A 57,671-nucleotide genomic window follows, 5' to 3' on the forward strand; every position below is an offset into this window, starting at 1 on the left:
TCACCCTGTCCGGGCAGTACCACGTCATCCGGCCGCTCACCAGCCGCAAGGGGCAGGGCCTCTTCCTCTACCTGGCACTGGACCGTGGCCGGGGCAACCTCGCCCTGGCCCGGCACCGGCTCAAGGGCATCGAGGAGACCCTGGAGGTGTGACGCCGGGACGGGGGCGCGAGCACAGGTCGCGACGAGCACCGCGGCGCCCCCGTCCCGGCCGGAAACCGGTTCCCAGGGAGCGAGGGGATGGTGGACAATTGCGGGTACCCCGCTCTCCTCCCAGCAGCCCCCTCGCCAAGGAGAACCGGCCATGTTCCGGATCGCCATCAGCAGTCTCGCCGACGACGGACCGCGCATCGTCCCGGAGCACCGGGGCACCGTGCTGTCCGTCGACGAGGCGGTCCGCGCCGTCCTCGACCGTCTGCCCGCCGTCGACCCGGCGGCGTTCACCGGCAGAGCCGTCCAGGACTCGGTCAACCGGGTCAACGACTTCCGGCGCGACGTCGTCGCCGACGGCCACCGCTACCGGGTGATCATCGCCCCGATGATGTGACGAACCGGGGCCCGTGACCGACGGGCCCGGACGGACGTCAGTCCGAACCGAACGCCGAGTCGAAGGACGCCTCCGGCGGGTCGTACGCGTGCGCTCGGACGAACTCCACCGCCTCGGCCGCCCCGACCAGCCGGTCCATCCCGGCGTCCTCCCACTCCACCGAGATCGGCCCCGTGTAGCCGATCGCGTTGAGGACCCGGAAGCAGTCCTCCCACGGCACGTCGCCGTGCCCGGTCGACACGAAGTCCCAGCCGCGCCGCGGGTCGCCCCAGGGCAGGTGGGACCCCAACCGACCGTTGCGGCCGTTGCCGGTGCGCTTGCGGGTGTCCTTGCAGTCCACGTGGTAGATGCGGTCCCGGAAGTCCCACAGGAACCCCGCCGGGTCGATGTCCTGCCACACCATGTGGCTGGGGTCCCAGTTCAGGCCGAACGCCTCCCGGCGCCCCACCGCCTCCAGCGCCGCCTCGGTGGACCAGTGGTCGTAGGCGATCTCCGAGGGGTGGACCTCGTGCGCGAACCTCACTCCCACCTCGTCGAACACGTCCAGGATCGGGTTCCAGCGGTCGGCGAAGTCCCGGTATCCGGCCTCGATGACGTCCGCGCCGACCGGCGGGAACATCGCGACGTACTTCCAGATCGCCGAACCGGTGAAGCCCACCACCGTGGACACGCCGAGCCGGGCGGCGGCCCGCGCGGTCGTCTTCATCTCCTCGGCGGCCCGCCGCCGCACCCCCTCGGGGTCACCGTCTCCCCAGACCCGGGAGGGCAGGATGTCCCGGTGCCTCCGGTCGATGGGGTCGTCGCAGACGGCCTGCCCCAGCAGGTGGTTGGAGATCGCCCAGAGCCCCAGCCCGTGCCGTTCGAGCGTGTCGAGGCGGTCGCGCACGTAGTCGTCGTCGACGGCGGCCCGGGTGACGTCGAGGTGATCGCCCCAGCAGGCGAGTTCCAGCCCGTCGTAACCCCACGCGGAGGCCAGGGAGCAGATCTCCTCGAAGGGCAGATCGGCCCACTGTCCGGTGAAGAGGGTGACCGGTCGTGTCATGGTCGGGCCTTTCGTCGGTGGATTCCGGAGCCCGCTCGGGGCGGGGGCGGGCGGTCCCGCCGCGGTGGCGGCGGGACCGGTGATGGTCGTGGTGGTCCGTCGTCAGTGGTGGTACTCGTGCTCGGTCCGGTCCCCGGCGGTGCCGTCGGGCTCCAGCGCACCCAGGCCGGGGGCCGCCGGCAGGTGGGCGTGGACGGGGCCGATCCCCGCGCCGACCGCGGCCTCGTCCAGGTGCGCGGCCGCGACGGACCAGCCCACGACCGCCTCGTTCCGCACGTCCATCGCCGTGTGCAGCAGGTCCATGCGCAGGTCCTCGTCCTCCACCAGCGCCGCCTTGGAGTAGGTGTCGGCGACCACCACCAGCAGCGACGCCGACGAGATCAGACCCGTGCGGACGGGATCCGCGTCGTCCCCGGTGCTCAGGGAGGTGACGACGTCGTGCGCGGTGGTCCGCCACCCGTGCACGGTCGCGGCGTCCACCGGTTCCAGGGACGGGTGCGAGCCGTCCGTCGGAAGCCACTCCTCCATCTCCGCGATGACCGGGGTCAGGTCCTCGCGTGCCGTCATCGCGGTCTCGGCCAGCGCGCCCACGGCGTCCGGGTCACCGGACGGCCCGCCCTCCCCGGCGGACAGGACGAGCGCTGCGATCAGTGCGCCCACGAGGACCATGGAGCCGATGGTGAGCCACCAGGTCAGGGCGGTGGTGTGCGTGGGTTCGGGGAGATCCTCCGAGGGAGGGGCCTGCTGCTCCTCGTCCAGGGGGGTCCGGTGGTCGGCGGGCATGGTGACGTCTCCTAGCGGGTGGGAGTCACCCTGCTCCCAGCGGCGCTTTCCGGCGAGCGCGGCACCGAGCGGGGTGGGGGTGTGCCGTCCGGGACACGCCGCCGGACCGGCCGCTGTGCGCACACGGCCGGGCGCGGACCGCGTCCCGCCTCCCCCCAACCTCTTCTCACCTTCCACTCGGGAGGGACCGCAGGAACGCCAGTCCGTCGACGGCGATCGCGTCCTGGGTCGCCGCGAGAGGCCGCCAGATGGAGGCCGCCGTGGCGATGGTGGCATTCTCGGCGGTGAACGATTCGATGACCAGGGGGCCTCGGTGACCGATCGTGTCCAGCGCGTCGACGATCCCGGACCAGTCCAGGTGATCGGCGCCGGGGGCGCCCCGGTCGTTGGCGCACACCTGCACGTGGGCGACCCGGTCACCGGCCCGCAGGATCGCCGCCGGGACGTCCCGCTCCTCGATGTTCATGTGGTAGACGTCCAGAGCCAGACCGCAGTGCTCGACCGGCAGGTCGGCGAGCAGCTCCAGGCCTTGGTCGACGGTGTTGAGCACGCTCGTCTCGTAACGGTTCAGCGGTTCCACGGCCAACCGCACCCCCGCCCCCGCCGCGTGCGCGACGACCGGGGCCAGTGCCTCGGTCAGCTCCGAGGCCAGGGCGGACCGCTCCGCCGGTGTCATCCGCCAGGTCCGGCCCACCGAGGCGTAGGCGGGACCGGCGGCGACGGGCGACCCGACCGTCGCCGCCATGTCCACGACCCGACGCAGGTAGTCCTGCGTCGCCCTGCGGGTGCCCGGGTCGGTCGCCACCAGCTCCCGACCCGGGCCCATGACCAGTACGACGCTGGGCGCCAGCCCCAGCCCGTCCAGCAGGTCCCGGGCGCGGCCGGGGTCCCAGTCGTCGACGTCCTCCACCGGGAGTTCGATCACGTCGAACCCCCACCCGGCCACCCGGGGGGCGATCCGGTCCAGATCCGCCCCCGTCAGCGGCGACGTCCACACCCAGGTGTTGACCCCCAACGCGCGCATGCGTCCCTCCTCCTACCGGTCGGTCCAGGCCTCGGGGAAACCGGGCAGGTCCTCGCCGCCGAACTTGGCGTAGTGCAGCGACGGCATGTCGGCGTTGCGGTCCAGGTAGTCCTGGAGCTCGTCCTGGCGGATCGGCTCCTGCGGCAGGACCCACTCGGCGGGGACCTCCTCGCCGGCCAGGATCATCGAGGCGGCCAGCACCGGGGTCCGCCACTGGAAGTTGGAGTACACCGGCGCGATCGCGGTCAGCCCCTCCTCGTCCCACGTGCGCATGAAACTCAGCTCGTCCTCACCGGAGATCACCGGGTAGGGCTGACCCGCGTCCTCGAAGGCCTCCAGGGCGGCCACGGCGCCGTCGCCGGCGTCCATCCAGATGCCGTTCACCTCGCCGCGCTGGAGGTGCTGGGAGACCAGGTCCTTGATCTTGGCGCCGTCGCCCTCGGTGAACTCGTAGCCGAGCACCTCCAGTTCGCTGCCGCCGAAGATCTCCTGGGCCGCCGCCCACCGGTGCTCCAGCACGTCCACACCCGGAAGGATGCGCAACGCCAGCACGGTCGAGCCGGGCTCCAGGTTCTCCACCAGGAACTCGGCGGCGTCGGCGCCGTAGGCGTAACCGCCGATCGGGTGGATGAAGGTCACCATGCAGTCGGAGTTGACGCCGCGGTCGAACACGATGACCGGGACACCGCTCTCGCACGCGGTCTCCACCGCCGGGGTCAGGGTGGCGGTGGTGGACGGCGAGATGATGATGGCGTCGCAGTCGCCGGAGTCGACGAACGCCTGGATGTCGGAGATCTGCTGGTTGTCGTCGTCGGCGGCGTCGGAGACCCGGAAGTCGCCGATGCGTCCCTCCTCCTGGAGCGCCTCCACCTGCTGTTCCATGGTGATGAAGCCGGTGACGCGCCACGGGTTGGACACCGAGGCGTTGGAGAAGCACACGGTGGCGTCCTCCGGTGAGTCGTGGACGAACTCCGAGGTGTCCGTCCACTCCGGTTCGATCGCCTGTGACCAGGGCTCGTCGGCCGGTCCCTCCGGCTCGATCTCGCGCTGGGCGAGCTGGGCCTCGTACTCGGCCGGGTCGAACCACTCCGCGTCGGGGGTCAGTCCGGTTCCACCGCCCTCACCTCCGGCGGCGTCGTCCGGCGCGTCCGTGGTACACGCCGAGAGCATCAGTGTCAGACCGGCGGTGCCGGCGAGCAGCATGCGGGGGATGCGCATGATTACCTCCTGGGAGTGCCGAGCGGTGGCTCGGGTTCGTGGTCCGGTCGCCGTCGGAGGCGTCCCGGAAGTCGGAGTTCGCCTCGGCGGGCGGCATAGGCCACCGCGACGATGATGATGAGCCCCTGCACCGACGGCTGGATGGTGGAGGGCAGGTAGAGCTGGTTGAACAGGGTGAACAGCGCCTCGACGGTGAGAGCGCCCAGTGCGGCGGCCACGACCGTCCCGCGGCCGCCGCCCAGGACGACACCGCCCAGCACCACGGCGGTGATGGCGGTGAACTCCAGACCCTGGCCGACCTGCGCGGTGACCCCGGCGTACCCGCCGATGAGGATCGCCGCGACCGTGGCCATGAGTGCGGATCCGACGAAGGCCAGGGTGCGCGTCCGCTGGACCCGCACTCCGGAGAAGGCGGCGGCGACGTCGTTGTCGCCGGTCGCCATGAGGGAACGGCCGAACGGGGAGCGCATGAGGAACACGGCGACGACGGTCAGCGCCAGCGCGATGAGCACCGCCCACGGCAGCTGGCCCAGGAACGGCACGTCCTCGATCCCGCCCCGGCCCGGAACGCGGAACGACTCCGACAGGGAGCCGGTGGGTGCGCCGCCGGTCCAGTAGCGGACCGCGCCGAACAGGACGAGCATCATGCCCAGGGTGGTGATGATCGAGGGCACCCTGAGCAGGGTCGTGACCAGTCCGTTGACCAGGCCCACCAGCAGTCCGAAGGCGAGCATGAGGCCGATGACCGGCAGGGTCACACCCTCCTCGCCGTCGATGAGTCGGGCCGCGATGACCACCTGGGCGCCGACCAGCGAACCGACCGACAGGTCGAACTCCCCGGAGACGATGACCAGGTACTGGCCCACGGCCAGGACGACCAGCGGTGCCGCCTTCTTGGCGAAGGCCATGAGCGGCGGCCCCTGGAAGAACGACGGGTTCTGGGTGGCGATGACCACGAAGACGAGCACCAGCAGCAGGAGCACCGTGGCGGTGCCGCCCCGGCCGAACGCGGCCAGGGCCGCCGGGTACGGGCGACGCGGGGAGGGGGTCGGACTGGAGGGTGCCGGCGTGGTCATCGTCCGCCTCCTCGGGTGATCGGTGCGGGGACGGCGTCGCCCGGTTCGGAGGGGGGTTCGGTCGGGTCGGGGGAGGGATCGGGCACGGGTGGCGGTGGTCCGCCGGAGGGGAAGCGCACCCGCCCCGCCGACCGGGACGATCGGCCGCGGGCGTAGATGGCCACGGCCGTGATGACGATGACGCCGCGCAGCACGTCCTTGACGAACGGATCCACCGCCAGCACGTTGAACACCGTGTCGAGGGTGGCGAGGATGAACACCCCGGCGAGGGTCCCGGCCACACCGCCGCGCCCGCCCAGCAGGTAGGTACCGCCCAGGACCACCGCGGCGATGGCCTCCAGCTCGTAGCCGTTGCCGTAGACCAGGGCGCTGCCGGTGCCGAACCGGGCGGCCAGCAGCAGCCCGGCCACCCCGGCGGTCATCGAGCACAGGACGTGCGCGGTGATGACGGGGACCCGGTCGCGGACCCCGGACAGTCGGGCCACCTCGGCGTCGCCGCCCACGGCGTACATGTGATAGCCGGTGCGGCTGCGGTGCAGGAAGACGATCGCCGCGATCGCCAGGCCCACCATGACCAGGGTGGAGATCGGCAGCACCCCGAGGCGGGTGTGGCCGAACGCCTGGAAGGCGGCGGGCACGTCCCCGGCCGGACCCTGGAAGTTGGTGTCCAGGAAGCCCTTGATGATGAGCCCCGTGCCGAGGGTGGCGATGAACGGATTGACCCGCAGCCCGGTGACGATGGTGCCGTTGGCCAGGCCGATCAGCGCCGCGAGTCCGAGGGTGGCGGCGATCCCCAGCGGGATCCGGGAGGGGTCGCCCGCCATGGTCGTGGCCGCGACCACGGTGGACAGGGCGGCGACGTACCCGACGGACAGGTCCAGGGACCGGCACAGGATGACCAGGGTCTGGCCGATGGCGAGGAACCCGAGCAGGCTGCTGCGGGTGAACAGGTCGACGGTGTTGGCCGTGGTGAACAGGTTCCGGCCCTGGGACGCCACGTAGACGCTGCTCAGCACCAGCAGGAGGAGCAGGGCCAGGTAGACCGCGCCGGTGGTGCCGGTGCGCGCCCACAGGCCTCGGGCGGTGTCGATGAGGGAGGCGGGGGGACGGTTCACGGTGCGGCCTCCTCGTGTCGGGCGGGGCCGTCCCCGTCGCCCCGGGGGGTCTCGGGGCCGGGCCCGGGGAGGCCCGGAGGACCGGGGGGATCGTGTTCGGCCTGTGCGACCTCCTCGACCACGGCGGTGATCCGGGGGTCCTCCACCCCCGGGTCGGCGGTCTCCGGCGGAGATCCCGTGGCCAGGGCCATGACCTCCTCCTCGCCCGAGCCGCCGGGGAGCCCGCCCGCCACCCGGCCGTCGGCCAGGACGACGAGACGGTCGGACATGCCGATGAGCTCGGGCAGCTCCGAGGAGATGAGCACGATCGCCACCCCCGACGCCGCGAGTTCGCGCATCAGCCGGTAGACGGCCTGTTTGGCGCCCACGTCGATGCCGCGGGTCGGCTCGTCCAGCACCATCACGCCGGGTTCGGCGGCCAGCCACTTGGCGAGTACGACCTTCTGCTGGTTGCCGCCGGACAGGTAGCGGACCTCCTGGGCGCTCCCGCCGTGCGAGACCAGCTCCAGGGAGGAGAGCACCCCGGGCAACCGGGCGGCCCGGGGACCGGACCCGAACGGCCACACGGCGTCCAGGACCAGACGGGCGTTGGCGGCGATCGACTGGTTCAGGGCCAGCCCCTGCGTCTTGCGGTCCTCGCTCACCAGGACCAGACCCGCCCGGATCGCGGCCCGGGGGGAGCGCGGGTCCACCCGGCGGCCGTCCACGACGACCTCGCCCCGGGTGAAGCGGTCGATCCCGAAGAGGGCGTGGGCGATCTCCGTGCGACCGCTTCCCTGAAGGCCGGCCAGCCCCACGATCTCGCCGCCGCGCACCTCGAACGAGATGTCGTCCAGCTGCGGGTTGCCGCCGCCGCGCACCTCCAGGCGCACCTCGCCGGAGCGCTCGCCCCGGGGTTCCAGGTGACCGGGGAAGACCGCCGACACCGGGCGGCCCACCATCATGCGCACCAGGTCGGCGGGGCGGGTGTCGGCGGCCTCCACGGTGTCGACGAGGCGACCGTCCTTGAGGACGGTGATCCGGCTCGCCAGGTCGAAGATCTCCCGCATCCGGTGCGAGACGTACAGCACCGCCACGCCGCGTTCGAGGAGGCGGCCGATGATCCGGTAGAGCACCTCCACCTCGCCCTCGGCCAGCGCGGCGGTCGGCTCGTCCATGGAGATGACGCGGGCGTCGTGCGAGAGCGCCTTGACGATCTCGACCACCTGCTGCCGGGCCACGGACAGGGACCGGACCCGCGCCCAGGGGTCGATGCCCTCCAGGTCCAGGTCGGCGAGCAGGGCGGCGGTGGCGCGTTCCATGGCCCGGCCGTCCACCGTGCCGAACCGGCCCCGGATCTCCCGGCCCAGGAACACGTTCTCGGCGACGGTCCGCTCCGGGAGCAGGTTGAACTCCTGGAAGACGGTGGCCACGCCCGCCCGCTGGGCCTGGACCGGGTGCTCGAAGGAGACGGGGCGTCCGTCCAGTTCGACGACGCCCTCGTCGGCCGGGTGGACCCCGGCCAGGACCTTCATCAGCGTGGACTTGCCCGCGCCGTTCTCACCGACCAGGGCGTGCACCCGTCCCGGGTGCAGCTCCAGGTCGACGCCGTGCAGGACGCGCACGCCCAGGAAGGACTTGGTGATGCCGCTCATGCGGATGACGGGTGCCTCGGGGGGTTCGGCGCTCATCCCCGGTCCACCTCGGCGATGTCGACCCAGCGGTGTTCGCGCGCCGACAGGAGCACGGCCTCGGCGATGATCGCCGCGCGCAGCCCGTCGGCGAAGACCGGCAGCCCCTCGGGGGCGCCGCCGGCCACGGCGTCGGCGGTGTCGGCGACCAGGGCGTTGAAACAGTCCTGGTAGCCCTGGGGGTGACCGACGGGGAGGCCGGAGAGTCTGGCGGCGTCGGCGCTCAGGTCGGGGGAGTCGCGGGAGATGATCGCGGTGCGCCCGCGCCCGCCCGCCCACAGGGTCTCGGGGCGCTCCTGGTCGAAGCGGAGGGACCCCTCGGTGCCGGAGACCTCCAGCACCAGGCTGTTCTTGCGGCCGGGGGAGACCTGGCTGATGACGGCGCTCCCGATGGTCCCGCCCGCCGTCGTGAACTGGAGGGTGACCAGGTCCTCGGTGGCGACCGGGCGTCCGTCGCGGACGTCGTTGAAACGGCCGGTCTGCGCGCTGACGGAGGTGATCCGGTCGCCGGTGACGAACTCCAGCATGTCGCACCAGTGCGAACCGATGTCGCCGAAGGCCCGGGTGGGTCCGCCGATGGCCGGGTCCACCCGCCAGTTGTCCTCCCGCGGGTACAGGAGCCAGTCCTGGAGGTAGCCGCCGTGGGCCAGTCCGACCCGGCCGATGGCACCGGCGGCGACCAGGGCGCGGGCCTCACGGGCCATGGGGTGGAAGCGGTAGGCGAAGGGGACGACGGCGACCCGCTCCGCGGCCTCCGCCGCCGCGGTCATCTCCCGTGCGGTGGCGGCGTCGGTGGCCAGGGGTTTCTCGCACACCACGTGCTTGCCGGCGTCGAGCGCGGCCAGGCTCAGCGGTGCGTGCAGGTGGTTGGGGACGCACACGTGCACCACGTCCACGTCGTCGCTGCGGATCAGGTCGAGCGCGTCGGCGTGGGCGCGTCCGGCGCCGTGGGCGACGCGGAAGGCCTCGGCCTTCTCCGGGGAGGAGCCCGCGACCCCGACCACCGCGCCCCCGTGGGCGCGGACGGCGTGGCCGTGGACCCGCCCCATGAACCCGGTGCCGATGACCGCGGCGCGGTAGGCGTTCGTCGTGGTCGTGGCATCGGATCCGCCGCCGATGCTTGTGACCTTGCTCACTGACATGGTGGAACCGTACGCCGGACTTATGACGATGGTCAAGCATAAGTTGAGAAATGTGACCGCAATAGGGTGACACGAGTCAGTCAATAGATCCTGTGCTTGACTTGTCCCATGACGGAAGACGCGCTGACCGACGCGGCGGCCCTCACTCGGCTCCGCGCCGCTCCCTCCACCACCGCGCTCGGGGCGGGGACCCTGCTCCGACTCCTGCGCGACGGTCGCCCCCGGACCCGCTCCGAGCTCGCCGGGGCCACCGGGCTGGCCCGGTCCACCGTCACCCAGCGGGTGGACGCCCTCCTCGCCAGCGGCCTCATCGGCCCCGCCGGCGAAGCGGTGTCCACCGGCGGGCGTCCGCCCACCACGTTCTCGTTCCGGCCCCGGGCCCGGGTCGTCCTCGCCGCCGACCTGGGCGCCACCCACGCCCGGCTGGCCCTCACCGACATGGCGGCGGACGTCGTCGCCGAGACACGCGCCGACCTCGACATCTCCCTGGGCCCCGAACCCGTCCTCGACTGGGTCATCGAGCGGGGCCGCGCCCTGATCGCCGAGGCCGACCGCGACGTCTCCGAACTCCTCGGCCTGGGCATCGGCCTGCCCGGACCCGTCCAGCACTCCACCGGCCGGGCGGTCAACCCGCCGATCATGCCGGGGTGGGACGGCTTCGACGTGCCCGGCTACGTGGGCGAACGCCTGGCCGTGCCGGTCCTGGTCGACAACGACGTCAACATCATGGCCATCGGCGAACACCACACCGCCTGGCCCACCGCGAGCCACCTGATGTTCGTCAAGGTCGCCACCGGCATCGGCTGCGGCATCGTCAGCGAGGGCCGCGTGTACCGGGGCGCCCAGGGCGCGGCCGGCGACATGGGGCACATCCACGTCGCCACCGGGGCCGACAAGCCCTGCCGCTGCGGCAACACCGGCTGCCTGGAGGCCGTCGCCAGCGGCGCGGCCCTGGCCGCCGCCCTCACCGAGGAGGGCGTGCCCGCCGCCGGCGCCCGCGACGTGGTGGAGCTGGCCCGCAACGGCTCGGTCCCGGCGCTGCGCGCCCTGCGCCAGGCCGGCCGCGACATCGGCGAGGTGCTGGCCGCGTCGGTCAACATGTTCAACCCGTCGGTCATCGTCATCGGCGGGGCCCTGGCCCTGGCCGGCGATCACCTGCTGGCGGGCGTGCGCGAGGTCATCTACCAGCGGTCGCTGCCGCTGGCCACCGAACACCTCAACATCGTCTCCTCGGAGGCGGGGGAGGGCGCCGGCGTCATCGGCGCGGCGGTGCTGGTCATCGAGCACTGTCTGAGCCCGGAGCACGCCGACCGGCTCATCTCCGGCACCGCCTGAGGGGAACGCTCCACGAAGACCGTGCGAGGTCCGGCGCGCGGACTGGCGGCGGGGCACGCCGACCGGGCCATCCTGCCACCGCCTGACCGGGGTGCCCGGTGAGGACCGCGCGGCACCCGCACAGGGGGAGGGGCGGAGCCGATCGGCTCCGCCCCTCCCCTCGATGACCCTGGTTCAGGGGATCACCGGCCGCGCGGTTCCCCGCGGAACTCGGCCTGGTCGACGTCGGGCAGGATGCCCTCGTGGCGCAGGGCCGGCTTCTCGGCGCCGCGGTGGTCGCCGCGGACCACGGCGGTCCGTGCCACGCTGTTCACCAGGATGGCGATGGCCACACCGGCGACCAGGTTGATCAGGGCGGTGCCGACCTGGCTGGCGCCCTCGGCCCCCTGGGTGAACGGGGTCACCACCGCTATGGCGGTGATCAACCCGATGATCCACACGAAGAAGGCACGGGCACGCGGTGCCGCCACCAGCAGCAGGTGCATCAGGGCCGTGGCCGCCAAGGCGGCCACCGCCGCCACCAGGGCGTACAGCGCGGTCCCCGCGTCACCGAGGTAACCGGCCTCCTCAGGGGCCAGCACGGGAATCCCCAGCACACCCCGGACGAACAGGGTGCCCACGAGGATCACCAGTGCCGCCACCACCGCCGTCGCCAGGCCGCCGGACCACAAGCGGACCGCGTTGACGGGTCGTTCGGTTGTGAACTCGTTCATGCCGATACCCCCAGATACGGCGTCGAGTATCGTCGCACTCCGTATACATCCGGATACGTCCGCACTCGGTCGTAGCCCACATACCCGAAGCCCCGCGAAGGTAACCCACACGTGGAAGACTGAGGTCATGGCTCACTTCGCGCACGCTCGCGTCGATCTCGACGCGATCGCCGACAACGCACGGTCGCTCCGCGGGCACGCCGGCGGGACCCCCCTCATGGGCGTGGTCAAGGCCGACGGCTACGGGCACGGCATGCTCCCCGCCGCCCGCGCGCTGCTCGCGGGCGGGGCGGGCTGGCTCGGCACCGCGTTCATCGACGAGGGTCTGCGCCTGCGCGAAGCCGGCATCACCGCCCCCGTCATGTCCTGGATCATCCCCCCGGGCGAACCCCTGGGCGCGGCCATCGAGAACGACATCGACCTCGGCGTCAGCGATCCCCTCCTGCTGGACGCCGTGCTGGCCGAAGCCCGACGGCTGGGGCGCACCGCGCGGGTGCAGCTCAAGATCGACACCGGCCTCAACCGGGGCGGGGTCGGCTCCGCCGAGTGGGGCGACCTGGTGGAGGCCGCCGCCCGCGCGGAGGAGACCGGCGACCTCAAGGTGAGCGGCGTCTGGTCGCACTTCGCCTGCGCCGACGAGCCCGGCCACCCCTCGATCGCCGCCCAGCTCGCGGTGTTCCACGACGCCCTGGCGGCGGCCGACAAGGTCGGCCTCACCCCCGAGGTGCGCCACATCGCCAACTCGGCCGCGCTGCTCACCCTGCCCGAGGCGCGCTTCGACCTGGTCCGGGGCGGGATCGCGAGTTACGGTCTTTCCCCGATCCCGAATTACGACGTGCCCGGATTGCGGCCCGCGATGACCCTGCGCGCCCGCGTCGCCCTCACCAAGCGGGTGCCGGCCGGCAGCGGCGTCTCCTACGGCCACCGCTACGTCACCGACCGCGAGACCACCCTGGCCCTGGTGCCCCTCGGCTACGCCGACGGTGTGCCCCGGGCCGCCACCAACAGGGGGCCGGTGCTCCTCGGCGGACGCCCGCGCGTCATCGCCGGAACGGTGTGCATGGACCAGTTCGTCATCGACGTGGGCGACGACGAGGTGACCGCCGGAGAGTACGCGGTGCTGTTCGGCGACCCGGGCGAGCACCCGGGCACCCCGAGCGCCCAGGACTGGGCCCGGGTCCTGGACACCATCCCGTACGAGATCGTCACCAGGGTGGGCGTCCGGGTCCCCCGCGAGTACGTCGGCGGCTGACCGGCGGTCGGCGGTCGTGTTCCGGCCGGTCCGGGGTGTGGCGTGAACGACCTCCACCGATCGTCCACAACCGGTCACGCGCCCCCGCCGCCCCGCCTAACCTGGGGTGAGGAGGACACACCACCCGGCGGTCGTGCCCTGACCCGGTCGGCCACCGACCGAACCGTACCGACACACAGCCTTGCGAGCCCGATGACAGACGTGACGACCACAGCGAACGCGTCCACCGTCCACGCGGTGACCGCCGCCACCGACGGTGCCATGCGCGCCCTCGGCCACGCCCTGGCCGGCCTCAGCCGACCAGGCGACCTGCTGATCCTGTCCGGCCCGCTCGGCGCGGGCAAGACCACCCTCACCCAGGGGCTGGGCCGGGGGCTGGGCGTGCGCGGCTCGGTCACCTCCCCGACCTTCGTCATCTCCCGCATCCACCCCTCGCTGGTGGGCGGACCGTCGCTCGTCCACGTGGACGCCTACCGCCTCGGCGGGCCCGACGAGATCGACGACATCGATCTCGACATGACCCTCCCCGACTCCGTCACCGTCGTCGAATGGGGCGAGGGCGTCGCCGAGGGCCTGTCCGACGACCGGCTGGAGATCCGGATCGAGCGGCACCCGGACGACGGTCGCACCGTCCACCTCACCCCCGTCGGCCACCGCTGGGCGGGCGTTGCCCTGCCCACCTCCGCGGACATCGCCGAGGAGGGCGCGACCGGCGCCCCCGACGAGAACCCGGAAGGGTAGACGCGTGCTCCTCCTCGCCTTCGACACCGCCACCCCCGCCGTCACCGCCGCCATCGGCGAGTCCGGCGCGGACGGCTCCTTCACCCCGCGCGCGAGCGCGTCCTCCGTGGACGCCCGCCGCCACGGCGAACTGCTCTCCCCGACCATCCGGTCCCTCACCGAGGAGGCCGGGGTCGCCCTGGCCGACCTCGGCGCCATCGCCGTCGGGATCGGGCCCGGCCCCTACACCGGCCTGCGCGTGGGACTGGCCACGGCCCACGCCCTGGCCGACGCCCTCGGCATCGCCTGCCACGGGGTCGCCACCCTGGACGCGCTGGCCTTCGCGACCAAGAGGAACGGGCCGTTCGTCGCGATGACCGACGCCCGCCGCAAAGAGGTGTTCTGGGCGCGCTACGACGACCACCTCACCCGCGTGGGCGAGGTCGCCGTGGAGCGACCGGCCGACCTCCACACCGGCGGGCTTCCGCTGGTCGGCGACGGCGCCCGCATGTACGCCGACGTGTTCGGCGAGGCCGCGTCCGCGCCGGAACCGGTGTACCCGGACGCCACCGCCATGGCCGAGCTGGCCCTGTACCGGCTCCACCGGGGCGAGACGCTCCCCGAACCCACCCCGCTCTACCTGCGTCGCCCCGACGCGGTGGTGCCGGGCGCTCCGAAGAAGGTCCGCCAGTGGGTGAGGTGACACCGGTCCGCGACACCGCGCTGGACGCGGTGCGCGTCGCATCGCCCGAGGGCGTGACCCTGCGGCCCATGACCGCCGACGACGTCGACGCGGTCATGGCGTTGGAGCGGGCCCTGTTCCCGGCGGACGCCTGGACCGAGGGGATGCTCCGCGACGAACTGGCCGAGGTCGCCACCCGCCACTACATCGTCGCCGTCACCGACGAGGGCGGGCCGGTCGGCTACGCCGGACTGCGGTTCGTCCCGCCCGAGGGCGACGTGCAGACCATGGCGGTCGCCGCGTCGGCCTGGGGTCGGGGGATCGGCGGCGCGCTGCTCACCGGCCTCCTCGACCAGGCCGCCCGGCGCGGGGTGACCCACATGTTCCTTGAGGTGCGCTCGGACAACCCGCGCGCCCAGAAGCTCTACGGCCGCTTCGGATTCGAGCGGATCGGCGTCCGACACGGCTACTACAACGGGGCCGACGCCCTGGTCATGCGGCGCGTCGCCGAGGAGGGTACCCATGAGTGACCACGACCTCCCGCTCATCCTGGGCATCGAGACGTCCTGCGACGAGACCGGAGTGGGTCTCGTGCGCGGCTGTGAGCTGCTCGGCGAGTCGGTGGCCTCCAGTGTGGAGCAGCACGTCCGTTTCGGCGGCGTGGTGCCCGAGGTGGCCAGCCGCGCCCACCTGGAGGCCATGACGCCCACCGTTCGGCGGGCGCTGGACTCGGCCGGGGTGAAGCTCTCCGACGTGGACGCCATCGCCGTCACCGCCGGGCCCGGCCTGGCGGGCGCGCTGCTGGTGGGGGTCTCGGCGGCCAAGGCCTACGCGATGGCCCTGGACAAGCCGCTGTACGGGGTCAACCACCTGGTCGGGCACGTGGCCGTGGACCAGCTGGAGCACGGGCCGCTGCCCAAGCCCGCGATCGCGCTGCTCGTCTCCGGCGGACACACGTCGCTGCTGCTGGTCAACGACCTGGCCACCGACGTGGTGTCGCTCGGCGACACCGTGGACGACGCGGCGGGCGAGGCCTACGACAAGGTGGCCCGACTGCTGGACCTGCCCTACCCGGGCGGTCCGCCCATCGACAAGGCGGCGCAGCGGGGCAACGCCAAGTCGATCCGCTTCCCGCGCGGCAAGTGGGGGGACGGCACGTACGACTTCTCGTTCTCGGGGCTCAAGACCGCCGTCGCCCGCCACGTGGAGGACGCCGACCGCCGGGGCGAGCCGCTGGTGGTCGCCGACATCGCGGCGGCGTTCCAGGACTCGGTGGTGGACGTGCTCACCCGCAAGGCGGTCGACGCCTGCGTGGAGCACGGGGTGAGCACGCTGGTGATCAGCGGTGGGGTGGCGGCCAACTCGGCGCTGCGCACCCTGGCCGAGCAGCGCTGCCGCGAGGCGGGCATCACCCTGCGGGTGCCCCGGCCCCGGCTGTGCACCGACAACGGCGCGATGATCGCCGCCCTGGGCGCCGAGGTCGTGGCGGCGGGCCTGCCCCCGTCGACACTCGACCTGGCCACGGACACCTCCCTCCCGGTGGAGTCCCCCCTGGCCGGCTAGCCGCACGCACGAAAGGGGGTCCCGGAGCACCGCTCCGGGACCCCCTTTCGTGCGTCCGCCGGCTGTTCCCTCGGTCCCCGTCGTGGTCGACCATGGCCGTGCCGTGCCGCCGGATGGGTCGTGCCGACCGGGCGAGCGCATCGACCGGCGACTCCACGGCGGCCCGAGCCGGCAGCAGGTCCTGCCGGTCGTCCTCGACGACCACGGCATCGGGTGTCGAACATCCTCGGGGAACGTCGCGTCCCACACCGTGATCGCATGAGATGTCCGGGCCGGGCGGCGCGTCGGCACACGGCGCGGACGGGTGGGCCGTGTGCGGCATCCGCCCGGACGGTTCATGCGGGCGATCCCCGCCTACGGAAAGGTCTTCATGTTCCGCCGCACCCTGTCCTCCGCCTTCTGCGCGATGCTCGTCGTGTTCCCGCTCTCGGCCTGCGGTGGGGGAGCGCCCGCTTCCGGTTACGAGCGGCATCGATCGGCGAACTTCACGGTGGAACTGCCGGTGGACTGGTATGACGAGGGGAGACTCCACATCCACTGGGACACGAAGGACCACGGTCTCGAAACCGGCGTCATCAGGGGACCCGACCACGATGTCGTCGTCCACACGATCTGGGCCGGTCTCGATTCCGGAGAGAGCGCCGTGGAGTGGACGGAGGAGAGGGAGTCCGAGACCTCGGAGGCCGCCGAATCCTATGAGCGACTCTCCCTGGAGGAACGGAGACTGGCGAACCTGTTCAGCGTGAACGGTTCCACCGCGCTCTTGGAGTTCGAGGCGGTCCTCGAACAGGGCGAACGCTGGTGGATCCACGTCGACGTCGACGACCCCCACCGGCTCGTCCTCCAGAAGGTCGTCACGAGGGAGGACACGGGCATGGCGTACGGCATCCGGGTGAGCCTCCCGGCCGTGGACGCGGAGAGGCATCGGGAGATGGCCACCACGATCGTCGACTCCTTCGAACCGCATGTCTTCGACGACTCCGACGTCTGACCGGACGGTGGGGGTGACCCCTCCACCCCTCCAGCCGCTGGTGAGGGCCTCAAGGACGAAGAAACGGAATCCTCGCATGGCCGATGGGGGAGTCCATCGCCCATCGACCCGACCTCATCACCAGCGGGCTCGGTCTCACGGTCGACACCCACCGCAAGGGACGGGCCCGATCCCCAGGCGCGGGCGCCGACGTCCTGACGGCCACTCCGTGATCTGGTAGCGCCCCGGATCTCTGCGTACGGCTCGCGGCGGTACACGGGGGAGAGACCGGGGCACGGGTGTTCTGGGAGGTGTTCCGACTTCGGCGTTCCTACAGCTGTATCAAGCCGTGACCGCAAGAGAGCGGGTCGCTCCCAGGGATCTGAGAACGATCCTTGTACCGCAGTCTCTCTTTGATCTTCGTCGCATCGAGGTCTGGCTCCTTCGACAGCAGAAGAGCGACCACGCCGGAGACGAACGCGCTGGCCATGCTCGTTCCGGAGTCCACGACGTGGAGCCGGTCCACCACGTCCTTCGTATCGAACGAGGCATCCCGAGATCGGGCGGAGACGATCATCACCCCGGGGGCCACCAGGTCGGGCTTGGCGAGGCCGTCCCGGCGGGGCCCCCTGCTGCTGGTCAACACCACCGTGCCGAGATCCAGATCCTCGATCCCCCGTCGGTGCCCACCGCTGTCATTCCAATACTTCTTGGTCGTATACGCTCCTGCGGTGATGGCCGATGTCGAACATCCGGGAGAGGATACGGTCATATCCCCTCGTGCGTGCGGTTCTTTGAACTTGATACCTTTTTCACCCCACATGTCCACGCGAACCCCCTTCTTCCCGGCTGGGTTCTTCAGATGCAGGGTGAACTCCCTCTCGGATGCGCCGTGCCCTTCGGGTGCCAGTAGAAATATGAAGATCTCGTGGTCATGGTTGACGGGATCAGCGCCGGGTGTGGATACCCTCGCCTTCCATCCTCCGGAGAATCCATAGCTCAGGTAGGGGGCCTTGTTCTCCCCCTGTGGCAGGATCTTCTGGAAATTTCTTCCTTCTTCTCCGCGTTCGCTCAGGCAGACTTCAAGTCTCTCCTTTCCCGAATACCAACCGGTCAGGAATATCCTGTTACCGGCAGAGGGAGAAGCGCTGAAGTGCACCTTGGTAATCTTCGGACCTTCGACCACCGCTTCGGCCCGTATGTCGTCCAAGGCTTCGTTGCCCGCCGCGCAGCAGACAACACGCCCAGGCCCGGATGCCTTGTCGATCGCCACGCACATGGGGCTGGTGCCGTCGTGCGGGTCCATGTGCGTGCCGAGACTGATGTTCACCACCGCGGGTCGATTCATCTCCTCGGCCACATCGAAGATGTACCGCATGCCGTCAATGACGTGGGCGCTCAGGTTGTTGTAATCGACCTTGACCACCACGAGATCGGCCTCCGGGGCCACCCCTTTGTACAGGGATTCGGAACCTGACGCGATTCCGGAAACATGCGTTCCGTGGCCGTTGGTATCCTTTATCTCACCGAATTCAGGCTTGACGAACTCTGCCCCGTAATCATATTTTCCCGGTTTCCTGCGACGGTCGTCGTAGGAAAACCCACCGCCGTGCGGGACGGTCTGGTCCCAGACCCTCAGTATCCGTTCGGAGAAGGCCGGATGGTCCGGGTCGATACCGGAGTCGATCACGCCGATGATCACGCCTTTGCCCCCCAGTCCCGTCCGCTTCGTGAACTGCGGGACGCCCACCACGGGGGCTGCGGCGTCCATGTGCCGGCCGAGGGGTCGTGCGACGCTGACGCGGAGTACGCCCGGGTGTTCCGTGAGCCTGTGCAGCCGGCCGACCTCGGCGATCCCCGTGCGCACGTTCCCGAAGTCGGTGTTGATCTCGATGCCGTCGTCGAGGACTTCGCTGAGATCGGTCTCTTCACGGCATTCCAGTGTGAAGACCACTCGGGTCCGTACATCGGGATCGGGGGAGGAAAAAAGCGATTCCACATCCGCGAAGCCGGAATGTGAAAAAGAATCTTCATGTCCCTTTTTTCTGTGCTCCTCGATGATTGCGGCTGTCTCTGGGGAGAGTTTGGAAAAGTCCATGGCCACGGACCCTACCATGAGAAATTTGCTCGGAGTGGGCGTGGTTGTGCATTTATTTCACTCCCTCGTGAATGTCACGATATGCGCCATGGTTCCATAATTATTGTGGTTGACTTTCTCCTATGTGCTTGATAACTCTGGTTGCGAGCAGGACTGCCGGGGTTCTCCCTGGTCGCTGCGCTACGAAAAGGATTTTTTCATGACAACCATTGAGTCCCCGAAGATTTCGGACCATGAGTTCGATGCTCTGATCGACAGCATGGTGGCGCACACGAACCTCCAGTTCGCCGCCATCTACGCAGGAGGAGCGGACGCCGAGGTCACGGAGTACGCGCTGCCGAGTAGGTACTCCTTCTACTCCGAGGAGGGCGACAAGAATTACGGATGGCTCCCGGAGGACGTCAAGGCCGCGTTCGCGGAGCACAAGAACGGAAACCAGATCCTCGCCAAGGCGAACGAGGACAACAGCACCGCCCTGGTGGACAAGAAGAAGTCAAACCAGATCAGTGACGATGATTTCGACAAGGCGGTGGACAGGCAGAAGGAGGAGAACAAGGAGAAGTACAATAAGAGTCAGGACGATCTGGCGGCGAAGCTGAAGAAGGCCAAGAACGGAAAGACGAACGAGCAGCGCGGGGGGATCCTCAGCGCCTTGCAGGACGTCTCCAACGCCCTGGTGAACCTCTGGGAGAAGGTGAAGAACTTCCTCGACAAGTTGGCTCAGGCGCTTCAGGACGCGGTCCAGTGGATCGTCAACGCCTGGAACGAGGTCAAGAACTGGTTCGCCAAGACCTTCGGCTGAACCCGCGAAAAACCGCATGCCCACTGATCACCCGCTCTCGGGGCACGGCCTGTTCGGGCGCCGGAACCACCGGTGCGCTGTAGACGAACCCAAGGGCCGCCGAGAACGAGGCGCACATGACATGGCCCTGCCCGTACTCGTCGCCGCGTGCGGGCAGGGCCTCGTGCTTCGGTTTCTCGTCTCATGTGGCTTCTCGACGGTCCGGCCGCGTGCCGACGGTGGAACGCCGTGCGTCGGATGAGCCGTGGTGACCGTTCCAGCGGGTGGCGTCCGAAGCGCCCACCCGACCTCGGAGGTCGACGGGGGCGCGGGCCGAGGCGGAGTGGGGCGGGGTTCTTTCCGCCTCAGCCGAGGCGGACGGTCCCGTCCTCGTCGACGCGCCAGTGCGGGTTGTGCGCGATCTCCCAGACGACGCCGTTGGGGTCCGCCACGTGGGCGTGGAACACGCCGCCGAACGCGCCCTCCTGCGGCGGCTTGAGCACGGTCCCCCCGGCGGTCGCCATCGCGGCCACCAGGTCCCGCACCTCCTGTGGTCCGCCGACGTTGTGGGCCAGGGTCAGCCCCGAGGGCGCGACGGGAGCGTCGCCGGCGCCGCCCAGGTCGCGGTCGAACTTCACGGCGTCGAAGAAGCCGAGCAGCAGCCCCGGTGCCACCTGGAAGAAGACGATCTCCCCCGCCACGTCCAGGCGCGGCTCCCAGCCCAGTCCTTCGACGTAGAAGCGGCGGACGGCCTCCAGATCGGGGGTGGCCAGGGTGATGAAGTGGGCGCGTTGTTCCATGGGTCGGTACCTTCCCACCGACGGACGACGATCCTCCACGGCCTCCCGACGCGGAAGAAGATCGTCTCCGGGGCGGGCCGGGGCTAGAACCGGGTTCGGTCGGTGTGGTCCACTACTGGACATGTTCGCGATCACAGCAGCACGCTCGTCCTTCGAAGACCCCCTCTCCGCGCTGGAGGCGGGTGAGCGCCCCGACCCCGAACCCCGCGACGGGTGGACGGTCGTCGACGTCAAGGCCGCCTCGCTCAACCACCACGACCTGTGGAGCCTGCGCGGGATCGGCCTTCCCGCCGAACGCCTTCCGATGATTTTGGGCTGCGACGCCGCCGGGATCGACGAGGACGGCAACGAGGTCGTCGTCCACGCGGTGGTCGAGGACGGCGGCTCCCGCCCCACGATCCTGTCCGAGAAGTACGATGGCGCGTTCGCCGAACGGATCCTCGTGCCCCGGGCCAACCTGCTGCCCAAGCCGCCGGAGCTGTCCTTCGAGGAGGCGGCCTGCCTGCCCACGGCCTGGCTCACCGCCTACAGCATGCTGTTCGGCAAGATCGACCTGCGTCCCGGGTCGACGATCCTCGTGCAGGGCGCGGGCGGCGGTGTGTCCGTGGCGCTGGTCCGGCTGGCCGTGCAGGCGGGCCACCGGGTGTACGTCACGAGTCGCGACGAGGGCAAGCGCGAGAAGGCGCTGGACATGGGCGCGTACGCGGCGGTGCCGACGGGGGACCGGCTGCCCGAGCGGGTGGACGCGGTGTTCGAGTCGGTCGGCCAGGCCACCTGGGCGCACTCGGTGCGCTCCCTCAAGCCCGGCGGGGCCATCGTCATCTGCGGCGCCACCAGCGGTGAGGCGCCCCCGGCCGAGCTGACCCGGGTGTTCTTCCTCCAGTTGCGGGTCATCGGTTCGACGATGGGCACGAAGGAGGAGCTGGCGACCCTGACGGAGATGTGCGCCCGCACCGGGGTGCGGCCGGTCATCGACCGGGTGCTGCCGCTGGACCGGGCGGCCGAGGGCTTCCGTGCGATGGCCGAGGGCGCTCTGTTCGGCAAGGTCGTCTTCACGGTCTGACGGGGTGTGGAGCGCCGCCCCCCGTCGGAGGTCGGGTGGGGGAGCCCTCTTCACGCGGGAGGGCGGGGCGCCTCGGCGCCCCGCCCCTCATCGCGATTCCGCGAACGCGACCCACGGCCTACTCGTCGTCGTCCTCCTCGTCGCGGCGACGCTTGCGCTTGGGCCCGCCCTCGCGGCCCGGGCGCAGCAGTGCCTCGGCCAGGGCCAGCACGGTCTCCTCCAGGGAGGAGAAGCGCTTGGTGATGTCGTCGTGGGAGTTCTCGACCGCCTCGGTGATCGTCTCCTCCAGCTCGTGCCGGTCCGGGCGCTGCTTCAACTCCCGCAGCACCGGGGAGACGGCCGAGGTGACGTGCTCGTCGATCTCGTCCAGCTTGGAACCGTGGTCGATCTGCGGGCGGTCGACCAGCTGGCTCAGGCGGCGGTGCAGCTCGCTGACCTCCATGGTCTGCGGGAGCTGGTTGAGGCGCTGGTTGAGCGCCTCCAGCCGGTCGTCCACGGCCTCCAGACGGCCGTCGACCCCGTCGAAGTGCCCGCTGACGCCGTCGAACTGGCCCTCGACCCCGTTGACCCGACCGTCGATGCCGTCCAGACGGCCGTTGATGCCGTCCATCCGGCCGTCGATGCGGTCGATCTTGCCTTCGATGCCCTCGAACTGGCCCTCGAAGTGCCCCTCGAAGGTGTCGAAGCGGTCGGTGAGCCGCCCCAGTTCGTGGTCGACCTTGCCGGTGATCTGGGAGAGGTGGTTGTCCACCTTCCCGGTGAGGGACTCGCGCTGGCGCTCCAACCGCTCGTCCAGGGCGATCCGGTGCGCCTCCACCTGCTCGGTGAGCGCCTCGGTGAGGGTCTGGGACCGGTCCTCGGCATCGGTGGCGAGCCGGGCGGAGCTCTCCGCCACGAACGTCCGCAGCTCCTCGAAGCCGGTGGTGACGCGCTCGGAGTCCTCGGTGATCCGTTCGGCGAGGGAGTCGGCGCGCTCGGTGAAGGACGCGCTCATCCGTTCGGCGGTGGCCTCGGAGCGCTCGCGGGCCTCGGTACGGCCCAGCTCCATCTGCTCGTTGATCTCGGCCAGGCGCTGGCGCAGGTGGGTGCGCAGCTCCAGGAGCGAGGTCTCGTGGTCCTTGCGCAGACCGCCGACCGCGCCGGTGACGTCGGCGACGGCCGCGGTGGCCTCGGCGTGGTTCTCCTCGGCGAGGGTCGTCAGGTGGGTGACGCTCTCGGTGACCTTGGCGGCCAGGGTCTCGTGCCGTTCCACGAGGTCGTCGTGGCGCTCGCCGGCGGCGGTGGCCAGGGCGGTCAGCTCGCCGTTCAGCTCGCCGGTGTTCTCCTGGAGACGGGCGAGCAGCGCCTCGTGCCGCTCCTCCAGGGCGGTGCCCAGTTCGGCGGCCTTGGCGTCGGCCTGCTCGGTGAGCGCGGTGCGCAGCCCCTCGGTGCGCTCGACCAGGTCCGTGCGGGCCTCGCCCAGGGCCTCCGTCAGGGCGGTGCGGCCCTCGGTGACGGTGGTGGACAGTTCCTCGCGGGTGGTCGAGACGGCGTCGGCCAGTTCGGCGGCCTTGGTGTCGGCCTGTTCGGTGAGGGTGGTGCGGGCCTCGCCGAGCGCGGTGGACAGCTCTTCACGGGCGGTCGTGACCGCCTCGGTCAGCTCGGCGGCCTTGGCGTCGAGGGCCCCCGCGAGCCCGGTGCGGGTCTCACCCAGCGCGGTGGACAGTTCCTCACGGGCGGTGGCGACGGCGTCGGCCAGTTCGGCGGCCTTGGTGTCGGCCTGTTCGGTGAGGGTGGTGCGGGCCTCGCCGAGCGCGGTGGACAGTTCCTCGCGGGCGGTCGTGACCGCCTCGGTCAGCTCGGCGCGGTTCTCCGACAGCGCCTCGGCGAGTTCGGTGTGCCGGGTGCCGGAGACCTCGGCGAGCGCGTTCAGCGACGTCTCCACGGCCTCGGTCTTGGCGGTGAGCGCGGACAGGGCGCCGTCGAGCGCGTCGAGCCTGGACTCGAAGGTCTCGCTCAGCGAGGTCAGTCGCTCGCCCAGCTCGCCGACCTGGTCGGCGGTGCGGATACCGGTCTCCGACATGCGCTGGAGACGGGTGAGCGCGGTGTCCAGGTGGCCGGCGATGCGGTGGGTGTCCGCCCGCAGGGACGGCATGTCCGACAGCGGCTTGACCTGGCGGCCGACGACCTCGATGTGCTCGGCCAGGGTCTCGGCCCATTCCGGGGGACGGGCGAGGAAGTCGTCGATCCGGCCGTTGACCGCGGTGACCGACTCGGCGAGCCCGACGAGTTCGCGCTCGCGCAGCTCACGCAGGAGCCACTCCATGCCTTCGAGGCGCTGGCGCATCTCCTCGTTGACCGCGCCCATCGACTTCTGTTCGGAGTCGTGCTCGTGGGCCGCCTGGGAGAGCAGGTCGCGCATGCGGTCGGAGATCCCGGCCTGACCTCCCCCGTTGAGGAAGTTGTGATTGGTCTGTTCCACCGAGGTGCTCCTTGTTGTCTCTGGCGCTCCCGACACCTGGCCCGGGGGAATGGACGGTGGGTGTTCCGGGCAGGTCGGGTTCTCGATGGTCCCCGGATGGGCGGCACTCCCGCAGCCGTTCGTGCCCCAATGTGATCAGAGTGTGACTGTGCGTATGCGAGAGAGGCGAGGATGGAACGTCGACCGAACCGCGTTGCGGATCACTCACGCACGGCCTTCCGGATGAACCCATGAGAAGGGAGGGAATCGCCCGGCCAGTCTAACGACACGGAGCGCCTTCGCCCCAGGGGGCGGCGAAAGATCTCGCTCCACGAGATAACGATCCGATACCTCGCGTTCCACGCTGGGTGACCGTCCCGGCGTCGGGTGGTCCACGGTGTCGTCCCTGGTCACGAAGGTACAAACCGCCTGTGCGCGGTCGTTTCCGGGACGGCCGCCCCGGAGGGAGGGTCAGGCGGCGGGGAGTTCGCGGCACAGGAGGGCGAAGGGGCGCTCCCCGACGCGGGTGAGGACCACGGTCGCCGACTCCGGGCCGGAGGCCCTGAGGTCGCGGCGCAGCTTCTCGGTGTCCACCGCCGACCCCCGTTTCATCACCGTCACGGTCCCCACCTTGCGCTCCCGCAACGCCGATCGCAGGCGCTTCAAGGAGAACGGCAGCACCTCGGTCACCTCCAGTACCCGCCACAGCGGCGAGCGCACCGCCTCATCGGCCGTGAAGTAGGCGATCCGTTCGTCCAGCAGCACCCCGTTCACTCGGGCGACCGCCTCGGCGACCAGGTGCGAGCGGACCACCGCGGGGTCCGGGTCGTACAGGTAGCGTCGGGCCGCCCCCACCGGGGCCGGTCCCAGGCCGGGTTCCTCGTCCAGGCGGGTCCGCGCGCCGTCGCGCTCGGACAGCACCGTCGCCCGGCGCCGCGGCCCCCCGGCCAGGTCGCCGAACCACAGCGCCGCCTCCTTCAGTTCGCCGTCCACCGAGATCCACTCCGTGTCCGCCCCGGCGGGCAGTACCTCGTGCGGGATCCCCGGCGCCGCCTTCAGGCAGGCCGCGGCCGAACCCTCCGCCAGCCCGACGGCCACGTCCCACGGCGGCGAGTAGGCCGCCGGATCGAACACCCGGCCGCGTCCGCCGCGCCGTGCCGGGTCGCACACCAGCAGGGGGTACGCGCCGGGGGCGACCTCCGTGACGTCCCCCTCGCGCACCCGGGCCACGTCGCCCAGCCCCAGCGCCGCGATGTTGGCCCGTGCCACCGCCACGGTCAGCGGGTCCAGGTCGACGCCCTCCACCGGGACGCCCCGGCCGGCCAGGGCCAGCAGGTCGGCACCGATACCGCAGCACAGGTCCCCGGCCGGGCCCGGACCCACCGTGGAGATCCGCTCGGCGCGGTGGGCCGCCACCGAACCCCGGGTGGACTGCTCCAGGCCGTTCGGGGTGAAGAACATCCGATCGGCCAGGGCACCGAACTTGACGCGCCCGCGAACGCGGAGCGAAATCTGCGTCAGGATCGCGTTCACCAGCTCGGAAACGGGTAGGTCGGGGTCGAGGCCGGCCACCCGTGGGTCCTCGCGCAACCGGGAGGCCGCCGCCAGCGCGTCCCGGGTCGCCTCGGCGTCGTCCACCGACGCCAGCAGCTCACGGCCCGCGTCGGTCAGCAGGGCCTCGAACGCGGGCACGCGCATGGGTCTCCCTCACAGGATGGGTCCACCGGCGATGCCGGTCCACCGACGCCACCGACCAGGGGTCACGGTCACATTTCCATTCTGGCACTCTCGGGGGTAGAGTGCTAATCGCGACGAGGCCGGTCTGGCACCCGCGACGACAGGCCGCCGCGGTCGCCCCTTTTCCTTAACCGGTCCGTGCCTTCGCACGGGCCGAAGTGGACACCGAAACTTTGAAGGGGGAGGTCACACAGTGTCGACCGCCACCAAGACCGTGCTGAAGCCGCTTGAGGACCGCGTCGTGGTCAAGGCCCTGGAGGCCGAGCAGACCACCGCTTCCGGTCTGGTCATTCCGGACACCGCCAAGGAGAAGCCCCAGGAGGGCGAGGTCCTCGCGGTGGGCCCGGGCCGTTGGGACGACGAGGGTGACAAGCGCATCCCGCTGGACGTGAAGGTCGGCGACGTCGTCCTCTACAGCAAGTACGGCGGCACCGAGGTCAAGTACGACGGCCAGGAGTACCTGGTCCTCTCCGCCCGCGATCTCCTCGCGGTCGTCGAGAAGTAATCCTCGACACGGCCCGTCAGTACGGGTCCGGAGCATTTCCGCGCATCCCGCACCGGTCGGCATCTCGCCGGGCGGGCGGGATGTTCGCTTTCGACCAGGCCTAAGAGGAAGAACCACATGCCGAAGATCCTGGAGTTCGAGGACGACGCCCGTCGCGCCCTCGAGCGGGGCGTCGACCGCCTCGCCGACGCCGTCAAGGTGACGCTCGGCCCGCGCGGCCGCAACGTCGTCATCGACAAGAAGTTCGGCGCCCCCACCATCACCAACGACGGTGTGACCGTCGCGCGTGAGATCGAGCTGGAGGACCCCCACGAGAACCTGGGTGCCCAGCTGGTCAAGGAGGTCGCCACCAAGACCAACGACGCCGCGGGTGACGGCACCACCACCGCCACCGTGCTGGCCCAGGCGCTCGTGCGCGAGGGTCTGCGCAGCGTGGCCGCCGGCGCCTCCCCGATGTCCCTGAAGAAGGGCATCGACGCCGCCGCCGTACGGGTGTCCGAGATCCTCCTGGAGCGCGCCCGCCCCGTCGAGGAGCGCGCGGACATCGCGTACGTCGCGACCAACTCCGCCCAGGACGAGCAGATCGGCGACCTGATCGCCGAGGCGTTCGACAAGGTCGGCAAGGACGGTGTCATCACCGTCGAGGAGTCCCCGACCTTCGGTCTCGACCTGGAGTTCACCGAGGGCCTCCAGTTCGACAAGGGCTACATCTCGCCCTACTTCGTCACCGACGGCGACCGCCAGGAGGCGGTGCTGGAGGACGCGCAGATCCTCATCAGCCAGGGCAAGGTCTCCAGCCTCAACGAGCTCCTGCCGCTGCTGGAGAAGATCGTCCAGAACAAGAAGCCGCTGCTCATCATCGCCGAGGACATCGAGGGCGACGCCCTGGGCGCCCTGGTGCTCAACAAGATCCGCGGCACCCTGAACGTCGCCGCGGTCAAGGCGCCCGGCTTCGGCGAGCGCCGCAAGGCCATGCTCCAGGACATCGCGATCCTCACCGGCGGTCAGGTCATCGCCGAAGAGGTCGGCCTCACCCTGGAGAACGCCGACCTGGAGGTGCTGGGCAACGCCCGCCGCATCACCATCACCAAGGACACCACCACCATCGTGGACGGTGCCGGTGAGCAGTCCGAGGTCGCCGACCGGATCGCGCAGATCCGCAAGGAGATCGAGGCCAGCGACTCCGACTGGGACCGCGAGAAGCTCCAGGAGCGCCTGGCCAAGCTGGCCGGCGGTGTCTCGGTGCTGCGCGTCGGCGCGGCCACCGAGGTCGAGCTCAAGGAGAAGAAGCACCGCCTGGAGGACGCCATCTCGGCGACCCGCGCGGCCATCGAGGAGGGCATCGTCGCCGGCGGCGGCGCCTCCCTGGTGCACGCCTCCACGGCCCTGGACGACCTGGGCCTGACCGGCGACGAGGCCACCGGTGTGGGCATCGTCCGCCGCGCCCTGGTGCAGCCGGCCCGCTGGATCGCCGAGAACGCCGGCGCCGAGGGCTACGTGGTGGTCCACCGCATCTCCGAGTTGGAGGTCGGGCAGGGCTACAACGCCGCCAAGGGCACCTACGGCGACCTGGCCGCCGAGGGCATCATCGACCCGGTCAAGGTCTCCCGCTCGGCCGTTCAGAACGCCGCGTCCATCGCGGGCATGCTGCTGACCACCGAGGTGCTGGTCGCCGACAAGCCCGAGGACGAGGCCGACGACGGCCACGGCCACGGCCACTGACGGACCCGATCCGTTCGCGGACGTCGACGGTGGGCCGGCCCGGGGTATCCGGGACCGGCCCACCGGCCTGTGCGGACCGTGACCCGAGGTGGCGGAAGGTCGTCCTCAGGAGCCTCGGAGGGTGCTCTCTATCACGCGGGTCTCACGTTCGACCGTGAGTCCGGTACCGTTTTGGGGTGAATTTTCCAAAACGTGACCATTCCGTAGTTGGGGATTGGGGCGGTCAAGTCGGCCGGCGGGGGCATGATCACTAGCGTGACGGATGCAAACGCCCGGGGGGGCGTTACCGCGCAGCGGCCAGGGACACCAGGGGAGCCCGACCCCACCTCGCGCGATACCGGCCTGAACAGCCTGGGATCGCGTGCGGTCCGAGGGGAGGACGGGGCCATGGACTCGCTCCTCCGAGAGGTCCGCCCCATGGTGGTCCGTTACTGCCGGGCCCGGCTGGCCCGGGTCTCCGGGCTGGCCCACTACTCCGACGACGTGGCCCAAGAGGTCTGCATCGCCCTGCTCTCGGCGGTCCCCCGCTACCAGGATCGGGGCCGGCCCTTCGCCTCCTTCGTCTTCGGGATCGCCGCGCACAAGGTGGCCGACACCCTGCGCGGCGCCGGCAGGGTCGAACTGGTCTCGACCGACACCGTTCCGGACCACCCCGACGAGGCACCCGGCCCGGAGGAGGCGGCGGTGCGGGTCATCGAGGCCCAACGCGCCAGGGAGCTGCTCGATGAGCTCCCGGAACAACAGCGCGCACTGCTGATCATGAGGGTGATCGCAGGACTGACAGCGGATGAGACGGGACATGTACTTGGAATGTCGGCGGGTGCGGTACGGGTCGCCCAGCACCGGGCTATCGCTCGGCTTCGGCAGGTGGCCGTGGCGAACCGACTCCTCCCCTGAACACGCCGGCCGCCCCGGTGAGGGGCGTCGGCCCTGTCCGGACCGTCCCCGCCCCCACGCCCTCGTGGCCTGCCGGGCCGTGGGACCGATCCGGTACCGTCCGCGCGGACGCCACTGACGTACGGACGCCACCGACGTGCGGGTGCCATCGGCGCCGCTCGCACGGGGTGCGCCGCCCCGCGGAGGGAAGAAGTCCCACGTGCCGGGGCGTTGACCTGGCCAGGGGCCTTCCCGTCCGCACGGTCCGTCCCAAACCGTGAGACTGCTCACTTTCCCGTCCCGGTGGCGGGGAGAACACCCCGTTCCCCCCGAGCCGCCCGGGCCGACGACCTAGGATGAGACGACACGCGGGGGCGAGCACCGCGGGCGTGCCGGAGGGCCGGCGGGCCGGAGCGAGCAGCGGAGGTTGTGTCATGGGTCAGGAGAACATCGGCGACTACGGGGACAAACTGCTGCCGCCGGGGTTGACCTACGACGACGTACTGCTCGTACCGGCCTACTCCGACATGCAGCCCGGCGAGGCGAGCACCGCCACGCGCCTGTCCCGCAACATCCGCCTCAACATCCCACTGCTGTCCGCCGCCATGGACACCGTCACCGAGGCCCGCATGGCCGTCGCGATGGCCCGCCAGGGCGGCGCCGGCGTCCTGCACCGCAACCTCTCCGCCGAGGACCAGGCCGCCCAGGTCGACCTGGTCAAGCGCTCCGAGGCGGGCATGGTCACCGACCCGGTCACCTGCAAGCCCGAGGACACCCTCGCCGAGGTCGAACGCCTCTGTTCGCACTACCGGATCTCCGGCGTCCCCGTCACCGACGAGACCGGCCGCCTGGTGGGCATCGTCACCAACCGGGACATGCGCTTCGAGAGCGACCGCACCCGCCTGGTCCGCGACGTCATGACCACCGAGAACCTCGTCACCGCGCCCGTCGGCGTCACCCGTGAGCGGGCCTTCGAGCTGCTGCGCCACAACAAGGTGGAGAAGCTCCCGCTGGTCGACGCCGAGAACCGGCTGCGCGGCCTCATCACCGTCAAGGACTTCATCAAGAGCGAGCAGTACCCCAACGCCACCAAGGACGCCGACGGCCGCCTCGTCGTCGGCGCCGCGGTCGGCGTGGGCCCCGAGGCCACCGAGCGCGCCAAGCTGCTGGTCGAGGCCGGTGTGGACTTCGTCGTCGTGGACACCGCCCACGGCCACTCCGCCGGCATGGCCGAGATGGTCGCCAAGCTCAAGGCCAACTCCCGGGCCGACGTCGTCGCCGGCAACATCGCCACCCACGCCGGCGCCCAGATGCTCGTCGACGCCGGCGCCGACGCCGTCAAGGTCGGCGTGGGCCCCGGCTCCATCTGCACCACCCGCGTCGTCGCCGGGGTGGGCGCCCCGCAGCTCACCGCCATCCTGGAGGCGGCCAAGGCGTGCGGCCCGGCCGACGTCCCGCTCATCGCCGACGGTGGTCTCCAGTACTCCGGGGAGATCGCCAAGGCCATCGCGGCCGGCGCCAGCAGCGTCATGCTCGGCAGCCTGTTGGCCGGTGTCGAGGAGAGCCCCGGTGAGCTGATCTTCATCAACGGCAAGCAGTTCAAGGCCTACCGGGGCATGGGCTCCCTGGGCGCCATGCGCGGCCGTTCCTTCTCCAAGGACCGCTACGCCCAGGCCGAGGTCTCCTCCGAGGACAAGCTCATCCCCGAGGGCATCGAGGGCCAGGTGCCCTTCCGCGGCCCGCTCCAGGCGGTCTCCCACCAGCTCGTCGGTGGTCTGCACCAGTCCATGTGGTACGCGGGCAGCCGCACCCTGGACGAGCTGCGCGAGCGCGGTCGGCTCATGCGCATCACCAGCGCCGGCCTGCGCGAGAGCCACCCGCACGACATCAAGATGACCGTCGAGGCGCCCAACTACAACGCGCGCTGACACCACGCCGTCACGGGCCGCCCGGAGCACCTCCCGGGCGGCCCGACCCGTCCCCGGCCGTGGCCGGATAGACTCGCGACGGCAGTACAGGCACCGGTCATACGGCCGGGGCAGCACGTCAGAGGGGATCGAATCGTTGGCTCAGGTGGAGATCGGGCTGGGCAAGAACGGGCGCCGGGCCTACGAGCTCGACGAGATCGGCATCGTGCCGGCTCGGCGCACGCGCGACCCGGAGGAGGTGTCGATCGCCTGGCAGATCGACGCCTACCGGTTCGAGACGCCGCTCATGGTCAGCCCCATGGACAGCGTGGCCTCGCCGGAGACGGTCGTGGCCGTCGGCCGCCAGGGCGGTCTGGGCGTGCTCGACCTGGAGGGTCTGTGGACCCGCTACGAGGACCCCGCCCCCCTGCTGGCGGAGATCCGCGAACTCGGTGACGTCGCCGCCACCAAACGGCTCCAGGAGATCTACTCCGCCCCCATCCAGGAGGAGCTGATCGGCCGCCGGATCGAGCAGATCCGCGACGCCGGCCTGGTCACCGCCGCGCGGCTGTCCCCGCAGCGCACCGCCCAGTACCACAAGGCGGTCGTCGACGCGGGCGTGGACATCTTCGTGATCCGCGGCACCACGGTCTCGGCCGAGCACGTGTCCGGGCGCGCCGAGCCGCTCAACCTCAAGCAGTTCATCTACGACCTGGACGTCCCGGTCGTCGTCGGCGGTTGCGCCACCTACACCGCCGCCCTGCACCTGATGCGCACCGGCGCCGCCGGCGTCCTCGTCGGGTTCGGCGGCGGTTCGGGTCACACCACCCGTTCCGTGCTGGGCGTGGCCGTGCCGATGGCCAGCGCCATCGGTGACGTCGCCGCCGCCCGCCGGGACTACCTCGACGAGTCGGGCGGCCGTTACGTGCACGTCCTCGCGGATGGTGGCATGACCACCAGCGGCGACATCGCCAAGGCCCTGGCCTGCGGCGCCGACGCGGTCATGGTCGGTTCACCGCTGGCCCGCGCCACCGAGGCCCCCGGCGGCGGTTACCACTGGGGGAGCGAGGCGCACCACGGCGAGCTGCCGCGCGGCGAGCGGGTGCACGTCGGCACCATCGGCGACCTGTCGTCGATCCTGCACGGGCCCGCGTCCACCAGCGACGGTTCCATGAACCTCATGGGTGCGCTGCGGCGCACCATGGCCACCTCCGGCTACACCGACCTCAAGGAGTTCCAGCGGGTCGAGGTCGTGGTCAACCCCCATCGCTGATCGATGCTCTCCGCGAACGAGGGGCGTCCCGGGGAACCGGGGCGCCCCCGTCCGCGTTGTGCGGTCGAAACCCCCGTGAACGCGGTGTGCGACCATGATCCGGCCGTCGGCGTCATACGAGTCCGACGCCCCCGATGGAAGGAACGACCTTGGGTGGAGGCACCCGCGGTACGAAGCGTGGCAAGGGCCCGCTCATCGCCGTCTGCGCGACCCTGGCGCTCTGCCTGTTGCTGACCGGCGGCGTGCTCTTCGTGGTCGACCGGCTCTCCCGGACGCTCGACGCCTGGCAGGTCCCCCCGGAGACGGCCGCCGGCCCGCTCGACGGCACCATCGAGACGCCCGCGCACGACGGGCTCACCGGTCCCCCCACGCCCGCCGAGGTCGACCCGGCCACCGGCGCCGAGGAGTCCCTGGCGGCGGGCGCCGACGAACGGTCCACCCCCGACGGTGCCGCCGACCGCCGTCCCGCCGACGAATGGCTGGAGCAGGTCTCGACGGCCACCTCCGTTCCGCCCCGTGCCCTGGAGGGTTACGCCGGCGCGCAACTGGCGCTCGCCGCGGAACTGCCCTCGTGCAACCTGTCGTGGCCGACCCTCGCCGGGATCGGGTTCGTGGAGTCGCGGCACGGCACCTACGCGGGCGGTGAGATCGGACCGGACGGCACCACCACCGTCGACATCATCGGCATCCCGCTCGACGGCACCAACAACACCCAGGCGATCCCCGACACCGACGGCGGTCTCCTGGACGGGGACGCCGAATGGGACCGGGCCATCGGTCCGATGCAGTTCATCCCGAGCACGTGGGCCCGCTGGGGCGTCTCGGTGAGCGGCGGCGATCCCGACCCGCACCAGATCGACGACGCCGCCCTGTCCGCCGGCCGCTATCTGTGCGCGGGCGGCCGGGACCTGACCGTCGCCGCGGACTGGGAGGCGGCCATCCTGTCCTACAACCGGTCGTCGGAGTACGTGGCCGACGTGCTGGCCTACGCGCACGCCTACGCGGACGCGGCGGCCTGACCGGGGGTTCCCCACCGGCCCGGGGACTCCTCCGAGGGGCCCCGGGAGGGGTTCCGCCCGGCTGCCCGGCGCTCCCCGGGGCCGGCCACCGGCCCACTCCCTCGCCCGGCGCGGCGGACGCCGCGCGTGGCGTCCCCCGAGACGGCCGGGGGCCCGGTTAGCCTGGGGTCCTTCGGCCGCTCCGATGGGCGGGCCCCTCCGGCGGGTATGCGCTGGGGAGGAAGAACCATCGCGACGGAGGGACACACGGGTATGACGACCACCTGGATGGGACCGGAGGGGCGCGAGGACGCCTTGGCGGCGATGCGGGACGAGGAGTTCGACGTCCTCGTCGTCGGCGGCGGCATCGTCGGGGCGGGCATCGCCCTGGAGGCCGTCTCGCGCGGGCTCTCCACGGCTCTCATCGAGGCGCGCGACCACGCGTCGGGCACCTCCAGCAGATCCAGCAAACTCATCCACGGCGGCCTGCGCTACCTGGAGCAGTTCGACTTCGAACTGGTCCAAGAGGCGCTCCGGGAACGCGGCCTGCTGCTCACCACCATCGCCCCGCACCTGGTGCGACCGGTGCCCTTCCTCTTCCCGTTCGCCCACCACTGGGAACGCTTCTACATCGGCGCGGGCGTGTCCCTGTACGACACCTTGGCCATGACCTCGCGGAACAACCGGGGACTGCCCTCGCACCGGCACCTGACGCGCGGCGGGGCGCTGCGGATCTTCCCCGCGCTCAAACGCGACGCGCTCGCCGGCGCGGTCCAGTACTGGGACTGCCAGGTGGACGACGCCCGCTTCGTCACCACCGTCCTGCGCACCGCCGCCGGACTGGGGGCGCGGATCGCCTCGCGGGTGCAGGCGGTGGGCTTCCTGCGCGAGGGCGAACACGTGGTCGGCGCCCGCGCCGCGGACCTGGAGAAGGGCGAGGAGATCTCCGTCCGCGCCCGCCAGGTCGTCAACGCCGCCGGTGTCTGGACCGACGAGATCCAGGAGATGGTCGGCGGTCGCGGGCAGATCCACGTGCGCGCCTCCAAGGGCGTCCACCTGGTGGTGCCCCGCGACCGCATCCAGGCCTCCTCCGGGATGATCCTGCGCACCGAGAAGAGCGTGCTGTTCGTCATCCCCTGGGGCAGGCACTGGATCATCGGCACCACCGACACCGCCTGGGACCTGGACAAGGAGAACCCGGCCGCCAGCCGCGCCGACATCGACTACGTCCTCGATCACCTCAACCAGGTGCTGCGCACCCCGTTGAGCAGGGACGACGTGGAGGGCGTCTACGCGGGCCTGCGCCCGCTGCTGTCGGGGGAGTCGGAGGAGACCTCCAAGCTCTCCCGCGAACACGTGGTCGCCCATCCGGTGCCCGGACTGGTCCTCATCGCCGGCGGCAAGTACACCACCTACCGGGTCATGGCCAAGGACGCCGTGGACGCCGTCGCGCACGGCCTGGGCGGCGGCATCCCCAAGTCGGTCACCGACAAGCTCCCGCTGGTGGGAGCCTCCGGTTACCCGGCCCTGGTCAACCAGCGACACCGGTTGGCCCGGGACACGGGGCTGCACGTCTCGCGCATCTCCCACCTGCTGCGCCGCTACGGCACCTGTGTCGACGACCTGCTCGACCTGATCAGGGAACGCCCCGACCTGGGCCGCTCGCTCACCGGAGCCGACGACTACCTGCGCGCCGAGGTGGTGTACGCGGTCCGCGCCGAGGGGGCCCGGCACCTGGAGGACGTCCTGGCCCGGCGCACCCGGATCTCCTTCGAGACGTGGGACCGCGGCATCGCCGCGGCCGAGGAGGCCGCCGAACTCATGGCCGAACCGCTGGGATGGGACGACGCGCAGGTCCAGCGCGAGGTCGAGTACTACCGCAAGGGCATCGAGGCCGAGCGCTCCGCCCAGGAGCAGGACACCGACCAAGAGGCGGACGCCATCCAGCACGGGGCGCCCGAGATCGTCCCCGAGGCGAACATCTCGCGCCCCTGAACTGTGACGTCCGGGACACCCTGGTGTGTCCCCGGGCACACCCGTCGGGTTAGGGTGCGGGGGTATCACCACCCCCGCACCCGAGGACCCGACCCATGATCAAGGTGCTGCTCGTCGAGGACGACGTTCGCCTCGCCGACGCCCTCGCCGGGGCGTTGGAAACCCACGGTTACACCGTCACCCAGGTGCGCACCGCGCAGCGGGCGCTGGCCGCCGACCCCGCCGACATCGTGCTGCTCGACCTCGGACTGCCCGACATGGACGGCGTGGAACTGTGCCGGATGTTCCGGGAACGCCACGACGTCGGCGACACGGCGATCATCATGGTGACCGCGCGCGGCCAACAGCGCGAACGGGTGCGCGGACTGCGCTCCGGCGCCGACGACTACGTGGTCAAACCCCTGGCCATCGAGGAACTGTGCGCCCGCATGGAGGCGGTGCTGCGCCGCACCCGTCGCCCCTCCGACGAGCCCCTGATCGCGGGGCCCCTGCGCATCGACCCGGCCGGGCGCACGGTCGAACGCGACGGCGCCCGGGTGGAGGTCACCCGCAAGGAGTTCGACCTGCTGCTGGCCCTGGCGCGTGAGGCCGGCACCGTCCTGTCCCGCGAGCACCTGCTGCTGCGCGTCTGGGGGACCACCTGGTCGGGGACGCTGCGCACCCTGGAGGTGCACGTGGGCACCCTGCGCGCCAAACTCGACGTTCCCGGCCTCATCGAGACGGTGCGCGGGGTCGGGTACCGGCTCGCCGTCGCCCACGGACCGGCGGACGCGTCGGCGGACGCCGTTCCGGCGGCGTCACGGCACTGATCCGGGGCGGGTCGATGCATCGCCGTGTCATCACCGTGTACGTGACCCTGCTGGTCGCCGCCTGCCTCGGGCTCTCCCTCCCCCTGTGCGGCAGCATCGCCGCCCGGGGCACCTCCGACATGCTCCTGGACCGGATCAACGACACCGCCCGGTTCGCGGGTATCGCCGAACCCGCGGTCCTCACCGGTTCCGGGGGCATCCTCACGGCCGAACTGACGGCCTACGACCGCCTCTACGGCATCTCCGCCATCATCGTGGACCGCGAGGGCGGGGTGGTGGCCGCGTCCCGGCCCGGCCTCGACATCACGGACATCGACCCCGGGCGGCGGCCCGACGACCCGATGCCCGAGGCGGTCCGCAACGCGCTGGCCGGCAACCGCATGGGCGCCGACCGGGTGGTCTACCCCTGGCAGGACGGTCCCCTCATCGTCGCCGAACCCGTCGGCCGGTCCGGTGAGGTCGTCGGCGCGGCCGTCACGGCCTCGCCCACCGCGTCGCTGCGACGGGCCACCCTCGTCCAGTGGGCCCTGGCCGCGGCGGCGGTCACCGTGCTGATGATCGCTGGCATCGCCGCGGCCGGGCCGCTCACCCGGTGGATCCTGCGACCCATCGACGACCTCGACGAGGCCACCCGCGCGGTCGCGGGAGGCAGCCTGGACATCCGGGTGCGCACCGCAGCGGGGCCGGTCGAACTGCGACGCCTGGGGGAGTCGTTCAACAGGATGGCCGACACCATCACCGCGATGCTGGAGAGCCAGCGCGTCTTCGTCGCCTACGCCGGGCACCAGGTGCGCAACCCGTTGGCGGCCCTGCGGCTGCGGGTGGACGCCCTGTCGAGGCACCTCACCCCCGAGGGCCGTACCGGACACAGGCTGGCCCTGGACGAGGTGGACCGGCTCACCCGCATCTGCGACAGCCTGCTCACCCTGGCGCGCACCGAGGACACCGAACACTCGACGGTGTGGGAGGACGTCGGAGAGGTCGTCCGGGACCGACTGCTCTCATGGGAGCCCATCGCCGAACGGGCCGGAGCGACCCTGCTCCAGGAGGGCGGGGACGGGATACGGGTCCGGTGCGTGGAGGGCACACTCGACCAGACCCTGGACGCGCTCATCGACAACGCCCTGAAGTTCGGGGGGGAGGGCGTGCGGATCACCGTGCGCGTCCTCCGGTCCCCACCCGGGCCGGACGGGGAGGGCCACGTGGACGTGCACGTCGTCGACGACGGTCCCGGCCTGCCGGAAGGGCAGCTGGCACAGGCCACCCGGCCGTTCTGGCGCGACGGCGGCGTGGGCGGTTCGGGTCTGGGCCTGTCCATCGTCGTCACCCTGCTCGAACTCCAGGGGGCCTCGCTCACCCTGCGTCCCGCGCACCCCCAGGGGATCGACGCGCGGATCCGCCTGGTCACGGAACCGCGGCCGATTCCGCCACCCGATCGTGCGCGTATTTGACCTCCTGGTAGTAACCGGCGGCCCCGGGGTGGAGGGGCACCGGCAAGGTGGCGATCGCCGACCGGGGGTGCAGCTGGAGTGCCACCGGGTGGATCTCGGCGAGTTCGGCGCGGGAGTCGAAGAGCAGCCGGGTCAGCTCCTCGGCGGTGGGGTGGGGCATGCTCGCGCTCACCACCAGCAGGCTCGGCACGCCGATGGTGCGCACCGCCGGTACGCCCGGGTAGGTGCTCGCCGGTACCGGCAGCTCGGAGAAGTACGCCCCGTGCTCCTCGCTCAGGGCGTTGACGTGCTCGGACAGGTCCAGCAACCGGATCGGGAAGCGCTCGGCGAGGTCGGCCACCGCCTGGGTGGGAAGCCCGCCCGACCAGAAGAAGGCGTCGATGGCGCCCCGTTCCAGGGCCGAGGCCGACCCGCCGATGGACAGCCGCAACCGGTGCACCACCGCGTCGGGGCCGCCGTCCTCCTCCAGCCCCACCAGGTCCAGCAGCCGTTCGGCCATCATCTCGGTACCCGAACCCTTCGCCCCGACCGACACCGTGCTCCCGGCCAGGTCGGACAGGGACCGGTACGGGGAGTCGGCCCGCACCACCACGTGGGTGTGGTTGTCGTACAACCGGGCGATCGCGTTGATCGGCAGGGGCTCGTCGAACGGCGGGTCGCCCGCCACGGCCAGCGCCGACACGTCCGCCAGGGTGAAGGCCGCGTCCAGGGAGCCCTCGGCCACCAGCCGGTTGTTCTCCACGCTGGCCGCGGTGGTGAGCGCGGTGATCCGCACGTCGCCGTGCGAGGACGAGACGATCCGCGCCAGCGCCGCGCCGTACTCGTGGTACACGCCGCCGGTCCCGCCGGTGCCCAGGGAGAGGTGCACCGGGGGCGCCTCCCGTGGCTCGGCCCGGGTGAGCAGCGGCGTGGACACCGTCAGCACGAGGAGGGCCGCGGCGAGGGGCCACACGAGGCTCAGAGAGGACCGCGACATGCTCGAACGATAGCAAGTCGGGGGAAACCTCAGAGGAACCTCAAAAGGTGAGGACGGACGGGGGGTTTCCGGGAGGTGCCGGTTACGTTTCTCGGCAACGGAGTGGCGTGCGACACACCCGCTCTCCGGTGCCGTTCCCCCCGATCCCGGGGCGCACGGGACCGCCGCCCACCGCTCCGTGACAGCCCCCGAGGAACACCCGAGAGGACCCCCTGACCATGCGACGCGCCCTCCCCTCCCTGGCCGCCCTGTCCACCGGTGTCCTGCTGTTGACCGCCTGCGCCCAGCCTGCGGAATCCGGCGGGGACGAGGAGGTGGGGATCGGCTCCGGGCCCGTGCAGAACCAGCTGAGCATCGCCACCGGCGGCACGGCGGGCGTCTACTACCCGATCGGCGGCGCGCTGAGCGGCATCATCGGCGACAACATCGAAGGACAGTCGGGCTCCGTCGAGGCCACCGGCGCCTCCGTGGAGAACATCCGCCTCCTCGGGTCCGGCACCGCGCACATGGCCATCGTGCAGGGCGACGCCGCCGACCAGGCCGCCACCGGCACCGCCGACTTCGAGGGCGCCCCCGTCGAGACCTACTCCCTGGCCGTGCTCTACCCCAACGTCTTCCACGCGGTCACCCTCGACCCGATCGCCGAGTCCAAGGGGTTCGAGTGCTTCTCCGACGTGGTGGAGAGCCGCTACTCCGTCGGTGACGTCGGCAGCGGCAACGAGGCCACCACCAACCAGGTCTTCGCCTCGCTGGAGATCGCCGGCGACCAGATCGAGATCGACCAGCTCGGCTACGCCGAGACCGCCAGCGCCCTCCAGAACGGCCAGCTCGACGCCGGCTCCTGGGTGGTCGGCGAAGGGCACGCCGGCATCACCGAGCTGGGCACCACCGACGACCTCCACCTCATCCCGCTCTGCGACGACGAGCGCTCCGCGGTCGTCAACGGCTACGGCGGCTACACCGAGCACACCATCGCTGCGGGGACCTACCCGGGTGTCGACGAGGACGTCCCCACCATCGCCGTGTGGAACGCCCTCGTGGTCAGCGGCGGCTTCAACGAGGACCAGGCCTACGAGATCACCAAGGCCATGTTCGAGAACATCGACGCGGTGCTCGACGTGTACGCCCCGGCCGAGGAGTACCTGGTCGCCGAGACCATCCTCAACAGCCCGGTCCCGGTGCACCCCGGCGCCCTGCGCTACTACGAGGAGCAGGGCATCGAGATCCCCGAGGAACTCCGCCCCTGACGTAGGACCCAGTGAAGACGACACCCGACCGCGACGCGGCCCCCGGCACCGCCGGGCGGTCGCGTCCCGGGGCCCCCGCGACCGGGGTCCCCGTCGACCGCGACGTGCGCACGGCCGTACTGCTCACCGTCGCCCTGGCGCTCCTCGGCGCACTGGTGTGGCCGGTCCACCCGGCCCTGCGCGTCGCCGACGAGGGCACCGTGATCGGACACCTCCCCCTCGCGGAGGAAGAGGTGTTCACCGTCTCCTACGTGCACTCCATCGACCGCCTGCCGATCGAGGAGGACCTCGCGGTCCGCGACGGACACCTCGTGGTCGACGCCACCCGGATCCGCCAGTTCGGCGCCGGTATGGGGCAGATCCCCGGTGAGGGGAACGGCCGGGCCGAAGGGCCGTGGTGGGTCGTCGAGGACATGGGCCGCGACATCGGGCCCGTACTGGCCCTGCGGGTCGGTGCCCCCGCCGTCGACCACCGGATCCGCACACCCGATGCCGAGGTACGGCTCTCCCCGTGCCTCACCGCCCACCGGGTGACCGTGGAACCGGTCCGCCTCTCCACCCTCCACCTGCCGCTCACCCGCGTGCCCGCACCGGACTGCTGACGCTCCGGGGCACCCGACCACCGCCTCCGCCGCCGGGATCCCGCATACGACCGCGCCCCGTCGGCCCCCTACGGACGACCCGAGGAAGACCATGGCCGAGACACCGTCACAGGCACGGGGGGACACCCCCGGACACGAGGGGGAGGAGACCGCGACCGTCCCCGCCACGGAGGGGACGGCGACGTCCACCGCGACCGACGGGGACACCGCGGACCGCGGACCCGGGTTCGGACGCCGGCGCACCGGCACGTCCGCCGACGTGCTCCCCGACGTCGAGGGGGAGGACGACGGGGCCGGACCCGTCTGGAAGCGGATGGCCGTCGAACGCTGGGGCGAGGGGCCGCTCGCCACCACCGTCGGCGTCCTGGTGCTGGTCCTGGCCCTGGGCCTGGGCCTCTTCCAGATCCACATCGCCCTGCTGGGCGGCTTCGACGCCCGTCAACAGCGCCTCATCCACCTGCTGTTCGTGCTGGTCCTGGTACTGCTGGTCAAACCGTCCCTGCCCGGTCGCGCGGGACGGTCGATCCCCGCCCTGGTCTTCGACACGGTGCTCATCGGCGCGGCCTTCGTGACCAGCCTCTACCCGATCGTGTACCAGCAGGAGCTGGCCTCCAGGGCGGGCGCCTACACCGACCTCGACTGGATCATGGGCCTGATCGCGATCGTCGTCCTGCTGGAGGCCACCCGGCGCACGGTCGGCATGGTCATGGTGGTGATGGTCGCCGCGTTCATTTTTTACGCGTGGGTCGGTCCGCTCATCCCCGGACAGTTCGGGCACTCCGGCGCCACCATCCAGCGCATCGCCACGCACTCCTACCTCGGTGACGGCGTCTACGGCCTCACCCTGGGCGTGGTCGTCACCTTCGTGTTCGTGTTCATCCTGTTCGGTGCCCTGCTGTCCAAGACCGGCGGCGGCAGCTTCTTCGTCGGGCTGGCCTACGTGCTCACCGGACGCATGGTCGGCGGCCCGGCCAAGGGCGCGGTGCTCAGCAGCGCGCTCATGGGCTCGGTGTCCGGCAGCGCCATCGCCAACGTCGTCAGCACCGGTCCGTTCACCATCCCCCTGATGAAGAAGGTCGGGTACCGCAGGCACGACGCGGCGGGGGTGGAGGCCGCGGCCTCCACCGGCGGCCAGATCCTCCCGCCCATCATGGGCGCGGGCGCGTTCATCATGGCGGAGCGCACCGGCATCCCCTACGCCGACATCGTCAAGGTCGCCATCATCCCCGCGCTCATGTACTTCGGGGTGATGTTCCTGTTCGTGGACATCCTCGCCCGCAAGTACGGCATCGGGGTGGCCCGCGACTCCGACCTGCCCCGCATGCGCGCGGTCATGGCGGCGGGCTGGCACTTCCTCGCGCCCCTGCTCCTGCTCATCGTCCTGCTGCTCAACTACGTGCCCCCGACCCGGGCCGGCCTGTGGGCCTGCGGCGCCCTGTTCCTCGTGGCCATGCTGCGGGCCGCCAGCCGACTGGGACCCCGGGACATCCTGGAGGTCTTCGTCCTGGCCGCCCGCAACACCATGCCGGTGTCGGTGGCCTGCGCGGTGGCGGGCATCATCGTCGGCATGGTCGGGCTGACCGGTCTGGGACTGGTGCTGTCCGACGTCCTGGTCACCGTGTTCGCCGGAAGCCTCCTGCTCACCCTGCTCATGGTGGCGATCGCCTCGCTCATCATGGGCATCGGCCTGCCGGTGACCGCCGCCTACGTGGTCCTGGCCGTGCTGGCGGTCCCCGCCCTCCAGGAGTTGGGGCTGGCGGTGATCGTCGCGCACATGATCGTCTACTGGTACAGCCAGGACTCCAACGTGACACCGCCGGTGGCCTTCGCCGCTTTCGCCGCCGCCGGCGTGGCCAACGCCTCCCCGATGCGCTCGGGGCTGTCGGCGTGGAAGTTCGCCAAGGGGCTCTACCTCATCCCGATGCTCATGGCCTACTCGGCGCTCATGGAGGTCGACGGCCCGATCACCGACCTGGCCGTCGCCGTCGTCAGCGGATGCGTGGCCCTGGCCACGGCGGCCATCGCCCTGGAGGGCCACTTCCTGAGGCCGGTCGCCGTCGGCGAACGGATCGCGTTCGTCGTCGCCTCCCTGCTGATCATGATCGCCCCGGAGTGGAGCGCCCTGTTCGGGGCGGCGCTGTCGCTCGGCGTGGACTCCTCCTGGTTCGTCCTGGCCGGATCCGTCCTGGGGGGCGCCCTCATCGCCCTCCAGGTGATCGCGCACCGGCGGAACCGGAACACCGTCCCCGCGACGGCCGACGGCACGCCGACCCCCGTCGCCTGACCGCCGCACCCGCCCGCCGCGCCCCTACCCGTTCTCGTGGGCGCGGCGGGCACACCCGTGCCCCCCGGTCATCCGCCCCGGTCCCGCCGGCGCGGCGGGAACGCTACCCTCGGCGACATGTGGCGATGGAATCCCGGCGACCCGAGAGCGACCTCCGGAGTCCCGATCGACAGTCTCCTGACCTCCGCCTCCCTGGGCACCGACCCCATGCTCCGGGCGGCGGCCGAGGCGATCGCCGAGGGTGACCTCGCCGACGCGCTGCCCCTGCTCGCCGAGACCCGCGACGACCCCGAGGCGCGGGTGGCGACCGTCGAGGTGCTCGGCCGGGCCGCCGCCGACCGGGTCGACGAACTGGGCGACCTCATGGACACCGCCGACCGCGCCGACGTCCTCCTGTGGCTCGGCAACGCCCTGCTCACCGGGGCCCTGCGCGCCCACGGCGGGACCGCCGAGCACAAGGCCGCCGAGGCCGGACTCGACGACGCCCGCCGCCTCCTGAAGGCCGCCGCCGAACTGCGCCCCGACGACGCCGCCCCCTGGACCGCGTTGCAGACCGTCGCGATGGGCGCGGGCGCGGACCGGGAGACCAAGGACCTGCTGTGGACGGAGATCCACCGGCGCGCCCCGCACCTGTTCGCCGCCCACATGGGCCGGGTGCGGATCCTGTCCCCGGCGCGCGGCGGCAGCGAGGAGGAGATGTTCGCCTTCGCCGGCGCCGCCGCCGACACCGCGCCCGAGGGCGATCCGCTGCCCGCCGTACTGGCGCTGGCGCACGCCGAGTTCCTGCGCGCCGAGTACAAACGTCTCACCGCGGAGGGCACCATGGCCTTCATCGCGGGCCGGACCCTGGGTCGGCTGCACGGGGAGGCCGTGACCGAGCTGTTCGACCTCGCCCGGGGCTGGGCCGAACGCGCCACCCCGCACCCGCGCGACGTCCAGGCGCACCACCTCTTCGGGTGGGCCTTCCACCGGGCCGGACTCGCCGACGCCGCGCGCTGGCACCTGACCGCGGTCGGCAACCTGTACTGCGACGTGCCCTGGGCCTTCTTCGGGGACCCCCGCCGCCAGGTCGCCCGGGCCATGGAGGAGCTGGGCGTTCGACCGGGCGGAACCGGGTAGGGGTACCGGGGCGCGGACGGTCACCACGGGGGACGGTGGGGACATGACCCGCACATCACCGTGTGGCGCGGAGTCACGTCACCACTCGTGGCGCCCGGATCACCGCCCGCGACGAGGAGAAGCGCTCATCGGAGCGGCGCGCGGGGTGAAACGGGAGGAAAAGACTTGGCCAACGTGCCGGCCCACAGGTCACAATGCACGGGTGCTACTGACGATCACCACCACCGCGACCCCGGAGGCCCCGGCCACCGACCTCGGCTTCCTGTTGCAGAAACACCCCGACAGGGCGCAGAGCTTCGAGCAGTCCTTCGGGACCGCCCACGTGTTCTACCCCGAGGCGACCGAGGAACGGTGCACGGCGGCCCTGCTCCTGGAGGTCGACCCCCAGGCGCTGCTCCGGACGCGCACCTCCGTCAGCACACCCGACTTCGCCCTGGCCCAGTACGTCAACGACCGCCCCTTCGCCACCTCCTCGCTGTTCACGGTCGCGCTGGGCCGGGTGTTCCGTTCCGCGCTCAAGGGCGACTGCCGGGCCCGGCCGGAACTGGTCACCACGCCCCTGCCCCTCGAACTGCGCCTGCCCGCCGTCCCGTGCCGGGCCGGCGCCGACAGGGCCCGCGCCCTGTTCGAACCGCTCGGCTGGCGGGTGACCGCCGAACCCGTGCCGCTCGACCCCGGTCTGCCCGACTGGGGCGACTCCCACTACCTGTCGCTCACCCTCACCGGTGAGCAGGTGCTGTCGGAGGCGCTGAGCCACCTCTACGTCCTGCTGCCCGCCATGGACGGCGACAAGCACTACTGGGTGGACCGCACCGAGATCGACAAGCTCCTGCGCGCCGGCGGTCTGCGCGTCACCGACCCCGAGGCCGAGACCACCGAGGAGGTCCCCGACGCGGAGGCCGGGTCCCGATGGCTGGCCCGTCACCCCGAACGCGCCTGGATCACCCGCCGCTACCTCAACCGGCGCGCCACCTACGTGCGCACCGCCCTGGCGCGGCTGGCCGAGGCCGACGACGTCGCCGAGGACGAGGGCGTCGACGACCCGAGCCTGGAGGAGGCCCCCGTGGTCACCCCCGAGGGGGAGGAGCGCCCGCCGTCCCTGGCCGAACAGCGCGCCGGGGCGGTCCTGGCGGTCCTGCGCGCGGAGGGCGTCTCCAGCGTGCTCGACCTGGGCTGCGGCTCCGGGGCGCTGCTGACGAAACTGGTCGCCGACCCCACCCTGGAGCGCGTCACCGGCGTGGACGTCGACACCGTCTCCCTCCAGATGGCGCACCGCCGGACCTGCCGGGGCTGCGCCCCCGGTGACAGGCGGCACCGGAACCTGTTCGCCGACGCCGAGGGGACGAGGGAAAAGGGCGACCGGCCGCCCCGACCCGAACTGCTCGTCGGTTCGGCCGTGTACCGGGACGCCCGGTTCGCCGGACACGACGCCATCGTGCTGATGGAGGTCGTCGAGCACCTCGACCCGGCGCGGCTGCCCGCCCTGGAGGAGACCGTGTTCGCCTCCGCGCGGCCCCGGATCGTCGTGGTCACCACGCCCAACGCCGAGTACAACGTCCACTACGAGGGCCTGGCCGACGGCGCCTTCCGCCACGCGGACCACCGCTTCGAGTGGAACCGCGCGGAGTTCACCCTGTGGGCGGACGGCGTCGCCGAACGCAACGGCTACACCGTCCGCCACCTGCCGGTGGGTCCGCAGGACCCGACCACCGGTTCCCCGACCCAGATGGGAGTGTTCACACGATGAGCACCGAGGAGACCGCTCCGGACACCGCACCGCGGGTCCTCGGCGTGCCCGCCATGGGACTCGTCGTGCTGGTCGGCGTGTCCGGCGCGGGCAAGTCCACGTTCGCGGCCCGGCACTTCAAACCCACCGAGGTCATCTCCTCCGACTACTGCCGGGGCCTGGTCAGCGACGACGAGAACGACCAGAGCGCCAGCTCCGACGCCTTCTCCCTGCTGCACACCATCGTCGACATCCGGTTGCGCCGCGGCCTGCTCGCTGTCGTGGACGCCACCAACGTGCAGCCCAGGGCCCGCGCCGAACTCCTGGCCATCGCCAAGGCCAACGACGTGCTGTCCACCGCGATCGTCCTCGACGTCCCCGAGGCGTTGGCCCGGGAGCGCAACCGGGTCCGCCCCGACCGGGACTTCGGCGACCATGTCATCGCCCGCCAGCGCCGCGACCTGCGCCAGGGCGTCAAGCGCCTGCGCAAGGAGGGGTTCCGCAAGATCCACACCCTCAAGGGCGTGGAGGAGATCGACGCCGCGCTCATCGAGCGCGAGCGCGCCTGGCCCGACAAGCGCGAGCTCACCGGCCCCTTCGACGTCATCGGTGACATCCACGGCTGCCGGGAGGAACTGGAGGAACTGCTCGCCGCCTTGGGCTACGAGTTCACCCGGGACGGACTGGGACGCGCCGTCGGCGCCCGCCACCCCGAAGGGCGCACCGTCGTGTTCGTCGGCGACCTCGTGGACCGGGGCCCCGACACCCCCGGCGTGTTGCGGCTGGCCATGGGCATGGTCCGCGACGGCGACGCCCTGTGCGTGCCCGGCAACCACGAGAACAAGCTGATCCGGGCGCTCAGGGGTGTCAAGGTCACGCCCACCCACGGACTCGCCGAGTCCCTGGAGCAGCTGGGCCGGGAGACCGAGGAGTTCCGCAAGGAGGTCCTCGACTTCTGCGAAGGCCTGGTCAGCCACCTCATCCTCGACGAGGGACGACTCGTGGTCGCCCACGCCGGACTCAAGGAGGCCTACCACGGCCGGGCCTCCGGGCGGGTGCGCTCCTTCGCGCTGTACGGGGACACCACCGGGGAGACCGACGAGTACGGGCTGCCGGTGCGCCTGCCCTGGGCCCGCGACTACCGGGGCAAGGCCGCCGTCGTGTACGGGCACACCCCCGTGCTCAAGGCCGAGTGGGTCAACAACACCCTGTGCCTGGACACCGGTTGCGTGTTCGGCGGACGGCTCACCGCGCTGCGCTACCCCGAACGCGAGATCGTCGACGTCGCCGCCCGCGAGACCTGGTACGAGCCGTCCCGACCGCTGGGAGGCGAGACCTCCGACGGCCCGACGGAGCGCTCCGACGCGGTCGTGGACATCACCGACGTCGGCTTCGGCGACCACGGCTCCGGACAGTTCGTGGAGACGGAGCACGGGGCCGTGCGGACCAACGGGGCGAGCGCCCTGGGCGCCCTGGAGGTGATGAGCCGGTTCGCGGTCGACCCCCGATGGCTGCTGTACCTGCCGCCGACCATGGCCCCGGCGCCCACCAGCGCCGAGGCCGGGTACCTGGAGCACCCCGCCGAGGCGTTCGCCTGGTACCGGGGCGCCGGCATCGGGCAGGTCGTGTGCGAGGAGAAGCACATGGGCTCGCGCGCCGTCGCCGTGCTGTGCCGTGACGCCGAGGCCGCCGAACGCCGGTTCGTGCCCGGGGAGTTCGGCACCGTGTACACGCGCACCGGCCGACCGTTCTTCAACGACCCGGTGCTCCAGGCCGAGGTGATCGACCGGCTGCGCGCCGCCGTCACCGAGGCCGGACTGTGGGACCGCCTCGGTACCGACTGGATCGCGCTGGACGGGGAGATGCTGCCGTGGTCGGCCAAGGCCCGTGAACTCATCCGTGCCCAGTACGCCTCCGTGGGCGCGGCGGCCCGCGCCTCCCTGCCCGCCGCCGGCGCCGCCCTGGCCGCAGCCGCCGCGCGCGGCCTGGACGTGGGCCGACTGGTGGAGAAGGTCGAGCGCAGCACGGTGCGGATGGAGGAGTTCAGCCGGGTGTACCGGCGCTACTCCTGGGACACCGACGGGATCGCCGGCCTGCGGTTCGCGCCGTTCATGGTGCTCGCCACCGAAGGGCGCGAGTACACCGACGCCGACCACCTGTGGCACATGGCCATCGCCGAACGGCTCGCCGAGGCCGACCCGCTGGTGCGCGTCACCCGCTACCTCGTGGTGGACACCACCGACCCCTCCGCCTGCGTCTCCGCCGCCTCCTGGTGGAAGGACATGGTGGACGCCGGCGGTGAGGGCATGGTCGTCAAGCCGCTCCAGGGCGCCCGCGCCGAGGGCGGCAAGGGGCTGACCCAGCCCGGTCTCAAGGTGCGCGGCCCCGAGTACCTGAGGATCATCTACGGCCCGGACTACACCGACCCGGACCGGCTGGAGGTCCTCAAGGACCGCGGCCTGGGCCGCAAGACCGGCCTGGCCATGCGCGAGCACAAGCTGGGACTGGAGGCCCTGGCCCGGCACGCCCGCCGCGAACCGCTCTGGCGGGTGCACGAGCCGGTGTTCGCGGTCCTGGCGCTGGAGACGGAGCCGGTCGACCCGCGTCTCTGAGACGGGTGCGATTGGGCTGATCGCACGAAGGGAGGACGGAGCGGCACTGGGCGGATCGCACCAACCCGGTGCCGCTTCGCCTTGTTTTCACGTTCTCTCTTTCGACCGGACACGGACAGGCGTCATGATGTCCCCGCCCCCTTACTCCCCAGTACCCCGGAGAGAACGTGTCCCCCGATCGACCACGGCGCATGCTCGCGCCGACGTCCGCCGCGGCAGCGGTGATCCTGGCCGCGGCTTTGGGAGCGGCCCCGACCGCCCTCGCCGACGCCACCACCCCGGTGATCGCCGAGGTCTACGGCGGCGGTGGCAACAGCGGCGCCGTACTGCGCCACGACTTCGTCGAGCTGGGCAACCCCACCGGGGCCGCGCTCGGCCTCGACGGATGGAGCGTCCAGTACCTGCCCGCCTCCCCGGGCGCGAACACCCGTGCCCAGGTCACGCCGCTGTCCGGGGAGATCCCCGCCGACGGCCGCTACCTGATCCGCCAGGCCGCCGGTGCCGGGGGAGAGGTCGACCTGCCCACCCCCGACGCCGTGGGCTCGGCCAACATGGCCGCCACCTCGGGCACGGTCCTGCTCGTCTCCGGCACCGCGCCGGTCGAGTGCCGCACCGCCGCCGCCTGCGCCGAGGACGAGACGATCATCGACGTGGTCGGCTACGGCAGCGCCGTCATCCGCGAGGGCGCGCCCGCCCCGGCGCTGACCAACACCACCGCCGCCGCCCGCGATGACTCCCTCACCGACACCGACGACAACGCCGCCGACTTCCGCGCCGGTGAGCCCACTCCCGTGAACGCGGCGGGGGAGGGCCTCGGCGAGGGGCCGGAAGACCCCGGGGGTCCCGAAGAGCCCGGTGAACTGCGCATCCACGACGTCCAAGGCGTCACCCGCACCTCCCCGTACGCCGGGGACACCGTGACCGGGGTGCCCGGCGTGGTCACCGCGATCAACGCCTTCGGCAGCGCGCGCGGCTTCTGGTTCCAGGACCCCGAGGGCGACGACGACCCCCGCACCAGCGAGGGCCTGTTCGTGTTCACCGGTTCCACCACACCCGCCCTGGCCGTGGGCGACGAGGTCCTGGTCTCCGGCCGGGTGAACGAGTACCGGCCCGGCTCCGGCACGCAGACCATCACCCAGCTCGACCAGGCCGTGTGGACGACCCTGTCCACCGGCAACCCGGTCCCGGAGTCGGTCACGCTGGAGGCGGGCGTCATCCCCGCCACGTACGCCCCCGACCACGGCGGCGACATCTCCGACCTCGAACTGCTCCCCGACACGTACGCCCTGGACTTCTGGGCCGCCCACGAGCACATGATGGTCCGGATCGAGGACGCCCCCGTCATCGCCCCCACCGACCCCTACTCCGCCTTCTGGGTCACGGTGGAGCCGGACCACAACCGCACCGCCAACGGCGGCGTGGTCTACGGTTCCTACGACGACCCCAACGCGGGCCGGGTCAAGATCGAATCGCTGCTGGACCGCGACGTCCGACCGTTCCCCCGGGTCAACGTGGGCGACACGCTCGCCGGGGTCACCGAGGGCCCGGTGTACTACAGCCGGTTCGGCGGCTACCTCGTCCGCGCCACCGCCCTGGGCGAGCACGTGCCCGGCGACCTGGAGCGCACCCCCGTCCGCGACACCGCCCGGTACGAGGTCTCCATCGCCACCTACAACGTCGAGAACCTCGGCGGACAGGACGACCAGGCCAAGTACGACGCGCTGGCCACGGGGATCGTCGAGTACCTCGGCGGGCCGGACATCATCGGACTGGAGGAGATCCAGGACGACAACGGGGCCGTGGACGACGGCACCGTCGACGCCGGGGTCACCCTGGACCGGCTGGTGGCGGCGGTCGAGGCGCAGGGCGGGCCCGCCTACGAGTGGCGGCAGATCAGCCCCGAGGACAAGCAGGACGGCGGCGTCCCCGGCGGCAACATCCGCAACGCCTTCCTCTTCGACCCCGCGCGCGTGCGGTTCGTGGACCGCCCGGGCGGCGACGCCACCACGGCCGTCGAGGTCGTCCAGGGGGCCCGCGGTCCCGAGCTGTCGGTGTCCCCGGGACGCATCGCCCCGAAGGACCCGGCGTGGGAGTCCAGCCGCAAGCCGCTGGTCGGTCACTTCCGCGCGCTCAACCGCGACATCTACGTGGTGACCAACCACTTCAACTCCAAGGGCGGCGACCAGGCGCTGCACGGGGTCGCGCAGCCGCCGAACCGCACCAGCGAGACGCAGCGCAACGCCCAGGCGGAGCTCGTCGCGGACTTCTCCGAGGAACTGCTGGCCGCGGACCCGAACGCGAACCTGGTGGTCATGGGCGACCTGAACGACTTCCAGTTCTCCCGCACCCTGGAGATCCTCGCCGGGGACGGACCGCTCCACAACCCGATGACCGACCTGCCCGCCGGCGAACGCCACAACTACGTGTTCGACGGCAACTCCCAGGCCTTGGACCACATCCTGGTCAACCAGGCCCTGGCCGGCCGGGTCGACTACGAGGTCGTGCGGATCAACTCCGAGTTCCACGACCAGGTCAGCGACCACGACCCGCAGGTGCTGTGGCTGGACACCCGCCGCTCCACCCCGCCGGGCCGGTACTGACCGACCCCGCACCACCACGCCCGGCCGGAACGGACCCGTTCCGGCCGGGCGCCGTCGTGTCCGTGACCTCCGGCCCCCGGGTGAACCTATCCTGGTGGACACCCGTCGCGCGGCGGGTGCTCCTCTCACCAGGGAAAGCGAAGATGAACGTACTGCTCACCGGCGGAGCCGGGTACATCGGTTCGCACACCGCGGTCGAACTCCTCCAGGCCGGACACCGGGTCGTCGTCCTGGACAACCTGGTCAACAGTCACGCCGAATCGCTGCGCCGGGTCGAGCGGATCACGGGACGGGCCCCCGTCCTGGAGCGCGGTGACTGCGCCGACCGGGCCACCGTCGCCCGGGTCCTGGCCGATCACGACATCGACGCCGTCGTGCACACGGCCGGTCTCAAGGCCGTCGGCGAGTCCGTCGCCCAGCCCCTGCGCTACTACCGCAACAACCTCGACGCCCTGCTCTCCCTCGTCGAGGTCATGGACGAGCACGACGTCCGCGACCTGGTGTTCAGCTCCTCCGCGACGGTCTACGGCGACCCCGAGACGGTGCCCATCCCCGAGGACGCACCGCTGAGCGCCACCAACCCCTACGGCGCCACCAAGCTCTTCGCCGAGCGGATCCTGGGCGACCTGGCCGCCGCCGACCCGCGCTGGCGGATCATCTCCCTGCGCTACTTCAACCCCATCGGGGCCCACTCCAGCGGTCTCATCGGCGAGGACCCGCAGGGGGTGCCCAACAACCTGCTCCCCTACATCGCGCAGGTCGCCGCGGGCCGCCGTGAGTTCCTCCAGGTCTTCGGTGACGACTACGACACCTCCGACGGCACCGGCGTCCGCGACTACCTGCACGTGGTCGACCTGGCCCGCGGCCACCTGGCCGCCCTGGACCACCTGGCCGACGCCCCCGGTCACCGGGTCTACAACCTCGGCAGCGGCAAGGGGTACTCGGTCCTGGAGTGCCTGCGCGCGTTCGAGCGGGTCGTGGGCCGCCCCCTCCCGCACACGGTGGTGGAGCGCCGCGCCGGGGACATCGCCGTCTGCTACGCCGATCCCGCCGCCGCCGCCCGTGACCTGGGCTGGAAGGCCGACCGCGACCTCGACGAGGCCTGCGCCGACACCTGGCGCTGGCAGTCCGCCAACCCGAGCGGATTCGCCGGCTGAGCGCGACCGCACACCCACCGAGGATCAGCCGGGCACGCCCAACGCCCTAGACTGGGCGTATCCCTGAACTCCTGCGGAAGGTCCTCCGTCGTGTCCGTTGGTGCTGACAGCACGTTCGACACCGTTCTCGTCGTGGACTTCGGCGCGCAGTACGCGCAGCTGATCGCCCGACGGGTGCGCGAAGCTCACGTGCACAGCGAGATCGTGCCCTCGACCATGCCGGTGGAGGAGATGCTCGCCAAGAAGCCGAAAGCGATCATCCTCTCCGGCGGCCCCTCGTCGGTGTACGCCGAAGGGGCCCCCAACGTCGGGGCCGAGCTGTTCGAGACCGGGGTCCCGACCTTCGGCATCTGCTACGGCTTCCAGGCGATGACCCGGGCCCTGGGCGGGACGGTCGACAGGACCGACCTCAGCGAGTTCGGCCGCACCGAGCTGAACGTCGTCGCCGAGGACTCCATGCTGTTCGCCGGGCTGCCCACCGAACAGCTGGTCTGGATGTCCCACGGCGACTCGGTGATCGAGGCCCCGAAGGGCTTCCGTGCCGTCGCCACCACCACGGGCGCCCCGGTCGCCGCGTTCGAGGACACCGACCGCCGCCTCTTCGGCGTGCAGTTCCACCCCGAGGTCCTGCACAGCGAGCACGGCCAGGAGGTGCTGCGCCGCTTCCTGTACGAGGGGGCCGGCTGCCGGCCCACCTGGACGATGGTCAACATCGTCGACGAGCAGGTCGGCCGCGTCCGCGAGCAGATCGGCGACAAGCGCGCCATCTGCGGCCTGAGCGGCGGCGTCGACTCCGCGGTGGCGGGCGCCCTGGTGCAGCGCGCCGTCGGCGACCAGCTGACCTGTGTGTTCGTCGACCACGGTCTGCTGCGCAAGGGCGAGGCCGAACAGGTCGAGAAGGACTTCGTCGCGATCACCGGCGCCAAGCTCAAGGTCGTCGACGCCGAGGAGCGCTTCCTGACCGCGCTGTCCGGGGTCACCGACCCCGAGGAGAAGCGCAAGATCATCGGCCGGGAGTTCATCCGCGTCTTCGAGCAGGCGGCCCGCGAGGTCGTCGCCGAGAGCGGCGAGAACGGCAGCGAGGTCGAGTTCCTGGTCCAGGGCACCCTGTACCCGGACGTGGTGGAGTCCGGCGGGGGCACCGGCACCGCCAACATCAAGTCCCACCACAACGTGGGCGGTCTGCCCGACGACCTTCGGTTCACCCTGGTGGAGCCGCTGCGCGAGCTGTTCAAGGACGAGGTCCGCAAGGTCGGCGAGGAGCTGGGCCTGCCCCCGGAGATGGTGTGGCGTCAGCCGTTCCCCGGACCGGGCCTGGGCATCCGCATCATCGGCGAGGTCACCCGCGAGCGTCTGGACGTCCTGCGCGAGGCCGACGCCATCGCCCGTGAGGAGCTCTCCCGCGCCGGGCTGGACCGCGAGATCTGGCAGTGCCCGGTGGTGCTGCTGGCCGACGTCCGCTCCGTGGGCGTCCAGGGCGACGGCCGCACCTACGGTCACCCCGTGGTGCTGCGCCCGGTCAGCAGCGAGGACGCCATGACCGCCGACTGGTCGAGGGTGCCCTACGACGTGCTCGCCAAGATCTCCAACCGGATCACCAACGAGGTCCGCGAGATCAACCGGGTGACGCTCGACGTCACCAGCAAGCCCCCGGGCACCATCGAGTGGGAGTAGCCCGACGGCCCTCCCCGCCCACGTGAGAGGGGGCCCGGCGCGCACGCGCCGGGCCCCCTTCCGCGTACACGGGGTCAGTCGGTGAACTCCTCCGCCAGGAGGACCTCGGTGGGCGCCACGTCCGGAGAGTGCCGGAGCAGGAGCGCCTGGGGGCGCGCCGTCTCGGAGATGGTGAACACCATCGTTCCGGAGACGGCGGTCTCCGGGGCGACGGTGGGGCCCCACAGGGGCTCGCCCTCCTCGATCCGGCTGGGCCGCGAGGCCGTGACGGGCAGGCTCTCCCCGGTGACCAGTGCCTGGTCGGTGTAGTCCAGGGCGAACGCCTGATCGCCGAGGTTGCTCATCCGCACGTCGAACACGCAGTACTGGCCGCCGGACTCCACCCGGGTCTCCCGCGTGGGGATCTCCGAGAGACCGCACTCCATGTCGAGGATCTCGAAGTGGACCCGGCCGTCGAGCGAGGTGGCCGCCATCACTCCCGAGCCGACGCCCGGCTCCGGAGCGCCGTCGTCCGTCGCGTCGTCCTCGTCATCGTCCTCGGGCGCTGGGGCCCCGGTCGAGGGGGTCCCGGCCTGCGGGCCGTCGGTACCGCCGGCATCGTTCCGGTCGGTCAGGTTGGACACCACGTAGAGCAGGAGCAGCAGCGCGACGATCAGGGCCACGGCGGACACCGCGGCGATGATGAGGATCCCGCGCCGGTTCGCCGGGGTGGTGGGCCGGTGCGGGGGCGGGGGCACCGGCGGCACGTAGGGCTGGGGTCCCGGGCGCGACGCCTGCTGGTCGGCGGGCGGCACGACCGGGATCGCCCCCGTGGAGGCCGGGTGCTGGGCCTGCTGCGGCCCTCCGGGCACCCCCGCCCGGGGCCGGCCCACCGGTGGTCCCTGCGGCGGGTGCCCGGCGCCCGGATGCCCCGGCGGCGCGGACTGCTGCTGACGCACGAAGGTGCCGCTCTGATGAGCGGGGTTCATCTGGGGTGCGGGCGCCTGGGGCGGACCGGCCGCGGGCGGTGCCTGGTAGGCCCCGGGGGCCGGGTGGCGCATGCCCGTCATGGTCTGGTGGCCGCCCTGCGGCGGGTGCGGCATCTGCGGGACGGGCGGGGGCAGGTTGGGCCGCCACGACTGGTGCAGCGCGTGGGACACCATGTCGTTGGGGTTGGAGGTGTCCTCGCCGCCCGCCAGTTCCAAGAGCAGGTCCTGGGCGGTGGGGCGGCGGTTCGGGTCCTTGTCCAGGGCGCGCAGCACGAGCCGGTCCAAGGGGCTGACGAGGTTGCCGATCTGGGGTTCGGCGAACAGCACCCGCTTGCCCAGCGTCATGGCGTCGCCGTTGCCGAAGGGGTGGGTGCCGTTGCCGGCGAAGGCCACCAGACAGCCCCAGGCGAAGATGTCCGCCTTGGTGGTGACCTGCTCCTCCAACAGCTGCTCCGGCGCCATCCACCCGGGACTGCCCATGACGATGCCCGTCTGGGTGTGGTTGGTGGCGGTGTTCATCGCGCGGGCGATGCCGAAGTCGATCACGCGCGGACCCGACAGCGACAACAGCACGTTGGCGGGTTTGAGGTCGCGGTGGACCAGGCCGGTGCGGTGGATCGCGGCCAGCGCGGCGGCCACCCCCAGCGCGAACCCGTGCAGGGTGGAGGAGTCCAGCGGACCGTTCTGGGAGATGTGCTCGGCCAGGGCGGTACCGGCGATGTACTCGGTCACCATGTACGGACGGTTCTCGAACGTTCCGTGGTCGAGGACCTTGGCGGTGCAGAAGGAGGCGACCTTGCGGGCGTTCTCCATCTCGTCGCGGAACCGCGCCCGGGTCGCCTCGTCGAAGGCGAGCTCGGGACGGATGACCTTGATCGCTACCTGGTGGTTCCGCTCCGGCAGACCACCGAGGTAGACGGTGCCCATGCCGCCACTACCCAGCTTCCCGGACAGCACATAGGGACCGATGGTGGCCGGATCCCCGGCGCCCAGCGGTTCCAGGTTCTTCGGGAGCCCATCCGACGGCAAGTGACCCTCCCCGACGGTGTCCAAACTCCGCCTTGCCCCAAGGTAGCGGCGTTTGTGCCCTGATTCCCACTCACGGACCGGATCGGGCCGTTCACAGGAGGGGCGGTGACTGACATGACAATGGTGACGATCCCCGAATCCCGCCCTTGGTTCCCGTTTCCCGCCGAACATCGTGTTCCGGTCGACGGGAGGGGGTGAACACGGAGGTTCCCCCGCGGGGGTACGTGTTCACGCAAGGTGGGGGTCCTTTACGATTGGGGACTCGTGACAGCTGATACCACCGTAACCGTGCGGGTTCCCGCGAAGGTCAACCTCCAGTTGGCGGTGGGGCCCGGACGTGAGGACGGGTTCCACGACCTCGTCAACGTTTTCCACGCCGTCTCACTGTTCGATGAGGTTACCGTCCAGGAGGCGCGACCGCGCAGCGGGCGACCCGACGGTAGCACCTCGCCGGGGGAGGGCCCCCTCCTCGCCGGGCTGACCGCGAACGGTCACTCCGTCTCCCACCTGTCGCGTGTGCCCCTGGACTCGTCGAACCTGGCGGCCGGCGCGGCCGAGCTCCTGGGCGGGGAGACGGGTCTGGGCCGTCCGGTGCGGATCCACCTGGAGAAGCGCATCCCCGTCGCGGGCGGGATGGCCGGCGGCAGCGCCGACGCGGCGGCCGCCCTGGTGGCCTGTGATCGGCTGTGGGGGACCGATCTGCCCCGGGAGACGTTGCTCCGGCTGGCCGCCGAACTCGGCAGTGACGTGGCCTTTCCCCTGCTGGGCGGGACCGCGGTGGGCCGAGGCCGGGGTGAGATCCTGGAACCGATGGACAGCCCCGGCCGATACCGCTGGGTGTTCGCGCTGTCCCCGCACGGGTTGTCCACGGGGGCGGTGTTCGGGGAGTACGACCGGCTGCGGCCGGACGCGCCCGCGCCGGAGCTGAGCACCGCGCTGAGCCGGGCGCTGGCCGCGGCGGACCCGGTGGCCCTGGGGCGGGCGCTGACCAACGATCTCCAGGAGGCGGCGCTGTCGTTGCTGCCGGAACTGGAGCGCACGCTCGCGACGGGCGCGGCGGCCGGCGCCCTGGGCGCCCTGGTCTCCGGGTCCGGTCCGACCTGCGCCTTCCTGGTCGGCGGTGGTGCCGAGGAGGCGTCGGTGGTGGCCGAGCGCGAGGCCGCGGTGGTGGCGTCGCTGGAGGCGAGCGGGTTGTGCGAGCAGATCGTGCGGGCCGAGGGGGACGTCCCCGGAGTCGTCTTCATGTGACGTAAATCACCCCCGCTTCCCCGGGTGGGATCCCCGGCGTCCGTATTGACCTTAACCATGGTTGAGGTCGAAGACTGGGGCCATGCCGACGACAGCCGCTCTCACGCGATACGCCGACCTGCCGGCCCTCATAGGACTCATGGAGGGCGACGAGAAGCACAGTGTGGCCGCCCACTCCACGCTGGACGTGCTCTGGGTGCTCTACGACCGCGTTCTCGCCGTCGCCCCGGAGACCGCCGACGATCCGACCCGGGACCGCTTCCTGCTGTCCAAGGGACACGGCCCCGCCGCCTTCTACGCCGTCCTCGCGGCCAAGGGCTTCCTCGACGTGTCCGCCCTGCGCGGGTGGACCACCTTCGAGTCCCGGCTGGGCCACCACCCCGACCGGGTGCTCGTCCCCGGAGCCGAGATCGGCAGCGGATCCCTGGGCCACGGACTGCCCCTGGCCCTGGGCACCGCGCTGGGACTGCGCGCCCAGGGCCTGCGCCGCCCCGACGGGGCCGAACCGCGCACGGTGGTGCTCATCGGCGACGGCGAACTCGACGAGGGCAGCAACCACGAGGCGATCGCCGCCGCCGGACGCCTCGGAGTGGGATCCCTCACCACCGTGGTCATCGACAACGGATCCGCCCTGCACGGTTGGCCGGGCGGGATCGCCCGCCGCTTCGAGACGGAGGGCTGGGCCACCCGCGAGGTCCACGGCCGCGACCACGACGCGCTCCACGAGGCGTTCACCCGGCCCTGGGGAGCCCGGCCGCTCGCCGTCGTCGCCCGCGTCCGTCCCACCGCCTGATGCCGCCACAGACCCGAGAGGGAGCACGACCATGATCCGCACCACGGCGGGGAGCACCGTCAACGGGATCCCCATCCGGCCACGGCCGCCCGAACCCGGTCCGAGCGGAATGCGGGAGACCTTCGGCGCCGTCGTCTCCGAGGAGATGGAACGCGACCCCCGCGTGGCCGTCGTCCTCGCCGTCATCTCGTCCGGGATGTTCCGCCGGGCCGCCGCCCGCCACCCCGGCAAGGTCATCGACCTCGGTATCCGGGAACAGGCGATGATCGGCGTCGCCGGCGGGCTGGCCCTCACCGGGCTGCGGCCGGTGGTGCACAGCTACGCCCCGTT

48 protein-coding genes (2 of these 48 running past the window's edge) are annotated in these 57,671 nt (G+C 71.6%); 33 read left to right on the top strand and 15 right to left on the bottom strand.

What is annotated here, in order from left to right; genetic code table 11:
- Window positions 1-152, top strand: partial view of a hypothetical protein gene (locus RM479_RS11545; RefSeq protein WP_311511707.1) — the final stretch only. The gene continues 220 nt to the left of window position 1, outside the view; the window shows 152 of its 372 coding nt (coding positions 221-372); its start codon lies off the left edge, out of view; its stop codon occupies window positions 150-152.
- A 151-nt stretch (window positions 153-303) separates the two neighbouring features.
- Window positions 304-546 carry a hypothetical protein gene (locus RM479_RS11550; protein ID WP_311511708.1) on the top strand — a complete coding sequence of 81 codons (243 nt, stop codon included), beginning with the start codon at window positions 304-306 and terminating at the stop codon, window positions 544-546.
- Window positions 547-583: 37 nt separating this feature from the next.
- Here the strand turns inward: RM479_RS11550 and RM479_RS11555 are convergent, their stop codons facing one another.
- From RM479_RS11555 to RM479_RS11590, 8 genes are all read right to left on the bottom strand, one after another.
- Window positions 584-1,588 carry a sugar phosphate isomerase/epimerase family protein gene (locus RM479_RS11555; RefSeq protein WP_311511709.1) on the bottom strand — a complete coding sequence of 335 codons (1,005 nt, stop codon included), beginning with the start codon at window positions 1,586-1,588 and terminating at the stop codon, window positions 584-586.
- Window positions 1,589-1,690: 102 nt separating this feature from the next.
- A complete protein-coding gene (locus RM479_RS11560; protein ID WP_311511710.1) occupies window positions 1,691-2,371 on the bottom strand; it encodes a hypothetical protein in 681 nt (226 codons plus the stop codon).
- A gap of 166 nt (window positions 2,372-2,537) precedes the next feature.
- Entirely contained in the window at window positions 2,538-3,395 is an 858-nt protein-coding gene (locus tag RM479_RS11565) for a sugar phosphate isomerase/epimerase family protein (protein ID WP_311511711.1), read from the bottom strand.
- Between the two features lie 12 nt (window positions 3,396-3,407).
- The gene (locus RM479_RS11570) at window positions 3,408-4,613 is read right to left on the bottom strand and encodes a substrate-binding domain-containing protein (RefSeq protein WP_311511712.1); all 1,206 of its coding nucleotides are present in this window, start codon (window positions 4,611-4,613) and stop codon (window positions 3,408-3,410) included.
- A gap of 2 nt (window positions 4,614-4,615) precedes the next feature.
- Window positions 4,616-5,689 (bottom strand): ABC transporter permease, encoded by a 1,074-nt coding sequence (locus RM479_RS11575; RefSeq protein WP_311511713.1) that lies wholly within the window; start codon window positions 5,687-5,689, stop codon window positions 4,616-4,618.
- Complete coding sequence (locus RM479_RS11580; RefSeq protein WP_311511714.1) at window positions 5,686-6,804, bottom strand: ABC transporter permease; 1,119 nt, start codon at window positions 6,802-6,804, stop codon at window positions 5,686-5,688. The genes RM479_RS11575 and RM479_RS11580 overlap by 4 nt, the downstream gene beginning before the upstream one ends.
- Complete coding sequence (locus RM479_RS11585) at window positions 6,801-8,474, bottom strand: sugar ABC transporter ATP-binding protein (protein ID WP_311511715.1); 1,674 nt, start codon at window positions 8,472-8,474, stop codon at window positions 6,801-6,803. Before RM479_RS11585 ends, RM479_RS11580 begins: the two co-directional genes overlap by 4 nt.
- Entirely contained in the window at window positions 8,471-9,610 is a 1,140-nt protein-coding gene (locus RM479_RS11590) for a Gfo/Idh/MocA family protein (RefSeq protein ID WP_397221916.1), read from the bottom strand. Before RM479_RS11590 ends, RM479_RS11585 begins: the two co-directional genes overlap by 4 nt.
- 114 nt (window positions 9,611-9,724) lie before the next feature.
- On the opposite strand from RM479_RS11590, the gene RM479_RS11595 reads away from it, so the two are divergent.
- A complete protein-coding gene (locus RM479_RS11595; RefSeq protein ID WP_311511717.1) occupies window positions 9,725-10,951 on the top strand; it encodes an ROK family transcriptional regulator in 1,227 nt (408 codons plus the stop codon).
- A 182-nt stretch (window positions 10,952-11,133) separates the two neighbouring features.
- On the opposite strand, the gene RM479_RS11600 is transcribed toward RM479_RS11595, so the two are convergent.
- Entirely contained in the window at window positions 11,134-11,664 is a 531-nt protein-coding gene (locus tag RM479_RS11600) for a DUF6069 family protein (RefSeq protein ID WP_311511718.1), read from the bottom strand.
- 127 nt (window positions 11,665-11,791) lie between these two features.
- Between RM479_RS11600 and alr the strand changes: the two genes are divergently transcribed.
- The 7 genes from alr (at window position 11,792) to RM479_RS11635 (ending at window position 17,084) form a co-directional block, all read left to right on the top strand.
- Window positions 11,792-12,916: an alanine racemase gene (alr, locus tag RM479_RS11605; RefSeq protein ID WP_311511719.1), complete on the top strand. Its 1,125-nt coding sequence runs from the start codon at window positions 11,792-11,794 to the stop codon at window positions 12,914-12,916.
- A 192-nt stretch (window positions 12,917-13,108) separates the two neighbouring features.
- Window positions 13,109-13,657, top strand: coding sequence for a tRNA (adenosine(37)-N6)-threonylcarbamoyltransferase complex ATPase subunit type 1 TsaE (gene tsaE, locus RM479_RS11610; protein ID WP_311511720.1), 549 nt, complete (start codon window positions 13,109-13,111; stop codon window positions 13,655-13,657).
- Between the two features lie 4 nt (window positions 13,658-13,661).
- The gene (gene tsaB / locus RM479_RS11615; protein WP_311511721.1) at window positions 13,662-14,339 is read left to right on the top strand and encodes a tRNA (adenosine(37)-N6)-threonylcarbamoyltransferase complex dimerization subunit type 1 TsaB; all 678 of its coding nucleotides are present in this window, start codon (window positions 13,662-13,664) and stop codon (window positions 14,337-14,339) included.
- Between the two features lie 29 nt (window positions 14,340-14,368).
- Window positions 14,369-14,848: a ribosomal protein S18-alanine N-acetyltransferase gene (gene rimI / locus RM479_RS11620; RefSeq protein ID WP_397221980.1), complete on the top strand. Its 480-nt coding sequence runs from the start codon at window positions 14,369-14,371 to the stop codon at window positions 14,846-14,848.
- On the top strand, window positions 14,841-15,881 hold the full coding sequence (gene tsaD / locus RM479_RS11625; RefSeq protein WP_311511722.1) for a tRNA (adenosine(37)-N6)-threonylcarbamoyltransferase complex transferase subunit TsaD: 1,041 nt from the start codon (window positions 14,841-14,843) through the stop codon (window positions 15,879-15,881). The genes rimI and tsaD overlap by 8 nt, the downstream gene beginning before the upstream one ends.
- 337 nt (window positions 15,882-16,218) lie before the next feature.
- On the top strand, window positions 16,219-16,872 hold the full coding sequence (locus tag RM479_RS11630) for a hypothetical protein (protein WP_311511723.1): 654 nt from the start codon (window positions 16,219-16,221) through the stop codon (window positions 16,870-16,872).
- An 83-nt stretch (window positions 16,873-16,955) separates the two neighbouring features.
- A complete protein-coding gene (locus tag RM479_RS11635; protein ID WP_311511724.1) occupies window positions 16,956-17,084 on the top strand; it encodes a hypothetical protein in 129 nt (42 codons plus the stop codon).
- A gap of 98 nt (window positions 17,085-17,182) precedes the next feature.
- On the opposite strand, the gene RM479_RS11640 is transcribed toward RM479_RS11635, so the two are convergent.
- Window positions 17,183-18,949, bottom strand: a complete 1,767-nt coding sequence (locus RM479_RS11640) for a S8 family serine peptidase (protein ID WP_311511725.1) — start codon at window positions 18,947-18,949, stop codon at window positions 17,183-17,185.
- Between the two features lie 262 nt (window positions 18,950-19,211).
- On the opposite strand from RM479_RS11640, the gene RM479_RS11645 reads away from it, so the two are divergent.
- Window positions 19,212-19,751 (top strand): hypothetical protein, encoded by a 540-nt coding sequence (locus tag RM479_RS11645; RefSeq protein WP_311511726.1) that lies wholly within the window; start codon window positions 19,212-19,214, stop codon window positions 19,749-19,751.
- A gap of 344 nt (window positions 19,752-20,095) precedes the next feature.
- Here the strand turns inward: RM479_RS11645 and RM479_RS11650 are convergent, their stop codons facing one another.
- Window positions 20,096-20,530 (bottom strand): VOC family protein, encoded by a 435-nt coding sequence (locus tag RM479_RS11650; RefSeq protein WP_311511727.1) that lies wholly within the window; start codon window positions 20,528-20,530, stop codon window positions 20,096-20,098.
- Window positions 20,531-20,651: 121 nt separating this feature from the next.
- On the opposite strand from RM479_RS11650, the gene RM479_RS11655 reads away from it, so the two are divergent.
- Window positions 20,652-21,593, top strand: coding sequence for a zinc-binding dehydrogenase (locus tag RM479_RS11655; protein WP_311511728.1), 942 nt, complete (start codon window positions 20,652-20,654; stop codon window positions 21,591-21,593).
- A gap of 118 nt (window positions 21,594-21,711) precedes the next feature.
- Here RM479_RS11655 and RM479_RS11660 read toward each other — a convergent pair whose 3' ends face one another.
- Window positions 21,712-24,054: a coiled-coil domain-containing protein gene (locus RM479_RS11660; RefSeq protein WP_311511729.1), complete on the bottom strand. Its 2,343-nt coding sequence runs from the start codon at window positions 24,052-24,054 to the stop codon at window positions 21,712-21,714.
- 450 nt (window positions 24,055-24,504) lie between these two features.
- A complete protein-coding gene (locus RM479_RS11665) occupies window positions 24,505-25,731 on the bottom strand; it encodes a class I SAM-dependent methyltransferase (protein ID WP_311511730.1) in 1,227 nt (408 codons plus the stop codon).
- A 232-nt stretch (window positions 25,732-25,963) separates the two neighbouring features.
- Between RM479_RS11665 and groES the strand changes: the two genes are divergently transcribed.
- From groES to RM479_RS11710, 9 genes are all read left to right on the top strand, one after another.
- Window positions 25,964-26,275, top strand: coding sequence for a co-chaperone GroES (gene groES, locus RM479_RS11670; protein WP_073376999.1), 312 nt, complete (start codon window positions 25,964-25,966; stop codon window positions 26,273-26,275).
- Window positions 26,276-26,392: 117 nt separating this feature from the next.
- Entirely contained in the window at window positions 26,393-27,997 is a 1,605-nt protein-coding gene (gene groL / locus RM479_RS11675) for a chaperonin GroEL (RefSeq protein WP_311511731.1), read from the top strand.
- A gap of 255 nt (window positions 27,998-28,252) precedes the next feature.
- Window positions 28,253-28,894 carry a sigma-70 family RNA polymerase sigma factor gene (locus tag RM479_RS11680; RefSeq protein ID WP_397221925.1) on the top strand — a complete coding sequence of 214 codons (642 nt, stop codon included), beginning with the start codon at window positions 28,253-28,255 and terminating at the stop codon, window positions 28,892-28,894.
- Window positions 28,895-29,307: 413 nt separating this feature from the next.
- Entirely contained in the window at window positions 29,308-30,801 is a 1,494-nt protein-coding gene (guaB, locus tag RM479_RS11685; RefSeq protein WP_311511733.1) for an IMP dehydrogenase, read from the top strand.
- A gap of 145 nt (window positions 30,802-30,946) precedes the next feature.
- Window positions 30,947-32,053, top strand: coding sequence for a GuaB3 family IMP dehydrogenase-related protein (locus RM479_RS11690; protein ID WP_274808474.1), 1,107 nt, complete (start codon window positions 30,947-30,949; stop codon window positions 32,051-32,053).
- 149 nt (window positions 32,054-32,202) lie between these two features.
- Window positions 32,203-33,072, top strand: coding sequence for a lytic transglycosylase domain-containing protein (locus RM479_RS11695; RefSeq protein WP_311511734.1), 870 nt, complete (start codon window positions 32,203-32,205; stop codon window positions 33,070-33,072).
- 252 nt (window positions 33,073-33,324) lie between these two features.
- Entirely contained in the window at window positions 33,325-35,046 is a 1,722-nt protein-coding gene (locus RM479_RS11700) for a glycerol-3-phosphate dehydrogenase/oxidase (RefSeq protein WP_311511735.1), read from the top strand.
- A 95-nt stretch (window positions 35,047-35,141) separates the two neighbouring features.
- The gene (locus tag RM479_RS11705) at window positions 35,142-35,855 is read left to right on the top strand and encodes a response regulator transcription factor (protein ID WP_311511736.1); all 714 of its coding nucleotides are present in this window, start codon (window positions 35,142-35,144) and stop codon (window positions 35,853-35,855) included.
- Window positions 35,856-35,869: 14 nt separating this feature from the next.
- On the top strand, window positions 35,870-37,306 hold the full coding sequence (locus RM479_RS11710; protein WP_311511737.1) for a sensor histidine kinase: 1,437 nt from the start codon (window positions 35,870-35,872) through the stop codon (window positions 37,304-37,306).
- Here the strand turns inward: RM479_RS11710 and RM479_RS11715 are convergent.
- A complete protein-coding gene (locus RM479_RS11715) occupies window positions 37,260-38,282 on the bottom strand; it encodes a TAXI family TRAP transporter solute-binding subunit (protein ID WP_311511738.1) in 1,023 nt (340 codons plus the stop codon). The genes RM479_RS11710 and RM479_RS11715 overlap by 47 nt on opposite strands.
- A gap of 218 nt (window positions 38,283-38,500) precedes the next feature.
- Between RM479_RS11715 and RM479_RS11720 the strand changes: the two genes are divergently transcribed.
- From RM479_RS11720 to guaA, 9 genes are all read left to right on the top strand, one after another.
- Entirely contained in the window at window positions 38,501-39,529 is a 1,029-nt protein-coding gene (locus RM479_RS11720; protein WP_311511739.1) for a TAXI family TRAP transporter solute-binding subunit, read from the top strand.
- An 11-nt stretch (window positions 39,530-39,540) separates the two neighbouring features.
- The gene (locus RM479_RS11725) at window positions 39,541-40,131 is read left to right on the top strand and encodes a DUF1850 domain-containing protein (RefSeq protein ID WP_397221932.1); all 591 of its coding nucleotides are present in this window, start codon (window positions 39,541-39,543) and stop codon (window positions 40,129-40,131) included.
- Window positions 40,132-40,222: 91 nt separating this feature from the next.
- Window positions 40,223-42,415 carry a TRAP transporter permease gene (locus RM479_RS11730; RefSeq protein ID WP_311511740.1) on the top strand — a complete coding sequence of 731 codons (2,193 nt, stop codon included), beginning with the start codon at window positions 40,223-40,225 and terminating at the stop codon, window positions 42,413-42,415.
- Window positions 42,416-42,532: 117 nt separating this feature from the next.
- On the top strand, window positions 42,533-43,534 hold the full coding sequence (locus tag RM479_RS11735; protein ID WP_311511741.1) for a hypothetical protein: 1,002 nt from the start codon (window positions 42,533-42,535) through the stop codon (window positions 43,532-43,534).
- 202 nt (window positions 43,535-43,736) lie between these two features.
- Window positions 43,737-45,281, top strand: a complete 1,545-nt coding sequence (locus RM479_RS11740; RefSeq protein WP_311511742.1) for a 3' terminal RNA ribose 2'-O-methyltransferase Hen1 — start codon at window positions 43,737-43,739, stop codon at window positions 45,279-45,281.
- Window positions 45,278-47,872, top strand: a complete 2,595-nt coding sequence (locus RM479_RS11745; protein WP_311511743.1) for a polynucleotide kinase-phosphatase — start codon at window positions 45,278-45,280, stop codon at window positions 47,870-47,872. Before RM479_RS11740 ends, RM479_RS11745 begins: the two co-directional genes overlap by 4 nt.
- 167 nt (window positions 47,873-48,039) lie before the next feature.
- Complete coding sequence (locus RM479_RS11750) at window positions 48,040-50,472, top strand: endonuclease/exonuclease/phosphatase family protein (protein WP_311511744.1); 2,433 nt, start codon at window positions 48,040-48,042, stop codon at window positions 50,470-50,472.
- Window positions 50,473-50,615: 143 nt separating this feature from the next.
- On the top strand, window positions 50,616-51,629 hold the full coding sequence (gene galE / locus RM479_RS11755) for a UDP-glucose 4-epimerase GalE (RefSeq protein ID WP_311511745.1): 1,014 nt from the start codon (window positions 50,616-50,618) through the stop codon (window positions 51,627-51,629).
- A 90-nt stretch (window positions 51,630-51,719) separates the two neighbouring features.
- The gene (gene guaA / locus RM479_RS11760) at window positions 51,720-53,303 is read left to right on the top strand and encodes a glutamine-hydrolyzing GMP synthase (RefSeq protein WP_311511746.1); all 1,584 of its coding nucleotides are present in this window, start codon (window positions 51,720-51,722) and stop codon (window positions 53,301-53,303) included.
- A 74-nt stretch (window positions 53,304-53,377) separates the two neighbouring features.
- Here guaA and RM479_RS11765 read toward each other — a convergent pair whose 3' ends face one another.
- Window positions 53,378-55,300, bottom strand: a complete 1,923-nt coding sequence (locus tag RM479_RS11765) for a serine/threonine-protein kinase (RefSeq protein ID WP_311511747.1) — start codon at window positions 55,298-55,300, stop codon at window positions 53,378-53,380.
- 264 nt (window positions 55,301-55,564) lie between these two features.
- Here RM479_RS11765 and RM479_RS11770 point away from each other — a divergent pair, with 264 nt between their 5' ends.
- From RM479_RS11770 to RM479_RS11780, 3 genes are all read left to right on the top strand, one after another.
- Complete coding sequence (locus RM479_RS11770) at window positions 55,565-56,548, top strand: 4-(cytidine 5'-diphospho)-2-C-methyl-D-erythritol kinase (protein ID WP_311511748.1); 984 nt, start codon at window positions 55,565-55,567, stop codon at window positions 56,546-56,548.
- An 82-nt stretch (window positions 56,549-56,630) separates the two neighbouring features.
- Window positions 56,631-57,341, top strand: a complete 711-nt coding sequence (locus RM479_RS11775) for a thiamine pyrophosphate-dependent enzyme (RefSeq protein ID WP_311511749.1) — start codon at window positions 56,631-56,633, stop codon at window positions 57,339-57,341.
- A gap of 109 nt (window positions 57,342-57,450) precedes the next feature.
- Window positions 57,451-57,671 carry the beginning of a transketolase family protein gene (locus RM479_RS11780; RefSeq protein WP_311511837.1) on the top strand. 676 nt of this gene lie beyond the right edge of the window, so only the first 221 of its 897 coding nucleotides appear in the window; the start codon lies at window positions 57,451-57,453; the stop codon falls past the right edge of the window.

The organism is Nocardiopsis lambiniae (genome assembly GCF_031845465.1).
In the GTDB taxonomy this organism is placed as follows: Bacteria; Actinomycetota; Actinomycetes; order Streptosporangiales; family Streptosporangiaceae; genus Nocardiopsis; species Nocardiopsis lambiniae.

Excerpts from the sequence above, each read along its gene's own strand:
- RM479_RS11650 (WP_311511727.1), bottom strand. The coding sequence starts at position 20,530 with ATGGAACAACGCGCCCACTTCATCACCCTGGCCACCCCCGATCTGGAG.
- tsaE (WP_311511720.1), top strand. The coding sequence starts at position 13,109 with ATGACAGACGTGACGACCACAGCGAACGCGTCCACCGTCCACGCGGTG.
- RM479_RS11635 (WP_311511724.1), top strand. The coding sequence starts at position 16,956 with ATGGGGGAGTCCATCGCCCATCGACCCGACCTCATCACCAGCGGGCTC.
- RM479_RS11575 (WP_311511713.1), bottom strand. The coding sequence starts at position 5,689 with ATGACCACGCCGGCACCCTCCAGTCCGACCCCCTCCCCGCGTCGCCCG.
- RM479_RS11720 (WP_311511739.1), top strand. The coding sequence starts at position 38,501 with ATGCGACGCGCCCTCCCCTCCCTGGCCGCCCTGTCCACCGGTGTCCTG.
- RM479_RS11570 (WP_311511712.1), bottom strand. The coding sequence starts at position 4,613 with ATGCGCATCCCCCGCATGCTGCTCGCCGGCACCGCCGGTCTGACACTG.
- groL (WP_311511731.1), top strand. The coding sequence starts at position 26,393 with ATGCCGAAGATCCTGGAGTTCGAGGACGACGCCCGTCGCGCCCTCGAG.
- RM479_RS11775 (WP_311511749.1), top strand. The coding sequence starts at position 56,631 with ATGCCGACGACAGCCGCTCTCACGCGATACGCCGACCTGCCGGCCCTC.
- RM479_RS11745 (WP_311511743.1), top strand. The coding sequence starts at position 45,278 with ATGAGCACCGAGGAGACCGCTCCGGACACCGCACCGCGGGTCCTCGGC.
- RM479_RS11730 (WP_311511740.1), top strand. The coding sequence starts at position 40,223 with ATGGCCGAGACACCGTCACAGGCACGGGGGGACACCCCCGGACACGAG.
- guaB (WP_311511733.1), top strand. The coding sequence starts at position 29,308 with ATGGGTCAGGAGAACATCGGCGACTACGGGGACAAACTGCTGCCGCCG.
- RM479_RS11705 (WP_311511736.1), top strand. The coding sequence starts at position 35,142 with ATGATCAAGGTGCTGCTCGTCGAGGACGACGTTCGCCTCGCCGACGCC.
- RM479_RS11585 (WP_311511715.1), bottom strand. The coding sequence starts at position 8,474 with ATGAGCGCCGAACCCCCCGAGGCACCCGTCATCCGCATGAGCGGCATC.
- RM479_RS11710 (WP_311511737.1), top strand. The coding sequence starts at position 35,870 with ATGCATCGCCGTGTCATCACCGTGTACGTGACCCTGCTGGTCGCCGCC.
- RM479_RS11595 (WP_311511717.1), top strand. The coding sequence starts at position 9,725 with ATGACGGAAGACGCGCTGACCGACGCGGCGGCCCTCACTCGGCTCCGC.
- RM479_RS11555 (WP_311511709.1), bottom strand. The coding sequence starts at position 1,588 with ATGACACGACCGGTCACCCTCTTCACCGGACAGTGGGCCGATCTGCCC.
- RM479_RS11630 (WP_311511723.1), top strand. The coding sequence starts at position 16,219 with ATGCGGGCGATCCCCGCCTACGGAAAGGTCTTCATGTTCCGCCGCACC.
- RM479_RS11715 (WP_311511738.1), bottom strand. The coding sequence starts at position 38,282 with ATGTCGCGGTCCTCTCTGAGCCTCGTGTGGCCCCTCGCCGCGGCCCTC.
- RM479_RS11550 (WP_311511708.1), top strand. The coding sequence starts at position 304 with ATGTTCCGGATCGCCATCAGCAGTCTCGCCGACGACGGACCGCGCATC.
- RM479_RS11700 (WP_311511735.1), top strand. The coding sequence starts at position 33,325 with ATGACGACCACCTGGATGGGACCGGAGGGGCGCGAGGACGCCTTGGCG.
- RM479_RS11600 (WP_311511718.1), bottom strand. The coding sequence starts at position 11,664 with ATGAACGAGTTCACAACCGAACGACCCGTCAACGCGGTCCGCTTGTGG.
- RM479_RS11655 (WP_311511728.1), top strand. The coding sequence starts at position 20,652 with ATGTTCGCGATCACAGCAGCACGCTCGTCCTTCGAAGACCCCCTCTCC.
- RM479_RS11665 (WP_311511730.1), bottom strand. The coding sequence starts at position 25,731 with ATGCGCGTGCCCGCGTTCGAGGCCCTGCTGACCGACGCGGGCCGTGAG.
- RM479_RS11735 (WP_311511741.1), top strand. The coding sequence starts at position 42,533 with ATGTGGCGATGGAATCCCGGCGACCCGAGAGCGACCTCCGGAGTCCCG.
- RM479_RS11560 (WP_311511710.1), bottom strand. The coding sequence starts at position 2,371 with ATGCCCGCCGACCACCGGACCCCCCTGGACGAGGAGCAGCAGGCCCCT.
- RM479_RS11640 (WP_311511725.1), bottom strand. The coding sequence starts at position 18,949 with ATGGACTTTTCCAAACTCTCCCCAGAGACAGCCGCAATCATCGAGGAG.
- RM479_RS11565 (WP_311511711.1), bottom strand. The coding sequence starts at position 3,395 with ATGCGCGCGTTGGGGGTCAACACCTGGGTGTGGACGTCGCCGCTGACG.
- galE (WP_311511745.1), top strand. The coding sequence starts at position 50,616 with ATGAACGTACTGCTCACCGGCGGAGCCGGGTACATCGGTTCGCACACC.
- alr (WP_311511719.1), top strand. The coding sequence starts at position 11,792 with ATGGCTCACTTCGCGCACGCTCGCGTCGATCTCGACGCGATCGCCGAC.
- tsaD (WP_311511722.1), top strand. The coding sequence starts at position 14,841 with ATGAGTGACCACGACCTCCCGCTCATCCTGGGCATCGAGACGTCCTGC.